The sequence below is a fragment of the ANME-2 cluster archaeon genome, assembly GCA_014237145.1.
Classification (GTDB): domain Archaea; phylum Halobacteriota; class Methanosarcinia; order Methanosarcinales; family Methanocomedenaceae; genus Methanocomedens_A.
Map to the genome: position 1 here is coordinate 1 of JAAXOC010000095.1, position 48,887 is coordinate 48,887.

The 48,887-nt window shown below is 42.6% G+C and carries 56 protein-coding genes, 3 tRNA genes and 1 pseudogene; 20 read left to right on the top strand and 40 right to left on the bottom strand.

Annotation, left to right across the window (positions count from 1 at the left end):
- Together HF974_12395 and HF974_12400 are read right to left on the bottom strand one after the other, a co-directional pair.
- On the bottom strand, positions 1-1,037 hold a 1,037-nt coding region (locus HF974_12395), incomplete at its 3' end, for a DNA topoisomerase (protein MBC2699109.1).
- Between the two features lie 97 nt (positions 1,038-1,134).
- Positions 1,135-1,842: a hypothetical protein gene (locus HF974_12400; protein MBC2699110.1), complete on the bottom strand. Its 708-nt coding sequence runs from the start codon at positions 1,840-1,842 to the stop codon at positions 1,135-1,137.
- A 700-nt stretch (positions 1,843-2,542) separates the two neighbouring features.
- On the opposite strand from HF974_12400, the gene HF974_12405 reads away from it, so the two are divergent.
- Complete coding sequence (locus HF974_12405) at positions 2,543-3,040, top strand: transcriptional regulator (GenBank protein MBC2699111.1); 498 nt, start codon at positions 2,543-2,545, stop codon at positions 3,038-3,040.
- A gap of 1,460 nt (positions 3,041-4,500) precedes the next feature.
- Here HF974_12405 and HF974_12410 read toward each other — a convergent pair.
- The 6 genes from HF974_12410 to HF974_12435 form a co-directional block, all read right to left on the bottom strand.
- Complete coding sequence (locus HF974_12410) at positions 4,501-4,716, bottom strand: hypothetical protein (GenBank protein MBC2699112.1); 216 nt, start codon at positions 4,714-4,716, stop codon at positions 4,501-4,503.
- A 78-nt stretch (positions 4,717-4,794) separates the two neighbouring features.
- Entirely contained in the window at positions 4,795-5,616 is an 822-nt protein-coding gene (locus HF974_12415; GenBank protein MBC2699113.1) for a hypothetical protein, read from the bottom strand.
- Positions 5,617-5,631: 15 nt separating this feature from the next.
- Complete coding sequence (locus HF974_12420) at positions 5,632-8,529, bottom strand: CHAT domain-containing protein (GenBank protein ID MBC2699114.1); 2,898 nt, start codon at positions 8,527-8,529, stop codon at positions 5,632-5,634.
- 1,065 nt (positions 8,530-9,594) lie between these two features.
- Positions 9,595-9,798 carry a hypothetical protein gene (locus HF974_12425; protein MBC2699115.1) on the bottom strand — a complete coding sequence of 68 codons (204 nt, stop codon included), beginning with the start codon at positions 9,796-9,798 and terminating at the stop codon, positions 9,595-9,597.
- Complete coding sequence (locus HF974_12430) at positions 9,795-10,040, bottom strand: hypothetical protein (protein MBC2699116.1); 246 nt, start codon at positions 10,038-10,040, stop codon at positions 9,795-9,797. The genes HF974_12425 and HF974_12430 overlap by 4 nt, the downstream gene beginning before the upstream one ends.
- A gap of 215 nt (positions 10,041-10,255) precedes the next feature.
- Positions 10,256-10,666 (bottom strand): DUF1249 domain-containing protein, encoded by a 411-nt coding sequence (locus HF974_12435; protein MBC2699117.1) that lies wholly within the window; start codon positions 10,664-10,666, stop codon positions 10,256-10,258.
- A 141-nt stretch (positions 10,667-10,807) separates the two neighbouring features.
- On the opposite strand from HF974_12435, the gene HF974_12440 reads away from it, so the two are divergent.
- A complete protein-coding gene (locus HF974_12440; GenBank protein ID MBC2699118.1) occupies positions 10,808-11,176 on the top strand; it encodes a hypothetical protein in 369 nt (122 codons plus the stop codon).
- 130 nt (positions 11,177-11,306) lie between these two features.
- Here the strand turns inward: HF974_12440 and HF974_12445 are convergent, their stop codons facing one another.
- From HF974_12445 to HF974_12475, 7 genes are all read right to left on the bottom strand, one after another.
- Complete coding sequence (locus HF974_12445; protein ID MBC2699119.1) at positions 11,307-11,894, bottom strand: hypothetical protein; 588 nt, start codon at positions 11,892-11,894, stop codon at positions 11,307-11,309.
- A gap of 66 nt (positions 11,895-11,960) precedes the next feature.
- Entirely contained in the window at positions 11,961-12,287 is a 327-nt protein-coding gene (locus tag HF974_12450; protein MBC2699120.1) for a hypothetical protein, read from the bottom strand.
- 202 nt (positions 12,288-12,489) lie between these two features.
- Positions 12,490-13,203 (bottom strand): hypothetical protein, encoded by a 714-nt coding sequence (locus HF974_12455; protein MBC2699121.1) that lies wholly within the window; start codon positions 13,201-13,203, stop codon positions 12,490-12,492.
- Complete coding sequence (locus HF974_12460) at positions 13,193-13,339, bottom strand: hypothetical protein (GenBank protein MBC2699122.1); 147 nt, start codon at positions 13,337-13,339, stop codon at positions 13,193-13,195. The genes HF974_12455 and HF974_12460 overlap by 11 nt, the downstream gene beginning before the upstream one ends.
- Positions 13,340-13,937: 598 nt before the next feature.
- Positions 13,938-14,864 (bottom strand): tyrosine-type recombinase/integrase, encoded by a 927-nt coding sequence (locus HF974_12465; protein ID MBC2699123.1) that lies wholly within the window; start codon positions 14,862-14,864, stop codon positions 13,938-13,940.
- A 695-nt stretch (positions 14,865-15,559) separates the two neighbouring features.
- Positions 15,560-15,644 (bottom strand) — tRNA-Leu (locus tag HF974_12470).
- A gap of 95 nt (positions 15,645-15,739) precedes the next feature.
- The gene (locus tag HF974_12475) at positions 15,740-16,030 is read right to left on the bottom strand and encodes a DUF211 domain-containing protein (protein ID MBC2699124.1); all 291 of its coding nucleotides are present in this window, start codon (positions 16,028-16,030) and stop codon (positions 15,740-15,742) included.
- A 403-nt stretch (positions 16,031-16,433) separates the two neighbouring features.
- Between HF974_12475 and HF974_12480 the strand changes: the two genes are divergently transcribed.
- The 3 genes from HF974_12480 to HF974_12490 are packed head-to-tail and all read left to right on the top strand — an operon-like array spanning position 16,434 to position 17,179.
- Positions 16,434-16,655, top strand: a complete 222-nt coding sequence (locus HF974_12480; GenBank protein ID MBC2699125.1) for a type II toxin-antitoxin system HicB family antitoxin — start codon at positions 16,434-16,436, stop codon at positions 16,653-16,655.
- Positions 16,656-16,880, top strand: coding sequence for a type II toxin-antitoxin system HicA family toxin (locus tag HF974_12485; protein MBC2699126.1), 225 nt, complete (start codon positions 16,656-16,658; stop codon positions 16,878-16,880).
- 17 nt (positions 16,881-16,897) lie between these two features.
- Positions 16,898-17,179 (top strand): type II toxin-antitoxin system VapC family toxin, encoded by a 282-nt coding sequence (locus tag HF974_12490; protein ID MBC2699127.1) that lies wholly within the window; start codon positions 16,898-16,900, stop codon positions 17,177-17,179.
- Positions 17,180-17,240: 61 nt separating this feature from the next.
- Here HF974_12490 and HF974_12495 read toward each other — a convergent pair whose 3' ends face one another.
- On the bottom strand, positions 17,241-17,861 hold the full coding sequence (locus tag HF974_12495; GenBank protein ID MBC2699128.1) for a flavodoxin family protein: 621 nt from the start codon (positions 17,859-17,861) through the stop codon (positions 17,241-17,243).
- A 525-nt stretch (positions 17,862-18,386) separates the two neighbouring features.
- On the opposite strand from HF974_12495, the gene HF974_12500 reads away from it, so the two are divergent.
- Entirely contained in the window at positions 18,387-19,274 is an 888-nt protein-coding gene (locus tag HF974_12500) for an NAD-dependent epimerase/dehydratase family protein (protein MBC2699129.1), read from the top strand.
- Between the two features lie 15 nt (positions 19,275-19,289).
- On the opposite strand, the gene vanZ is transcribed toward HF974_12500, so the two are convergent.
- The 3 genes from vanZ to HF974_12515 all read right to left on the bottom strand — a co-directional run bounded on the left by vanZ (position 19,290) and on the right by HF974_12515 (position 20,647).
- Positions 19,290-19,802, bottom strand: coding sequence for a VanZ family protein (gene vanZ / locus HF974_12505; protein MBC2699130.1), 513 nt, complete (start codon positions 19,800-19,802; stop codon positions 19,290-19,292).
- 74 nt (positions 19,803-19,876) lie between these two features.
- Positions 19,877-20,224: an undecaprenyl-diphosphate phosphatase gene (locus HF974_12510; GenBank protein ID MBC2699131.1), complete on the bottom strand. Its 348-nt coding sequence runs from the start codon at positions 20,222-20,224 to the stop codon at positions 19,877-19,879.
- A gap of 15 nt (positions 20,225-20,239) precedes the next feature.
- On the bottom strand, positions 20,240-20,647 hold the full coding sequence (locus HF974_12515; GenBank protein MBC2699132.1) for an undecaprenyl-diphosphate phosphatase: 408 nt from the start codon (positions 20,645-20,647) through the stop codon (positions 20,240-20,242).
- A gap of 616 nt (positions 20,648-21,263) precedes the next feature.
- Here HF974_12515 and HF974_12520 point away from each other — a divergent pair.
- The 3 genes from HF974_12520 (at position 21,264) to HF974_12530 (ending at position 23,688) form a co-directional block, all read left to right on the top strand.
- Positions 21,264-21,698, top strand: a complete 435-nt coding sequence (locus HF974_12520; protein MBC2699133.1) for a PEF-CTERM sorting domain-containing protein — start codon at positions 21,264-21,266, stop codon at positions 21,696-21,698.
- A 425-nt stretch (positions 21,699-22,123) separates the two neighbouring features.
- Entirely contained in the window at positions 22,124-22,975 is an 852-nt protein-coding gene (locus tag HF974_12525; protein ID MBC2699134.1) for a UDP-N-acetylglucosamine-1-phosphate transferase, read from the top strand.
- Positions 22,976-23,181: 206 nt separating this feature from the next.
- A complete protein-coding gene (locus HF974_12530; GenBank protein ID MBC2699135.1) occupies positions 23,182-23,688 on the top strand; it encodes a PEF-CTERM sorting domain-containing protein in 507 nt (168 codons plus the stop codon).
- Between the two features lie 97 nt (positions 23,689-23,785).
- Here the strand turns inward: HF974_12530 and HF974_12535 are convergent, their stop codons facing one another.
- Positions 23,786-24,313 carry a hypothetical protein gene (locus HF974_12535; protein ID MBC2699136.1) on the bottom strand — a complete coding sequence of 176 codons (528 nt, stop codon included), beginning with the start codon at positions 24,311-24,313 and terminating at the stop codon, positions 23,786-23,788.
- Positions 24,314-24,504: 191 nt separating this feature from the next.
- Here HF974_12535 and HF974_12540 point away from each other — a divergent pair, with 191 nt between their 5' ends.
- On the top strand, positions 24,505-25,017 hold the full coding sequence (locus tag HF974_12540; GenBank protein MBC2699137.1) for a deoxyuridine 5'-triphosphate nucleotidohydrolase: 513 nt from the start codon (positions 24,505-24,507) through the stop codon (positions 25,015-25,017).
- Between the two features lie 14 nt (positions 25,018-25,031).
- Here the strand turns inward: HF974_12540 and HF974_12545 are convergent, their stop codons facing one another.
- From HF974_12545 to uppS, 3 genes and pseudogenes are all read right to left on the bottom strand, one after another.
- Entirely contained in the window at positions 25,032-25,220 is a 189-nt protein-coding gene (locus tag HF974_12545) for a hypothetical protein (protein ID MBC2699138.1), read from the bottom strand.
- 100 nt (positions 25,221-25,320) lie between these two features.
- A pseudogene (locus HF974_12550) lies at positions 25,321-26,650 on the bottom strand (hypothetical protein).
- A 57-nt stretch (positions 26,651-26,707) separates the two neighbouring features.
- Positions 26,708-27,682, bottom strand: a complete 975-nt coding sequence (gene uppS / locus HF974_12555; protein ID MBC2699139.1) for a di-trans,poly-cis-decaprenylcistransferase — start codon at positions 27,680-27,682, stop codon at positions 26,708-26,710.
- Between the two features lie 192 nt (positions 27,683-27,874).
- On the opposite strand from uppS, the gene HF974_12560 reads away from it, so the two are divergent.
- The gene (locus HF974_12560; protein MBC2699140.1) at positions 27,875-28,435 is read left to right on the top strand and encodes a UbiX family flavin prenyltransferase; all 561 of its coding nucleotides are present in this window, start codon (positions 27,875-27,877) and stop codon (positions 28,433-28,435) included.
- Between the two features lie 33 nt (positions 28,436-28,468).
- Here HF974_12560 and HF974_12565 read toward each other — a convergent pair whose 3' ends face one another.
- Genes HF974_12565 through HF974_12590 form a run of 6 tightly spaced genes read right to left on the bottom strand, consistent with a single transcriptional unit; the run spans position 28,469 to position 32,802 of the window.
- Positions 28,469-29,176, bottom strand: a complete 708-nt coding sequence (locus tag HF974_12565) for a DEAD/DEAH box helicase family protein (GenBank protein MBC2699141.1) — start codon at positions 29,174-29,176, stop codon at positions 28,469-28,471.
- Positions 29,176-30,045 (bottom strand): response regulator, encoded by an 870-nt coding sequence (locus tag HF974_12570; GenBank protein ID MBC2699142.1) that lies wholly within the window; start codon positions 30,043-30,045, stop codon positions 29,176-29,178. The genes HF974_12565 and HF974_12570 overlap by 1 nt, the downstream gene beginning before the upstream one ends.
- A 2-nt stretch (positions 30,046-30,047) precedes the next feature.
- The gene (locus HF974_12575; protein MBC2699143.1) at positions 30,048-30,833 is read right to left on the bottom strand and encodes a HAMP domain-containing histidine kinase; all 786 of its coding nucleotides are present in this window, start codon (positions 30,831-30,833) and stop codon (positions 30,048-30,050) included.
- The gene (locus tag HF974_12580) at positions 30,796-32,145 is read right to left on the bottom strand and encodes a response regulator (protein ID MBC2699144.1); all 1,350 of its coding nucleotides are present in this window, start codon (positions 32,143-32,145) and stop codon (positions 30,796-30,798) included. The genes HF974_12575 and HF974_12580 overlap by 38 nt, the downstream gene beginning before the upstream one ends.
- 52 nt (positions 32,146-32,197) lie before the next feature.
- Positions 32,198-32,506: a response regulator gene (locus HF974_12585; protein MBC2699145.1), complete on the bottom strand. Its 309-nt coding sequence runs from the start codon at positions 32,504-32,506 to the stop codon at positions 32,198-32,200.
- On the bottom strand, positions 32,503-32,802 hold the full coding sequence (locus tag HF974_12590) for a hypothetical protein (GenBank protein MBC2699146.1): 300 nt from the start codon (positions 32,800-32,802) through the stop codon (positions 32,503-32,505). The genes HF974_12585 and HF974_12590 overlap by 4 nt, the downstream gene beginning before the upstream one ends.
- Positions 32,803-32,882: 80 nt before the next feature.
- Here HF974_12590 and HF974_12595 point away from each other — a divergent pair, with 80 nt between their 5' ends.
- Both HF974_12595 and HF974_12600 read left to right on the top strand, forming a co-directional pair.
- Positions 32,883-33,320 carry a helix-turn-helix domain-containing protein gene (locus tag HF974_12595; protein MBC2699147.1) on the top strand — a complete coding sequence of 146 codons (438 nt, stop codon included), beginning with the start codon at positions 32,883-32,885 and terminating at the stop codon, positions 33,318-33,320.
- Between the two features lie 182 nt (positions 33,321-33,502).
- On the top strand, positions 33,503-34,615 hold the full coding sequence (locus tag HF974_12600) for a hypothetical protein (GenBank protein MBC2699148.1): 1,113 nt from the start codon (positions 33,503-33,505) through the stop codon (positions 34,613-34,615).
- Positions 34,616-34,939: 324 nt separating this feature from the next.
- Here HF974_12600 and HF974_12605 read toward each other — a convergent pair whose 3' ends face one another.
- Entirely contained in the window at positions 34,940-35,605 is a 666-nt protein-coding gene (locus HF974_12605; GenBank protein ID MBC2699149.1) for an undecaprenyl diphosphate synthase family protein, read from the bottom strand.
- A gap of 91 nt (positions 35,606-35,696) precedes the next feature.
- On the opposite strand from HF974_12605, the gene HF974_12610 reads away from it, so the two are divergent.
- The gene (locus tag HF974_12610; protein ID MBC2699150.1) at positions 35,697-37,040 is read left to right on the top strand and encodes a TIGR00297 family protein; all 1,344 of its coding nucleotides are present in this window, start codon (positions 35,697-35,699) and stop codon (positions 37,038-37,040) included.
- Positions 37,026-37,097: transfer RNA gene (locus tag HF974_12615), tRNA-Arg, on the top strand. The genes HF974_12610 and HF974_12615 overlap by 15 nt, the downstream gene beginning before the upstream one ends.
- 146 nt (positions 37,098-37,243) lie before the next feature.
- Here the strand turns inward: HF974_12615 and HF974_12620 are convergent.
- On the bottom strand, positions 37,244-37,534 hold the full coding sequence (locus HF974_12620; GenBank protein ID MBC2699151.1) for a chromosomal protein MC1: 291 nt from the start codon (positions 37,532-37,534) through the stop codon (positions 37,244-37,246).
- Between the two features lie 431 nt (positions 37,535-37,965).
- On the opposite strand from HF974_12620, the gene HF974_12625 reads away from it, so the two are divergent.
- Positions 37,966-38,040 (top strand) — tRNA-Glu (locus HF974_12625).
- 511 nt (positions 38,041-38,551) lie between these two features.
- On the opposite strand, the gene HF974_12630 is transcribed toward HF974_12625, so the two are convergent.
- Positions 38,552-38,788, bottom strand: a complete 237-nt coding sequence (locus HF974_12630) for a hypothetical protein (protein MBC2699152.1) — start codon at positions 38,786-38,788, stop codon at positions 38,552-38,554.
- Between the two features lie 205 nt (positions 38,789-38,993).
- On the opposite strand from HF974_12630, the gene HF974_12635 reads away from it, so the two are divergent.
- Both HF974_12635 and HF974_12640 read left to right on the top strand, forming a co-directional pair.
- Complete coding sequence (locus HF974_12635; protein ID MBC2699153.1) at positions 38,994-39,665, top strand: ABC transporter ATP-binding protein; 672 nt, start codon at positions 38,994-38,996, stop codon at positions 39,663-39,665.
- On the top strand, positions 39,662-40,831 hold the full coding sequence (locus tag HF974_12640) for a hypothetical protein (protein ID MBC2699154.1): 1,170 nt from the start codon (positions 39,662-39,664) through the stop codon (positions 40,829-40,831). The genes HF974_12635 and HF974_12640 overlap by 4 nt, the downstream gene beginning before the upstream one ends.
- A gap of 134 nt (positions 40,832-40,965) precedes the next feature.
- Here the strand turns inward: HF974_12640 and HF974_12645 are convergent, their stop codons facing one another.
- From HF974_12645 to pgk, 7 genes are all read right to left on the bottom strand, one after another.
- Complete coding sequence (locus HF974_12645; protein ID MBC2699155.1) at positions 40,966-41,139, bottom strand: hypothetical protein; 174 nt, start codon at positions 41,137-41,139, stop codon at positions 40,966-40,968.
- 360 nt (positions 41,140-41,499) lie between these two features.
- Positions 41,500-41,955 carry a hypothetical protein gene (locus HF974_12650; protein ID MBC2699156.1) on the bottom strand — a complete coding sequence of 152 codons (456 nt, stop codon included), beginning with the start codon at positions 41,953-41,955 and terminating at the stop codon, positions 41,500-41,502.
- Positions 41,956-41,984: 29 nt separating this feature from the next.
- Positions 41,985-42,284, bottom strand: coding sequence for a hypothetical protein (locus tag HF974_12655; protein MBC2699157.1), 300 nt, complete (start codon positions 42,282-42,284; stop codon positions 41,985-41,987).
- Between the two features lie 191 nt (positions 42,285-42,475).
- Positions 42,476-42,718: a hypothetical protein gene (locus tag HF974_12660; protein ID MBC2699158.1), complete on the bottom strand. Its 243-nt coding sequence runs from the start codon at positions 42,716-42,718 to the stop codon at positions 42,476-42,478.
- 207 nt (positions 42,719-42,925) lie between these two features.
- The gene (locus HF974_12665) at positions 42,926-43,309 is read right to left on the bottom strand and encodes a type II toxin-antitoxin system VapC family toxin (GenBank protein MBC2699159.1); all 384 of its coding nucleotides are present in this window, start codon (positions 43,307-43,309) and stop codon (positions 42,926-42,928) included.
- Complete coding sequence (locus HF974_12670; GenBank protein ID MBC2699160.1) at positions 43,306-43,524, bottom strand: antitoxin; 219 nt, start codon at positions 43,522-43,524, stop codon at positions 43,306-43,308. The genes HF974_12665 and HF974_12670 overlap by 4 nt, the downstream gene beginning before the upstream one ends.
- Before the next feature lie 359 nt (positions 43,525-43,883).
- Entirely contained in the window at positions 43,884-44,339 is a 456-nt protein-coding gene (gene pgk, locus HF974_12675; protein ID MBC2699161.1) for a phosphoglycerate kinase, read from the bottom strand.
- Between the two features lie 82 nt (positions 44,340-44,421).
- Here pgk and HF974_12680 point away from each other — a divergent pair, with 82 nt between their 5' ends.
- Both HF974_12680 and HF974_12685 read left to right on the top strand, forming a co-directional pair.
- Positions 44,422-44,697, top strand: a complete 276-nt coding sequence (locus tag HF974_12680; GenBank protein ID MBC2699162.1) for a hypothetical protein — start codon at positions 44,422-44,424, stop codon at positions 44,695-44,697.
- Positions 44,691-45,071 (top strand): hypothetical protein, encoded by a 381-nt coding sequence (locus HF974_12685; protein ID MBC2699163.1) that lies wholly within the window; start codon positions 44,691-44,693, stop codon positions 45,069-45,071. Before HF974_12680 ends, HF974_12685 begins: the two co-directional genes overlap by 7 nt.
- Before the next feature lie 224 nt (positions 45,072-45,295).
- Here HF974_12685 and HF974_12690 read toward each other — a convergent pair.
- The coding region (locus HF974_12690) for a PGF-pre-PGF domain-containing protein (protein ID MBC2699164.1) at positions 45,296-48,887 on the bottom strand (3,592 nt) is incomplete at its 5' end.

Here is a 48,887-nt window from a genome sequence, read left to right on the forward strand (position 1 = left end):
TATTCTGCATATACTCCTTTTGTAAAACTTACGAGTATTGGCTTAAACTCAAAATCGTCGGCGTACCTGTTGGTCTCTGTTCTTGGATAACTGATAAATCCTGATAGGTACAGTTGCTCTGCGATCTCAAGGGACTGTTCGGGACTCATTCCCAAAAACTTTGATGCGCGCTTTAGGAATTCGGTCGTGTTCAATGGATATGGCGGATTGGTGGCTGCTTCTTTTACAGTCTTTTTTGTGATCGTTGCCACCTTGCAGTCCTTGATCCTGGAAAACACACAATCAGCTTTCGCTTTATCCTGTATATGCCCCCCGCGGTGCAGTCCTGTAAAATCAGAACCATGCGTGCTAAAAAGTGCTTCTATTTTCCAGAAATCCTTTGATTTGAAATTGCGTATCGCACGCTCGCGTTCGTACACGAACCCACAGGTTGGGGTCTGGCACGGTCCGATCGAGAGGACGCCTTTTGTGCGGACGCGCTCGCGTACCGATAGGGTTACGTATCTGGTAAACGCCGCTCCCATCTTTAAATCTAGTATCTGGCGCGCTTCTGCTGCCATTGCCATATTCTCATCAGGAGCGACTGGTTCCTCGAATGCCCTGTTTATTTCACCTGTAGAGAGGGATGAGAACCGCGCACGTTTCACCGGTGCTTTTGATACCTTCTCTGCAATGGATCTGGCTTCAAAACCGATGTTCTCTCCTTCCCTGTCAAAATCGCATGCAAGGATGATCTCATCCGCGCTGCTGGCAAGGCGTGTGATGGCATTTGCATAGGATTGTTTTGTCACAGACTTGACAGGCGCGGTATCAAGGAGCACTTTCGGGTCAACTGCATGCCAGTTGTGGTATTCTTCCGGATAGTCGTATCCCATGATGTGACCGGCAAGCCCCATCACCCGCCACTGCCTGCCATTTTTCTTAAAATCGTAGACCTGGACACCTTCAACAGATATGCGGCTGACACTGTCGCTGCTCAGGATTTTTGCGATCTGGGCTGCGGCTTTGTTCTTCTCTGTGAATACGACTGTGGTCATTCCGGGAAGGTATTGCTTTTATGTTAGATAAAACAAGGAGCTCCAGTAGAGTAAAGAAGAGGCCTTACGGCCTTCCCTCGCCGAATAAGAAAGATTGTTATTTCTCATGTGGATTTTTGAAAATGTTATGAATTATTTCTCGACTCAGATTTCTGTTCCAATGTATCCAGTAACTATCATCTCTATTAAACAGATCTATTATTCGTTTTTTCGGATCGTACCGACCGGAGATTGATGAAAACATTTGATTGAATAATTTGATCCACCAAACGTGATCCTCTATTGCATTAGAAATTTCAGTCTTCATATATTCGTGATATTCATTATTCGAAATAATCATTTCATTCAGGTCTTTATTTTGCCTCTCAAGAGTATCTATTCTCGTCTTTAGAAGTTTGAAATCCTCAACAATTTCTTCATCATACTTTCCAATCACTTTAATCCTAATCACTGATTCTGATCCAGGGTCCACTTCAATACCTGGAGTAGAATCCTGGGATGTGGTGTAAGGTGGGGATGTAGATTTAGACTCCTGCATCACTGCAGTTTTTAATTCTGGTTTTGGTGTCTGGATGTGAGTGGGTTCGCCAACACTGGGCGATTGAATATTGTTCTTTATGAGATTTTCAAGGGCAGTGACCCTATTATTCAACAATTCTACATCAGAAATGACAAAATCTTCAATTGCATTAACCTGAATAAATTTGGATTTACCACACTTCGAGCATCTTGTCCTTACAGTGTCCACCGAACTCTTGACTGAATGGCCGCAGTTTTGGCATTTCATCATAATATATTGTTTCAATATTCTCCTCCATTTGCAGGTAATTTCTTATTGAATTAATTGCATTATTAGTATTTAGCTTTTTGGAATTAATTGTAGTATTTATATAAGCTATTTGGAATAAATGGAATTACATATTTATAAAGAAAAATCCATATTATATACAGCAAGAATAACCTATTCAACCTGAACACCCTCACATCATCGGAGAAAATCCACCACAGGTACCAATAGAATTCGCCATTGATACATCAGGCTGCTTGTGAGAAATTATCGATGAAAGACGTTGAGCCAATCTTTTATTGACCCTTAAAGCGATCCTGGTAGCTGCTGAAACCGGGCCGGAAGAACTGATAAAATGCGGACAGAGGAAAAAGTAAGATCTGGTCCGAGTGTAAGGAGCATACCATTGAGTTTATCAAAAGTGCTGGCCGGGATCTGGAAGCTGCACTCCTGTGCCAGCACATTGGCCTATCTACGGGATATCATCAGGAATTATGATAGGATGGTTATTGGCACAGTTTTTGAGTAGATAGACGAAGCCGTGGACTTCATACGCAAAAATATCAATGTCGAATTTGTGATGACAGGCAAACCACAAAGAGATCAAATATGGGATTATCCATTAGAAGCCCTGCGAGAAACCCTTATCAATGCCGTTTGCCATCGGGATTATCCAATCTTCTCAAACATAGAAGTATGAGTCTATAACGACAAACTCATGATCAGAAGCCCCAGGTTATTACCCTACGGAATCACACTGGATGAACTATACATACCAAATTCATCAACACTTCGAAACAAAGGACTGGCAGAAGTATTGTATGATACTGAATTGATTGAAAGATGGGGTAGTGGCATAGAAAAAATACAACAACACTGCCTCGATGGTAGACTTCCTGAATACACGTTTGAGGAATATCAGGGATTCCAGATTGTGTTTAGAAAAGATGTCTATGACGAAGAATATTTCCACAGCCTGAACCTGAATGAAAGGCAGATCAAAGCTGTGATATATGTCAAGGAAAAAGGACAGATAACGAATAAAAAATATCAGGAAATCTGCGATACATCTGCAAGGACTTCTTCGAGAGGTCCGGCTGATCTGGTATCAAGAAGACTATTTGAGCAAAAAGGCACTATCGGCAAAGGAACTGAATACACTCTAATACGCCAAAGACGCCATAAAGGCGCCATATATGCGCCAAATAAATCATAAACACTTTGCAGTGGCCCAACAAAAGTGCCTGGTGAAGGTATGAGTGAATGAATTAATTGGATGTAATCTTGAATTGTTAGACACGTGGACTATATACAAAAATCGGTAGAATAGATGACTAACTATATTACTCAAATGATCGCCATGCCTGAAGTCAAAACGCTGGAGTTCAAGCGATATCTCTCCTCCCCATAAAATATCCTTAAAACCCTGGTGGCGCCAACACTGCTGGAGCGGGCTTAGTCATTAGATAGGAGGTTGGTTTCCCCATCACACCATTACATAATCACAAGACGTCTTCTGAGAATGTATTTGTGTGATGGAAAATTCGGAAAAAATCACAAACAATCTATTGACACTGGAATTTTGTGACGATTTCGAGATTATTTACCAGGGAATGAGAGAAAATAGTATTTTATACTTGAGGATTTTGAACATCTTGAGAGAATCAGCCACCACTGCAGATCGTGATGCATTTCTCCTGCTTCCTTCAGTCCCATTAATATGATCAGATAGTACTCCTGCCGCATGGTTTGATGAAAATGGACCCCTCTTTCCTGTTCCCCACATAATGCCTGAGTATTTTGCTGGTATTTTAGGTCAGCTCCATGGTTTTAGACACAAATGTGGCTCCTGGTCCAGAAGTTGTACTTGCCCTTTGTCTTCTGGAAGGTGATCGCACCAGTGCTGCGTTTCCATAGCTCGATACTGGCCTCCAACCCCTACATGTGTCGGGGGAGGTCTCGTAGATCATCCTGAATAAGAGTTTTTCCCGCAAGGAGATATGGGGGGATACATGGTTTTGAACTCTTCCCTGTTCATACTCCTGTCCAGGATAATGACACTGGTTATATCGTCTGGTTTTTTGTTCATTTGGATAAGAGAAATGGAATAAAAAATTATTTTTTACAGCTTTCACTTCATTAACCATATCCATTTCCCCTGTATTTTACATGTAGCTTTTGAAGAACCATTAAGATTCACTAATATCACAGAATATTTCCACTCCCACAAGCCCCATACCTCTCGCTTTTATGCAAAAACAATACCAAGCTCGTCGGGTGTACCAGATACTCCGAGTCCATCCAACAGGGTGCTTCCACCCACTGCGCCATTCCCGGGGCGACCATCTTCTCGATGGTTGCCATTCGGCAATACGATAGAAACACAGGTCAAATCACTTTGAATAAACAGATAAGAACCCATACATGATAGGTTAAAGTAAATAATCATAACTAAATTGATATTGTTCTATACAGATTTATTTCACCCCACCTCCACAAACGCTGGATGATATCTTCCAAACGACTCCTGCGTCTCTTCAAAGCTCACTTTCAATACCTCGCCTTCATCTCCTTACTATGCCCAGCTGCCTTAGCAGACACATCAGCCGCCACTGCAGATCATGGTGCTTTTCTCCTGCCTCCCTCAGTCTCATTAATGTGATCAGATGATACTCCCTACCGCTCGGTTTGATGGACTGGCGTCTTCTGGATATTCAGCAGCTTGGCCCACTTATCGATCATCTTCTCAAAATGCCGCAGGGTCAGCCTCTTCCAGGTTCTCACGTTAATGAAAATGTGCCATTTCTTCCTATTTCCCACATAATGCTTGAGTATCTCACTGGCATTGCCAGTCAGCTTCTGTGGTGAGGGGGCTGACAGGCGCTGTTGCATGCGGGTCAGTAGATGGGGCTCAGGCTGGAGGCTGCGGCAGAAATAATTTCATTACATAATCTGCAGTGGACCTTACAATCACTTTATCTCGTATTTTTCCACGATCCGCCAGGTATCTTGTTTTCCTTCTACCAGTTCAACGCTCTTGAGCTTTTTCAACTTGCACAAAGCATCTCTCACTCCCTCGTTGGTGAGAGGCAGACGCCCATTTTTATTCCGTTCATGGTTTGTATGTTCTGCAATAAGGCTTTCTTCGGCCGAGTTATCTGCATCCCGTGCAAGAACAAAACCCCAGAATACGCTCGTCTCCTGTTCAGAGAGGTCAATCGTTATCGCTTTAGGTATTCTGGTTAAACTGCCAATTATAAGAAGCACTCCAGCAACTACAGGGTCTGCAACAGTTATTAGGGTGGTAGCTATCAATTCAGTCATCGAAAGCAGATCGAGATGAAAATTACGGATCTTGACACTTTTACCCGGTTCTGTACCGCCTTCTTTAATCTTGATGCGGCGTACTTCCGACTCTTCCGAATCTACTACTATGGATTTAAGGACCACGGCTGCCGAGGGCTCGACAACATTGTTATCTAAATCCATCTTTGCGGCGAATACCGGCAGGTCCGTCTCCATCGTATCTCGAAGGACGGTTTGAATATTCGCCAAGTGGGTTTCTTCTTTCAATCTATCTCGTACATGTTTATACGGAACCAGAAAATCGACCAGTTCTGATGCGAGTCTGTCGCGTTCTTCAGGATCGTTACTGTCTTGCAACCTAAGTTTCAGTGCGTAGAAGTCATCTTTAATGGTTGCCCAGGCTTCTTGGCCTGTCAGTGAGGGGAGTTCGCTCTCCAGATTCTCAAGTGCTGCAAGTATGTTGTCAGGAGTCATTATGCTTGACATGTTATTTTCCTCTCTTTATTTGCCAGTGAAGGTAAAGGCTGCCCAATAATATGGATTGGTATAGGGCTTATCACTGGGATCTCCACCCATAACAAGCTCACGGTATGCTTCATTCTGGCTCATTCTGGCAATGGATTTATATGTCTCACCCAATTCTTGTCGTGATGCGTCGCGCAACCACAATTGAGCTGAGCGCAATGCCTGATCAGGCGGCAGGCCTTCATTCAGATGTTTGCGATAAAAGTGCTTTATCAGCAAGCTGGTGGCTGCATCGTCAACAGCCCACAGGGTACTTGCCACACCAGTAGCACCTGCCTGGAGAAATCCGGTTGGAAGCCCTATGAATTCGTCGGGTGATTGCTGGATATCAGTCATGCCGGTCTCGCAGGCTGAAAGGATCACAAGCCGCGCTGTGTCAAGGTTAAGGCCCGAAATGATTTCAGACAGGGTCAGGATGTTATTGTTTGCCATCACCAATCCAGAATTCATCACATCCTGCCAGTTGTAAAGACCGTGACATGAAAAATGTAAATATGTCCATCCAGGAATCCTTTCTGTAACCTCTTTTTTTGTAGCTTCATTCCCTGACAGCGTCTTCCGGTGGTCAGGGTCGAACAGGGACTCTACGGCCATGCCCTCTACCGGGGTATAACGTAGATCCTCTGTCGGGTTGATCACTGCCAAAAGCGAGGCCTTTTGTCGGGTTGTGTCCTGCATGCGCTCGCTGCTTATGCTAAGGGAGTAGGCACTGGGAGCATAACTCATCGAGTAGTCGTCGATGAAGGCGCGTCTATCTCCATCCACATCTCGCCATGCTGCATGCAGAGGCAACAGCCCCAGATATCCCTGTGGCATCAGGATAACCGGCGCCCCTTCAGCCAGATTTAGACTCAGCAGTTTATGGTGAATCGGTTCCATCAGCATAGTCCAGAGCTGGCTTGTGGATTTCTCGATGACATCCAGCCATTGCTCCATGGCAGCTTCTGTCCCCTCATCGCAGAAGGCAAAATACGCGCCCATCCAGCCGCCCCATTCTTTATCGTCAGCAGGTCCTTGCAGCAGTTTGAGCAGTTCATCTTCGTAGAGAGAATCCAGCATGACCACGTGATTGGTTTCGACCGAATCTACCCCGTGAGGTATTACAATGACTGCGCTCCCCTTTGAGGTTACGAGCGGCACGACCAGCGCTCCACCCTCAGGTATAAGTCCCAGAATGCCGGGCAGATCAAGACCTGTGGGCATGAAATCAGGATGCTGTGAGCGCAGATTCTCAACAAGTTTATTCAGCTCGATACGCTTCTGGCGAAGCAGCTCACCAAGTTCAATGTCGGTACAACGGGCCGGCACATCAGAAGGAAGACGCATCTCGGCTTCCAGCATACGTACTGCTTCACGCGCTTCTGACATGGCCTGCCTCTGCGTTTTAGAGAGCATATCCAGGTCGGCATCAGCTAGGGCCAGTGCTTCTGTGAGAAGACGTGTCTTCCCCTCTTCCAGCCGAAGAACCGCTTTCTTGATCAGCTTCAGTTTCAACAAACAGTACGCTGAACACGCATACAGTCTGGATGTCACACCAACCTCTGCCTTGCGGCCGATTTCGGTATGCGCCTCTGCCAGAATCGCATTGCCGGCTTCAATCGCACCATCATAATCTGCTAGTGAATTCTTCCAACTCATCTCAGTAAAGTGCAAATTGCCCAGATTGTGGAGTGTTTGTCGACAATAAGCAGGAAATCGCTCGATAGTCATGACTTTAAGTGCCTGATTGTAGTGGTCGATCGCAATATCAATATTTTCGGCCGGTTCCCCCAGTATACGGTCACTGTAGGCAAGAGCCAGGTTGTTCTGGGTTATGGCCCACTTCTCAGGGAATGTCTCGCGTGTATAGATTTTCAATGACTGATTGCAGTGGTCAATGGCAAGGTCAATATTTTCGGTACACTCGCCTCGTATGCGGTTACGGTAGGCGAGAGCCAGGTTATTCTGGGTCATGGCCCAGTCCACCGGGAATGCCTCGCATGTATAGACTTCTAGTGCCTGATTGAAGTGGTCGATGGCAAGTTCAATATTTTCGGCACGCTCGCCGCGAATATGGTTCCAATAGGTGAGAGCTATGTTGTTCTGGACCGCGGCCCACTTCTCAGGAAATGCTTGGTGTGTATAGACTTCCAGTGCCCGATTGTAGTGGTCGATGGCAATGTCAAGGTTCTCGACACGCTCCCCACGAATGCGGTTATTGTAGGCGTTCGCCAAGTTGTTCTGGGTCATGGCCCAGTCCTCAGGGAATGCCCTGCGCGTCCTGACTTCCAGTGCTTTGTTGTAGTGGTCGATGGCAAGGTCAATGTTCTCAGCTCGATCCCCATGGAGGCGATTCCAATAGGAAGCAGCCAGATTGTTCTGGATCATGCCCCACTGCTCAGGGAATGCCTCGCGTGTATGGACTTCCAGTGCCTGGTTGTAGTGGTCGATGGCACAGTCAAGGTTCTCGGCCCGATTACCATGGATACAACTCCAGTAGGCGATGGCCAGGTTGTTCTGGGTCATGGCCCAGTCCTCAGAAAATGCCTCGCGTGTATAGACTTCCAGTGCCCGATTGCAGTAGTCAATGGCACGCTCAATGTTTTTGGCACGCTCCCCAATGATGCGGTTATTATAGGCATTCGCCAGGTTGTTCTGGATCTCGGCCCACTGCTCTGGAAAAGCCTCATGTGTAAAGACTTCCAGTGCCTGATTGTAGTGGTAGATTGAAAGTTCAAGGTTCTCGGCGCGGGGACCAAGCGGGTTTAGAGCAAAGCTATTGCTAAGCTCTATCTGCAGATCGGCCCACAGTTCTGGTTGCGCGTTACGGTTCACCAGCCTGAGCGCACTTTGACACAACTCTACGCGACGCGGCATATCGGACGGACGATTCAAGCTCTGCAATTCTCGATGCAATGCAGAAAACTCGCCTGGACTGGAAACATTAGTAGAGCTCCCTGTCTGGAGATGGTCGGCAAAAGCAGCATCAATCCCCTCGCTCTGGCATCGGAGAAGCAGCGAACGGTGATTCTCAAGGAGGCGTATTGCATTTTCGTCATCCTTGTATTGCATTAACAGGACTTCAAAGACCTGGACGGCGGCAGGTGTCAGCAGATCGTCCTGATGTGCCTGCACGATCGCTTTGCTCTTGGCCCATGTCTCTGCATTTATGAAGGATAGAACGGTATTGACAATGCTTTCCTCATTGAAATGATTCTGATCACTCATGTATATCTCTCCCTATATTCGTGTAAAAAATGATCTCAGGTTGACACACCCATGTGATTTATTCGATGTTTAAACTGATCGTCGCACACCTAATCCCAAATTATTTGAGGCATTTACACGATGTAATTTAGGTTACATTCATATTTAAATCTGACCTCAAGTTTTCTCCTTCCTAGCCAAGGTATTAATACATTTCTACAAGTTTCATTGAACTTCTGCATAATTTTTATGACGGCATTTTTATTTCTATCCTCCATAAGGTAGGATTCTAACAATAACCAATGGTTCTATCAATCTATAGAATTTTGAGTCTGAAATCTTCTCCATACAGTGTGAAAGTTTTCCTCTCCTCTCGCTACATACCACCGCCCCACCCGGCGCAAGCCTTTACCCCTCTCACATGCACATACCCGGCTCGCTTTCACTACATATTTATCCATCCCGTCAAACCCTCTATTGCCCACACCTGCATTCCTGCCCCCCCTCTCGTTCTGCTCCGCCCGCCATTGTGGTGTATGGGCTGGCAGAGGCTTTTCGATTATTCCAGCGGTCTTTGGTTGAGAAGTAAGTATGGATGCTTGGGTAAGTGTTTTGAAGGGGAGGGCTCCGCATGAAATATAATTTTAGAGTTATCTACAGAAAGTTGGAATTGCGGCGCGATACTCGCCCTGCCAGGGTTCCCTGCTGGTTGATATCTGCATAGATCATGTCGGTCACCAAGTGCTGCAGTTCTCAGATCGCCTTGTCGACTGTGGATTCTATGGTCTGCCCGATTGCTTGCAGTGCCTTTAGCAGCTGCACAGAGCTGTTGAGGTTCATGGCAGACAGACCAGACACATCCAGATGTCTTTGTCCCGATTCTTTCAGGATAGTCAGGACCCTGTATTGTGTCTCTTCCAGTTTCTGCTTGGTCACCAGCTCTGGATTCGTTCTCACAGCACACCCTTTTTCAAGCTATAAACCCACAATGGTTTCGATTCACTTCGCACATTTACACGGTCGATACTATCAGATTCAAGTAGTTTTTTAATCAAAGATTCAACTGTTTTTTTATGGCATCCCATTTTATCTGAAATCTGACGAGCAGACATAATGTTGTTTTTCTTCAATTGATCAAGCACTTGTTCTTCTGTATATTTTCTCTGAAATGATGTTTTATTGGGCTGTGTATTCGTCATGCACTTTAATCCTTTAAAGGTTAAAGTGTAAAAAGATATTGTTTAAATATCATCTTAGATTCCAATTATTACACTCAATTGGTTTGCAATCATTACCGATTGAGCTGTTGATCTGGCATCTATACAATATTCCACTACCATCAGGATTATATACAAAATGTGTGCAATTCCCACAATTCTTAACCACACGTTCCTTCTTTGCCGCTCCAAAAAAATTAATTGTTGCTGAATCCCTGCTCGATCAGGTTTTTCAGCCAAGAATTAAGGAAATTGTTTAATTCCTTTTTCAGTGAAGGATAGAATCTGCCATCTTCAAGGTATACTTGCTGATATGTACCAGTTGAATCTTGCTGGAATGTCAGGGCTTCAACCATCTTCAGAGATGGGATTATTCTAATTTCCATGTCCGGATCCGCCATAACATCACCATCTTGAATATAATTATGAGCTAATGAGATCACAATACTGCGGTCATCGTCTTTGTGACTCAAGTGGTCAATGTTCAAGTCCATGAAAATCCCAGATTTAAGTTTGATGTATTCATCAAATTTCAGGCTACCATCCTGGTTTATGATACCAAGTTTAACCAGCTTGTCATACATTGTTTCGTAGATTCTCTTTTTCATCATTTTTCCTCAAGAGCATTTTACTGAATTAATATTTAGCTCAGATAGTATTTAAAACTTGCCTTTAACTGTTAAAGGTAAATATATAAATGGGAAAAGATATAGTAAAATATTGACAAGGATACACCGGAGGATAAGAAAATGGAATATATGGACACCAAAGAAGTGGCCAAATTGGTCAGAAAGGAATTAAAAACACATTTCCCAATGCAAAAATTTTCCGTAAGGATTGAAAGGTATTCCATGGGGAGCAGTATTAATGTAACCTGGATAGATGGCCCAATGGTAAAGGATGTTGAGGCAATTGCAGGACATTTTCACGGATATAAGCCATATTCAAATGATTTCATTTTCTTTAACCGGAATTATTCAGATCACCTTTTTGTTAGCATGGTCGAACAAATGAAAAATGAAGGTATACCTTCATGTGATCGAGCAGTCGAATCAAGAAAAGCGCTTAATGATTTGGACTTTTACAATAATTATGATAAATGGGGTACCACTTTATGATAAAAACGCTCAATCGATTTGAGTATTCCTCACACCTTTATGGCGGTGTTTCTGAAAAATAATATATTTATCAAGTTCGGTATTAACAGACATTATTTATTACTATATTATCAGGATAAGTAGATTTTTTTTAATCCAAGCTCTTGACTAAATCTTTAATAAAAAGAAAATCAAATCTTTCATATTGTCCTTCGTTAATTTTGTTCTTAATAGCGAGGCTCTTGAATTGATTTTCATTCCGTCGAATTATTCTCATTAATCCTTTGGATATTTTTTGCTTCAGGTGAACAATCTTCCCTCGATCCCACCGGTCCAGGTATTGTTCAAGATATGGAACCCCATTTCTCTTCCCGATTTTATATGTATTTAATTTCCTGCCGGCACCATTTTCACTGTTGTTTTTTCTCTTTCCTTTCAATATCAGCTTGTTCTTTGGACGAGTCATGAAATCCAAGGCACCCTTGATTCTGTTCCGTGTAAACGTACTTCTTCCCTTCACAGCCGGGTGGTTGGTCATGATCTCAGCCAGTTCATAAATTGTAACTGGCCGGTCTATTTCATTGAGAACATACAGTATGAACATCTTTTGATTTGAAGTGCCACCTCGCATATAGCAGTAAAAACAGACTGCGGCATGTGACATATCTTTCTTGGTTGAATCCTCTTTTGGATAACCGCAGGACGGACATTTTGGATTATTATAGTCTATTAATGTCATGATAATACCCCTATTAAAAAAATGGCTGCATGATGACTACATCTTGGACTGGTTTGTAAAATGCTGTCATTCATGTATGGTTTTTACCTCCTTATCCAGGGTGATTTGACCACCGTTACTGTCGTATTGCCGAAGAGCAACCACCAGGGTGGTGGTCGCAAAGGTGATATCGGAGGGGTGATGACCCCTGTGTGTGAGACCCTGAGTATTTGGGTCACCCCTGAGCTTGCATGTGTTTTTGATTTTTTTTAGGGTCGATATAGCCTGTTTTTGGGGTGTTTTCAGGTCAAAAAAGGCAATATATGCAGGAAATGTTGCATTTTTCAGTGGAACTTCCGATTCAGCTGAAATATCAGGTATTTTGGTCTCGATCTTGCAGATATGTTCTTCCATGATGCTCAAAATCCTCCCGTACATGTACGATTTTCCTCGATTCCCCTCAAATAAGATCTAAATCATCGCAAAATTCCGTCATCTCTAGAAGGTTTGTGATAATTCCTGAATTTTCCATCACATAAATCCATTCTCAGAAGACTTCTTGTGATAATGTGATGGTGCGATGGTTCTTTTATTGATTCTGAATTAAGATCCACCACTACACCTCAAGTTCCTGTTCTTGCAACTGGTTTTGTGGTGGTTCGTCTGGCAGATTAGAGATGGAAATTAAGGAGTCAGATACTAAATTGTGAGTGAAAATCCAGCATCGTATAGTTTCATTCGACTCTTTACCATACCGAAAAGTACCCGCACCGATCTTATATTTTGTAATTAGTTGGTTCAGGCGCTGTATTTTGATGTTGAGATGTGCACTGTGAATAACTTTCTTTACCATTTCACGAGGGAAATACAGGTTGCTGTTATGGCAGAATAGCACATCTTTTTTATTTTTATATTTATCTCGTTCTTCTTTTTTCAGGATATGAAATGTTCTGATGACATTCAGAAAGGTTTCAGCAGCATATACTTCATCATTTTCCTCATTGTCCTCCACATGTACGATTAATCCTTCCTCATTCAGTGCATTTACTATCAATCCCCAGTATCCAGAAATATCCCGATGCGGCATTTCATTGAATTCTTCAAGATACCTTCTGGCAAACATTGATGGATGGAGCATTTTGGATGATGGGATAATTAAGATCCTGTCTATTATATGAAAACGGTAGATGTAATCGTCGCCTGCGATATTTGGTTTGACCTTTTCGACCTTTTGGATGTCATTTAGTAATTTGAGAACAGCTTTTGATTTTCGTTCTTTCAATATTTCAATTGAAGAAATTTTATCTGACTTATCATCCTCATTTTCCACATTGTTCCCCTCCCGATTCTTCCACAACTTTACGACAGACATCAATAATTGCCCTCTCAACTGGGTAGAAAAACTGAAGAAGTGCGGGGTCAAGCGTTCCAAGGTCACGGATTGTCTGATTTTCGGCTAGTTTCAAAGCTCCTCCTAAGATGTTTATTTTTCATAAGTAGAGGAGGAGCGAAATTATTAAGTCCAATTAAATCCATGGATTTAATGTGAGCTGCTGGGTATTAGGCTCCTCACTGGGCGATGTTGCCACATCGCCCGTACTTCTCATGAACATATCCAACTTTATTGATGATTACTTATATAGGTTGCGGAATCTCGACGGCTACTGGTATTGCTTTCTTCAAAGGATATAAAACTGAAAATCTTCGAGACCGTTACGATTATTAATTTTTTTTAAAAGTAAACTAACAAACACGGGACATTTGGCGAAAATGTATTATTTTTGGTTTTAATTTTGGAGTGTTTGTGCAATAGAAAAATTTTAGATGACAAATAAATATTTGCAAGGAAAAGTTTAAGGCATGTTTCTTTAGAGTTGCTTATAGATTGAAAGAAATATCTCTATGGACGCCCAGGACAAATTCAAAAAGACATAATGGAATACATTAAACGCAATAATCCCCTTATCCATTAATCATTTCCTTCATTTTCTCTGCAATCAATGCCTGGGTCGCAGGGTCAGCCATTAGCAACGTCAAGGCATCAGGCACCTTTTTACCTGCCATTTAAATCTCTTCTGCCATACTCTGATCCAGTACAAGGCTGCACTGGGAGCAAAAGCGGTCAGATGGTTTAAGCACATTATTACAACGCGGGCACTTCTCAAGGGTGACCTTGCGCTTATTATCGGTCTTGAGGCCGTATCGCTCAAAGATTTTATTGTTGATCTCATCATCCGTGAAATTAGCATATATCTTGAGCATTTGCATACTGCCCTTGGACCAGCCAGCCCTATGCTTCACTTCCTGTTCGTTCAGGCCGTCCAGTATCCAGCTTGTAATTGCCTTATGCCTGAAAAAATGGGGATTGACCCGTTTCTTGACCCCGGCATCCCTGGCAATGTTCTGGATGGTAACTCGAATGGTCTTATAACTCAATGGCTGGTATGGTTCATTGATTGTGGTCCACAGGGGAGCTTCTGGATTATCACGAAATGAATGGACATTCAACCATTGATTCAAATAACCAGTGCTCCATGTTATGGGTATGCCCTTAGGTGCTGTGGTCTTCTTGCTCCTGCTTGTCTTGCTAATGTAGATAATTCCCCCGTACTGGTTGAACTCTACATTTTTAATCCGTGTAGATGCCAGGGCGCCTACCCTCATACCGGAATCCAACGTGAAAGCAATGAACGCCTTGTTCCTGGGGTGCCGGCTGGCTGCAAGGATTTTATCAACTTCATCCTGGGTCAATAAGTCAGAAGGCTGGACCGTGCTGTCTACATTTTCCAGCTTTAAGGAAGTAACCCATTTAGGTATATCATCCTGATATCGCCATGGATAAAGTTTCTTAATTGCCTTTTTGTAGTTCTGGATTTCACCTCTGGATATCCCCCTCACGTCTTCAAGATAAAATAACAGGTTGTCAAAGTCTTCCTGGGCCATTTCATAAAGGTTATTGAAATAATCACATTCCTGTAATCTTGCGGTCATCTGTGTTAATAAAATAATATAGTTAGTAATTGTAGATTTCGCTAGCCCGTCCCTGCGTCAGTTCATAATAATATCTTTTGTTAATTTGTTAATAACTTCGGAAGTGTTCGCACCTTCAAGCCTCTCCATTGCTCGGATAAAACCCGTATCATAAGCATGAATATCATCTACATTTTGAGTCATCACTGTCTAAATACAACGCTTAGGAGTGTGAATTTTTCTTGTATGCTCTTAAAAAGAGCACTTATTTTTTTTATTCCGATTTTCTGATGCTGATTTTTCTGCTAATGAATTTAAAGAGTTGTATAATCGCAGAATACAAGGTGCATTGATACTTGAAGGGGGAGAAACTCCAGATGTGTTTGTTAGAAAATTAAAGCCTGAATCATTGTTAGGATTGTTTTTTAATACGTTTGGATGGTGATTTAATATCTGAAAAAAGGTAGTAATCGAACAATGGAAAATGAACGAAATAATATTAGGATACTACATTAGTAGAACAAAACATAACAAACACCTAATGTATTAAAGCAAACATAGTTTTTAACAATCAATTATTAAATACTATTCGATATAATTTTAATCTTTATTAATGTTTATAATATGATCTGTTTGTAAACTCTCACCATGCAACACCTCACTTTATACAGTTAAAAGGCCCAACAACGCAACCCGAAATACGTTTAGTAAAATTATGCGGAGGAAGGGATTCGAACCCTTGAACTCCTGCGAGAATGGATCTTGAGTCCATCTCCTTTGGCCTAGCTTGGATACCTCCGCACAAATTGTATCTGAAATCTATTACCATATATCAGTATTAAGTCTTGAGTCTATCACCTTTGGCCTGGCTTGGTTACCCCCGCATAAGGGAATGGTTATCTGTCCTGGAGCGTTTCAACCTCTTCGACTAACCTGCGGCCTGCGGCTATTTCATCAATACTATGGATTACGGCGCCTAGTTCCTCGATAACCTCTTTGATCTGTTCATAATCCAGGTCATCACCTTCAATAGTGATCTTAACGTTCTCGGTTTGCTGGTCCACTTCATAAAGGCTGAGGTTTACGCCGCTGATGTCTTCAAGTTCACTTAATGCCCTGGCATACTCCAGCGTTAAAGGATAGTGCGGTTTCAATACATCTAAAACCAATCGTCTAATTCCAGCCACTTGTTTTCATCCATCCTGCTAGTACAATATCCAATGAGGACAATAACTTATAACTCTTACGACATATTTTCTTATCAGCAACTTAGAATGCCAGGGAAATACCTTGTTTCTACACCGTATTTTTCCCCAAGGTATTTGAGGACTTCATTTACGATGTAATCTGTTGACCCCTTCCTGAGGCTTCCTGAGACTCCGAAAATCTTTAGCATGGTATGGCTTCCTGAAAATTGTTAATAAAATATTTCTATACTGTAAAAACACAGTATTCAGATAAATAAATAAATCTGAATAAAATTTTGGACACCACCTAAAAATTCAGGAGTTATAATAATTTCAATCGATAGATTCATAACATTGCTCCCATATTAATATTTATAATATTATAGGATTGTGAAGAATTAGTATGAACAAAGAATTCACGATGGTCATCGAGCAAGATGAAGATGGTATTTATGTAGCATCTGTACCAGAACTTGAAGGATGTCATACACAGGCAGAAAATCTAGATGAATTGAATGAAAGAATTAAAGAAGCGATAGAACTCTATTTAGAAGTTGAATCGGACTTCATTAATGAAACACCATTAGAATTTATTGGCATCCAGAAAGTTAAGGTTGCTGTTTAAATGGATAATATCACTCCACTTCCTGTTAAAAAGGTAATCAAGGCACTTGAAAAAATAGGTTTTCAGCAGATTAGACAAAAAGGAAGTCATCTATTTATGCGGCATATTGATGGCCGGACTACAATTATCACTGTTCATCCAGGCGAGGATATTGGAAAAGGAATGGTAAGGAAAATAATAAAAGATGCAAAAATAACCAGAGAGGAATGGCTTAAGCTGGTTTGAAGAATTAAAAAAAAAATTTGGCGACAATCTCTTTACTAAATCTACTATTACACACCCCGCACCCATCACACCCATCTGACACCCTGGTCGTACAGTGGATTGTATTCCAGGCCACGCCTCTGCTTTTCATTGACCAAGAGATACTTGAAAGAGGGTGGATTACTTTCGCAAAATACGCAGATAAGAAGCTGAGTTTTACTGATTGCTCAATAATCGAACTGATGAAAAAAAAGGGTATAGACCACCTAGCCAGTTTTGATGGTGGATTTGATGAAATCGTATCAAGGATAAGGTACTGATACTGCCACTGCAATTGAGCATTGTACCTCCTATGCCATACAATCCGGCAGTTGCTGATCCTCAATTTTTTTTCGGTATATCCTCACCCCTGACCACTCCCAGCATCTTCATCATCCGGTTCATGGTTTTGCGCATGGAACGCAGCCCCTCTTCATCCTCTGCCGCGCCTTCGGCCATCCTGTCCTGTGACCAGAAAGTGCCGCCCAGATTGGCACCGAACGAACCACCGCCGACCGGTATCATCTCGCTGATTATATAGAAATGGTGGATGGACTGCAGTGCTATCTCCTGGCCGCCCACCCGGTCGCCGCCTACTGCCAGGGCCGCACCCACTTTGTTGCGCAGGATGTTGGGGTTCTTTGCAACCACAGCCCGGCAGCGGTCAAGCATGGTCCTGGTCCGGGCGCTCAGGTTGCCCTGGTACACGGGGGTGCCGATGATGATACCGTCGGCCCATTCCAGGCCGTCGTAGAACTCGGGCATGTCGTCTTTGTGGATGCAGCCGCTGCGCTCCCGGATGCAGTAGTCGCAGTGGATGCAGAAGTTGAGGTGTTTGCCTCGTGCTGAGAAGTAGCGGGTTTCCACATTGTATTTCTCCTCAAGGTATTTGAGGGCTTCATTTACAATGTAATCGGTTGAGCCCTTCCTGGGGCTTCCTGAGACTCCGAAGATTTTTATCATAGTATGACTCCCTGAAAACTGTGTGTTTTTATTTATGGGTATAGGGTTTATAAGTATTGATTGTGGGATGCTTTCTGAAGTTGTTTAGGAAACTTTATATTTAGAACCGATTTTCGTCAGCCGTTTATATTCCACAAAAAAACTACCATTTTCACATCAAAACAGATAGGACAGTAACGTTTTTTCATGTAATCTCGCTCTAGAATATGTTCCGTACATGGAACATAAAAATACGGTAGCATTAAATAAATCGTGACTTTGTGGAAGAACCGTTATGTGGCAGGAAGATTTAAACAATTTTACTACATTACCCAATATCACCATCATTAGTGGACATAAATGATGAAATACCTTATTTGGTCACGTAATTTAGTACACGACCCAAAATACATAATCAAGGGTAACGATTAAAATAACGATACAATGAAGAAAAATCAAGAATATTTAAATCAAGTCTGGTAACGATATATCAGTTAACAAAAAAGAGAGATGAATAAATATTAAATTAAAAAGGTGGTATAAATAATGAATATTCTTGTTACAGGCGGCGCAGGTTTCATCGGCTCGCACATTGCCGGGTATTTCGCATCTGCCGGGCACAATGTGACCATTCTTGACAACCTCTCGACAGGCTACTCACGCAACATCCCAAAGAGCAACAACACCACCTTCATCGAGGGTGATATCTGCGCCCAGGCTACAGTTACCAAAGCGGCGAAGGGTGCAGATTATGTGTTTCACCATGCTGCGCTTGTCTCTGTACCGCTTAGCTGCCAGAAGCCTGCGGATGCATTTAACATCAACACCCTGGGCACGCTGAATGTACTGCAAGCTTCCCTTGATGCGGGTGCTATGAAGGTGATCATTGCCTCATCCGCTGCAGTCTACGGGAACAATCCAATCCTTCCTAAACGCGAGGATATGCTTCCAGAGCCTGCTTCACCGTATGCCATATCAAAGCTTGATTGTGAGTACCTGGCGCACATGTTCTACATTAACCACGGCCTTCGCACCACATGCTTGCGCTATTTCAATGTTTATGGTCCGCGCCAGGATCCAAACTCGGCGTATGCGGCAGCCATCCCGATATTCCTTTCCCGCGCCCGGGCATGTGAAGACCTTTTGATATACGGTGATGGCGGGCAAACGCGGGACTTTGTGCATGTGCTGGATGTTGTGCGCGCAAATGTGGCTGCCATGGAACATGGGGATGGCGGGGTGTTCAATGTAGCTACTGGTACTAGTGTTACAATCCGGGAGCTTGCTGAGATGATCGTGGATATCACCGGGACCAGGGTTGATATTGTGCATGAGGATAAGAGGGTAGGAGATGTGCGGGATTCGAGGGCTGATGTGGGGAAGATCGCTGGATGGTGGAGAAGTGAGATCGAACTTTTAGAGGGGTTGAAATAAATATTGGTGATGAGGTTACAGTGTTTTACCTCTGTGAATCCACACACCAATATTTTTTTGGATATATATCAAAACTGGCATCATGATCACTGAAAAAACAAGACCTGCAGTGTCTGCCACAAGGTCAGCCTTAGATGCTGACCTACCCGGCACATAGGACTGATGCATCTCATCAGTTATTGCATATAATACACCTATTAATAAAACTAATATTACAGTATATTTTCGTAAAAAAGGATTTCCTGAAAAATGCATTGTCAGGTAAATCACAATACCAAATCCTGTGTATAAAATAAAATGCATTGATTTGTCATAGTTTGAATAAGCAAAAACCGAAATTTTCGTGATGACACCTAATCCGAATCTTTCAAAAAATGAGAAAATTTTCAATATATACTGTTTCTCAATAAAACCCATATGTGTGGATATATCATTGAGTGATGAGAGATAGAATATAAATACAGCATATATAATACTTAATACCAGGAAAAACTTAAAAATATTTATAAGCCGCAAATCTCTTGCCATTGATATAAATACACTATTGGTAGGTTAAAACATTTTGCAATGTTTTAAGGATATTTTTTGTCAAACATTTCAGATCATATTACATAATACCCGGCAGTCAGGATTAAGGTCAGAAGTCCCAGGGATATGCAAAAAATGGAAAAATCCACTCTGTCTGCAAATTTTAATAAAAAATCCATCATGATATATCCGACTAACAGTGATGATACCAACATCGCCAGCCCATGAACAGGATCAAATTTGAGGATCGTACCAACATCCAGGGCAACTGCACCCAGCACAACTGGAACACTTATCAGGAATGAGATTACCAGTGCTGTCTTTTGTTCAACATTTCGAAGAAGTAATGTGGTCATGGTCACACCTGAGCGGGAAATGCCTGGTAGAATGGCAAACCCCTGTACCAGTCCAAGTACTATCATATCAGGAAGGGTAACTTAATCAATTGTTTTATGTCCTGATTGTTTATTCAGGCCCAGGATGATTCCGGTGAGGATTAGCATTACACCTATCAGGACTGTGGCGGCAGTACCACCTGAAAAGGTGCTTTTTAGTATAAAATATAGCGGCAGACCGGTAAGTCCTGTACATGCGGTACTGACCACTATGATCCTGGTTAGTTCACGGTCGGCGCCGGATAATATTGATCTGAACTCCTCCTTGAATTTTATTATTACTGCAAGGGATGTCCCCACATGCAGGAATATGGCTACTGATATTGCTTCATCTACATTCATTTTAAAAGCGTTGAGCAGGATTAGCATGGACTGCCCTTCGCTGCTTATGGGCAGCCATTCAAAGATGCCCTGGATGATTCCTAATATTATTGCCTGAATGATATCCATATGTCACCTGCTGTTTTCATTTTATTCTGATTACTTAATTATTTTCCATATTATATGAGATGTATTGATAGGAGCTGCTGGTATTTTGTTTTGATTTGTGGAATTTACAGGTAAAGTTATGATTAAAACTATAATAGCAAATATTTATTGTATGAATGCGGGAAGCTGTTTATAATTTTATAAAAGCACGGTTTTTAAATAATATAGAAAAGTGATAATGATGAGTATAACAATTATAATAAATTTTAAAGTTAATGGAAAAATTTAAGTACTTGACATTTAATGTATTATATAATTAGAGGTGATATAAAAATGCAATTTAAAATTGTTGAATGTGATTATTGCCACAAAGAAATGATTATTCGTGAGGAATATGTTAGGCAACCGATGTTCTGTACGATAGGTTGCATGGATAAAAGTGAAAAGAATCAAAGTATCATTATACTATAGGAGGTTATGAGGTATGTTAAATTTACGAAATAATATAATAATGAAAGGGGCAATATTAACAATATTTTTATTGATTACTGGTGTTTTTGTTGCAGCTGCTACAGTAGATGATCAATTAGAAGCAAGTTGGACAGGCAATGGAATTGAAGCCAAAGCATGGAATTTAATGGATGAAAAATATTATCAAATCAGATATTATCAACCAGGTACTTTACCTGTTGTTTCAGAATCTGATTTGTGGAGTGATGAAACTGATGCAAACAATGATGGCCTAATGGGACCTTATAATGAAAGTAGTAATCTAGATGGATTTCATACAAATCCTAAATTTTTAAGTGGAGTTGGTGAACCTACCAAATCTGATCCACATATAGAAAATTTAACAAATCCTGGTGTAAATGGATGGCATTTTGGTGAAGAATGGACAATTGTATTAATGAAAGGTGGTAGCTCTAATAGTGATCCATTTACATTCGCGAATTCATTGCGAGTTAATTGTCATGCAGTTCCCATCCCAGAATTCTCCACAATTGCCCTGCCAATAGCTGCAATTATAGGGATAATGTTCATGTTGCAAAGTAGAAGAAGAAAAGAGGATTGAATAATTCTCTTACTTCATTTTTTTTGGCTGTCACTTTGTCACTTTCAATTCGTTGCAGTTTAGTTTGTTGATTTTTTACAATCGACACAAAACACTCATATCATCTAACGCTCCAATTTTGAAAAAATGGACAGTTATATCAGCATAAGTTGATTTCTGTAAACACACAACACCCCAGCCTCATTTAACTCAATTCTCTTAAACCCGATTTACCACAAAAGTTAAACCCCTGAAAATCCAATATATAACATAAAAAATTTTAAAAAAACAAGGGGATACCTAACACTTTGCAGATTTTCGACACACTGAGTCAACCCATCTACCAGCAGTTCATCACAATCGAAATACTGTGCGTACTCTTGCTTCCACTATTCGGCGTTGCCATTTCAGTGCCCTACTTCATAAGAAAACTCACAGAAAAAGGCATGGTAGTCAAGGACTACTACAAACCCGGCAAAAATATGGTGCCCACTGGCGGCGGGATAGCCATCCTCCTCGTAGCCATGCTTGCCCTGTCACTCAACTCCCTGTTTTTCGAGTTCACACCTACGAATTATGTGGCGCTTATTGTGATCTCCATGTTTGGCCTGTTCGGTGTGCTGGACGATATGATCGACATTGGCCGTACATCAAAGCTCCTATTAATGTATTATTGCTCCTACCCCCTGATTCAATATGCAACCCACACAGCCATTATATTCCCGGCTATCGGGTCAGTGGAACTGGGAATATTCTATCTTCAATTTATTGTGCCCACGTATGTCCTGGTTGCTTCAAACCTGGTGAACATGCATTCAGGATATAATGGTATGGCCTCCGGTCTGTCGACTATTGTCCTGATCTCATTGATCATCAAGAGCTTTATGGTTGAGAATGTGGAGAATATTTTTTCAGTGGTTAGCATTACCGGCGCAACCCTGGGCTTTTATCTATATGAACGATATCCTTCCAGGATATTCTGGGGCAATATAGGTTCGTTGACCGTGGGCTCGGCCATTGGGGTTATTATTGTGATCCAAGGTTTTATTGTGAGCGGCTTTATCATGCTGATCCCCCATACTGTCAATTTCCTGATGTATGTGTACTGGAGGGTGAGGAAATATCCAGTTGCGAAGTTTGGTAGGCCCAGGGCAGATGGAAGCCTTGAGGTGCCCAATGCTTTAACGCTTAAGTGGGTATTGCCGTATTATATGAGGGTTACTGAGAAGCAGGGCACATGGGCTATGTTTGTTGTGACAGGGGTGTTTTGTACGATAGGGATATTTGTACCGTGGTGAATCTATTTAGATTGATGGGGACATTTGGTGTTTTTCCGACTGGATTGATTTGTGTTTGGATTCCTTGGCACTTCAGAAATACGACTGGTCATGATGATTATGAGCATCAGTTATAAGATTTTTCAGAAGAGTTAAATACTTCATTATTTATAATATTATTAATCTTCTTTTAAATTTCGAATTAAAGTGGATAGGAAGAAAAATAAATGAATAAATTAATGATAGGTGCCCTGCTAATTTTTGGTTTAGTAGGGATGATTGGGGCGGAGGCGGCTGGATCGGTAAATCCAAGTTTGTCTGTAATTGGTGATCCCATCATAATTAATATAGGAGAAACAAATACTCAACCTGTTACTTTGACATTGACCGGGGATGCTACAAATCAAAACATTACGAAAATTAAAATTTTAAACGTACCAACTGAAATTAGTACATCAATTGACGGAAACCTTGGTACAGAACTAACAGACAAATGGGGTAATTCCAAAACTTGGACTATTTCTTATACAAATGTTAATGCTGTAAATGGAAAATATGTTGTTACCTATGAAGCACACTATGAATTTGATGGAGTCGACAGTTCAATAGAAACGCAAGAGGCGACAATTCAAACAGGTATTAACGCAATTCCAGAATTCCCCACAATTGCCCTGCCAGTAGCTGTAGTACTTGGATTGATGTTCATTCTTAGTTCAAGGAAAAAGAAAGAATAAACTAAATAAATTTACGGTGATAATTGAACCAAACATACTTTCAAAGATAACTGAAAATCGCCCTGTTTTTTGATAAAACCCGCATCCTACGCCTTGGTCACACATTCAGGCTCTTAGTCCCGTCTTCGATTGCATACTCATCCACTTTGTAATGCCGGCTTTTGCATGTCTGCACCAAAAATGAGGTGAGCCGGGCAGCATCCACGCCCTGGAAGTCCAGTCCGGCCTCTGCCGTATGCCCCGACTCTGACAGTTCTAAGAACTCACCCCTGTTCATGGGCTTTCCTTTCAGGAAAGGACAGACACAGTGCACTTCCTTTGGGCGCATTTCAAGTGTGTGCCTCTTGCCTGTATGGTCTTTATACCGTACAGTCGCCGCAATCTCTTCTCTGTGAATACAGCCCAGGGGTTTCAGGATAAACTCGGCAGTGCGGGGAACGGTGGGGTTTATATAACCCAGGTTCTGGATTGTATTGCCATCAAGCTTGAAAAGAGACTCACTGTAATCCAGTATTACATCCACGTCAACGATCAGGAATTCACTATTATTGATAACCCTGATACCGAACCTGACATTGTTGTCTGGAAGAACCTCATAGCCACGTTTAATTTCAATCTCAGGCATTTTCTTTTTTCACCGAAGATACTTATCAGAGATTTGGAGATATGACCTACTGTTAATTTCTTAATACTCTTTAAGTTTTTCATTGTATTTTTGCCTTTTCAATTGAACCACAGCCTTGATCTAAATTATAACCCGCAACACCAATATTCTATAAGCACAGTAAGACCATCACTACCTTCCGAGGTTTACCTATGACAATGCTCTCAAAACAAGAACTTACAGCAGCACTTAACACTAAACCGCCCCTGGTGGAACAAATGATAGACCCCGCCGTCCAGACCCAGCCCAACGGTGTTGAAATGACCCTGCAAAGTGTCCTCAGCCTGCAAGGCCCGGGCTCGGTAGCCTTTGACAACAGCGAGCGGCAGTTGCCGGATACAGAACCTCTGGAATTCGACGGCGACGGTTGGCTGCACCTTGAACTTGGCATATACAAGATCATCTACAACGAAGTAGTGAACATACCCGATGGCCTGGCCGCCATTGCCAGGGCCCGCTCAAGCCTGCTACGCTGCGGTGTAGCGCTTGAGACAGCTGTGTGGGATGCGGGTTACAGCGGGCGCAGTGAGAGTCTGCTTGTGGTGCACAACCCTGCGGGTTTCAGGCTAAAGCGAAATGCCAGGGTCGTACAGCTGATCTTTTTCAGGCTTAGTAGTGATGTCAGCGAAGGCTACAGCGGCATATACCAGAATGAAAACAAATAAGATGGCAGGTCCGGTCACGACCGCCTTCGAATAACCAGCCCTGCCGTGACCAACATCAAGAAACAAAACACAACACCAGATGAGGGCGAGCCGTATTCAGGGATATCCCCAGGTCCGCTGCTACCAGATGTCTTGCTACCCAGCGGGTATTCTGTCTGGATAATATCATAAATAATTTCCTTGCGGTTCCCACAAGAATTCACTTTCCAGTCAACTTCGGGAGCCAGGTTCGCAGAGGGTTGTTATTTGACTATGCATCCCTCTACATTTTTTTAAATTGCCCATGAAAATAATAAAAAATCTCTACAATTGCTTCAATCTTTCAACGATCCGGCGCTTCTTATCAATAGCTGCCAGGGCAGCATTATCAATCCTGTTACACATTTGTTTAAAGTCCATTGGCTCTTCCTCCTACCAGTTTTTTTATCGGTGTGTATGCAGACTCCCTGAACCTGGGAGAAAAGTCCACAATTTCACCATTGATCTCAATTCTGGCACCTGAACCCTCCACGACCTCTCCGATCACATCTGCCGCAATGTCCTTTGACCTGAGTACTCCGATTATGTCATCTGCAGCACCGGGCGGAGCAATGATGAGAAGTGCATCCAGGGATACACCCAGGTAATCTATCTTAAGTTCTTCCAGCATAGACAGCACTGACGGGTTTACCAGCGGCCGGATACGGTCTTCCTTAAACACGAGTTCTACTCCCGCGGTTCGGGAAATTTCCTTTGCATCACCCCGCACACCACCGTTTGTCACATCGGTCATAGCATGGATTCGTTCCAGAAGCCCTGCTTCCATGATGGCCTCACATGCATCGATGAACTTGATATTGATGGTCTCATCCACAATATCATGTCTATCATAATACAGGGCAGTGGTGGAGATGGTGCCTCCTCCCGCCCCTTCTGTCATCAGTACAAGATCACCGGGCTCTGCTAATATCCTGGCAGAGATGGTCTGGGTTATACCCATTGCACCAACACCGCCTGTCATACGTTCCCCTATAACCATGTCCCCGCCGATGCGCAGGGTACTGCCTGTTATCAATGGCACGCCTGTAAGTTCAGCCACTGCTGTAATACCTGCAATATGGTCGAATATCCTGCCCACGTCCCCGTCATCAGCCAGATGGATATCAGACAGCATGGCCAGCGGCCGGGCCCCCATTGCATAGATATCCCGAAGCGCCGCCCTGGCCACATGGAATCCTGCCAGGAAGGGGTAATCACTGAGCCTGCTATGGATGCCGTCCACTGTCAGCACATGGTACTCACCGCTGCCTGTCTTGACCACGCCTGAATCGTCCAGGTGTGAGGAATCCACTTCGGCTGTTGTCTTGCCTATCACCCTGGCTATTTGCTCATGGGTATAGAAATCCCCTGCACCCCGGCTGCCCACGCCGAACTGTCCCATGGTAATGCCTGATATGACTGGTTCAAGTATCTCACCCTCGGGCTTAAGGGTAGCACTGGCTTCTACCATGACAGCATGGGCCAGTTCCCTTGCATGGTGCTTTGTTACCCTATCACCCTTTATCTCAAGTATCCGCCGGGTCAGTCTCTTCTCTATCTGGCCTTCGTTCTCACCCGATAACAATGCTCGCTTTGCATAACCTTCAATGTCCATTGTCCAGAAGGATGTGTATACTGATTATTAAAGTTTCGTTAAAATTTCAGGATAAAATTACCACACAAAGGCAACATCTTTCATTTCACTGTTGCCTGACAGGTCTTTCAGGATGGCCAGTACTTCCTCTGTTGTGATATCCCCAACCTTCATGCTCATGCGGATAACCTGCTCAACCTCTACCTGGCCTGTATGTCCAAGGAGCCTGACAATACGCCGCACAGTATTCTTCTGCCACTCATATTCCCTTGTCTGGAAGGTTCTTATGGAACGTAGGAAATCTATCTTCCTGAACTCGGGCCAGTAGGGTGCACAGAAATAGGCGGCACATTCATTGCCGTTGGCCTGCCAGGGCAGGAAATTTGACATCCTCTCATCGCCACCGGTCCTGATGATCAGGTCAACATCAGGGACTGCCAGGCTGGTGGAGGGATACAGATGGGATGAGATGATCTCCTCATCAATATCAGACACCTCAAGCTGGCCGCTTTTTACCTTTTGGGCTAGCACTCTTGCAGTATCCACGATCTCCTGGCGGCCTCCATAGGCCATGGCAATGTTCAGGTACATACTATCGTAATTCCTTGTGATGGTCTCGGCCTGCCTTGCTGTTTCCCTTAATCCGGCAGGTAACAGGTCAATATTTCCCAGTATCCTGACCCGCATCCTTCGCTCATGGGTACGCTCATCCTGCATTAGTTTCTCAAGCTTGAGACCTATAAGTTCGAAGAGTTTCTGCTTTTCCTTATCTGAGCGGTTCTGGTTCTCTGTGGAAAAGGCATAGACTGTTATTTGTTTCACACCCAGTTCATAGCACCAGTCAAGGACGTTTTCTGTTGTGTTTGCACCCAGGTTGTGCCCCTGCCAGACGGTCATACCCAGCTTTCTGGCATACCTGCGGTTCCCGTCCATGATTATAGCTATATGTCCGGGAACCCTGAACTCTTTTATTTCCTTGGTGAGCAGGTATTCATACCCGGAATAAAGAACTGTATCAAGTGTTTTTTTTAATGTAACAAGACCATTATCCATATTATCAGTTATATATAATTAGTTATACAAATACTTATTTGTTGACGACAATTTATTAAAATGATTATACTGTAGTTTAAATCGGCAGTGTTAAAAATTATGGTGCTGCCACTCAGGGACTCCAGGCGATGATGGCACAGCCTCTATATACTATACAAAAACTATTCAAGTAATCAATTCGTTTATTGAATAATGAAACACGAGCTGGTAGTGGGCATATCAGGTGCATCCGGTGTCATATACGGCATACGGCTGCTTGAGGTGCTAAGAGAAAATACAGATATTACAGTCCACCTGGTAGTGTCTGAATCTGCAAAGCAGATAATCGGTATTGAGACTGATTATTCAATTACCGATGTGGAGGCCATGGCAGACCACTTATGGAATGAGCAGGACTTCACCGCACCAATTGCCAGCGGTTCACATAAGACCGCCGGAATGGTAGTGGTTCCATGCAGTATGAAGACCCTTGCAGGAATTGCAAATGGTTTCTCTGATACACTAATTGGACGCTCAGCCGATATCTGCCTGAAAGAGGACCGCAGGCTTGTGCTTGTTCCCAGGGAGACGCCGCTGAGCCTGATAGACCTTGAGAATATGGTGAAGGTCAGGCGGGCTGGTGCTGCGGTGCTTCCTGCATGTCCGGGGCTGTATCCAAAACCACAGTCCGTGGATGAGATGATTGATTTTATTGTGGGCAGGGTACTTGACCTATTGGATATAGAGCATGGGTTATACCGCAGGTGGGAATGAAACGGGTAGGTGAGAAACTTATTTTAGAAAATATCAACCTGAAAGGAAATCAATTCCCTTATTGGGTTGAATCTTAAATTTCATCGGTTCTTCCGGGATCTGGGTATTTCTCATTTTCACGACTTCGAGACATCGCTCGTGTTTATTTGTATATGGGTTTTCCTTATTTGACATTCTGATTATACCATAAACAGAATAAGATGCAATATTTTCAGTTCTTTTATTCGAAGTTTCATCTATAGTAAAAATAGTAGTGTAATTCCTTTTCGATAGCATATGATTCAAGGCATCAAATTGACTCCTGAATTCACTTAATAAAATATTAGGTGTAAATACTCCAATATTGTCTATAACCACAACATCATTTGTCCCAACAATAATATCTTTCAATTGTATAATGTTAGTCGACATTTTACTACTTTCGGTACCCCATTCTACATTACTTATGGCCTCATATACCCGTTCTTCATACACTCGCTGAATTACCAAATTCCCATCATTATAAAATGGTCTTAAATCCAGTCCAAGTGATTCGGCCTGTAACAATATATCTTCTGGCGTTTCTTCAGTAGCAATGAACAAACAGTTTTTACCATTTTTGCAGGCCTGATACAATAAATGCAGTCCCAATATGGTCTTTCCTGAACCAGTGTTGCCTGTTATTAAAATCCCTTTACCTTCAGGATATCCTCCCTCCAGTTTGCTGTCTAATTTTGGCAAGCCAGTTGAAATTCGTTCCATTATAAATTATCTCCTATACATAATACCTTAAAAAAACAATAATTATCTCCAGCAGCTATGGTTTTTTCAATATCAACACTAATATCGCTGTAGAGCCGAAGACCTACTCTTGTTAAAATGGCCTTTCCTAATATGCAAAACATAGGATTTATGTTGGTATCACCCCATGGACATTTAGTATTTAATAACATAAAACCTTTATCGCCCATTTTATCAATTGAGAAAGTTGCTCCCAGTTTGTTTATTAAGATGCAAAATGACTGGGCCATTTCTAACATATTTTCAGGCTGTTTTTGAATATGTTTTGCCCATAGGAATAATTCCACCTGTTCACTCATCTGACGAATAACTTCAGTCTTCCTACTTGAATCAATACTTCTAAAAAGGAAGGGAAGAAGATTAGTTAGTATGGCCCTGAAATCATTTTGTGCCTCTATTATTGCTTTGCTTTTAACCAATTGGTCATGAAAATGTTTTGCCTTCAGCAAGGATCTTGTGCGGGTAATTAACTCTTGGGTGTTTATCGGTTTTGTGAGGAAATCGTCAGCATCTACCTCTATAGCTTTAATCCTGTCCCCCACATCGGAAAGGGCTGTAATCATTACCACAGGTGTAAAACGGGTGGAATCTCCCTGTTTTATTATTTTACATACTTCATATCCGTCAATTCCCGGCATCATGATATCCAGCAGCACAATGTCCGGGTTCTCCGAATCTACTTTTTCAAGAGCTTCTTCCCCACTATAAGCCGGTATTATTTCATAGTCTCTTTTAAGAATGGCTGTGATGAGTTTTACATTTGTAGGCAGGTCATCCACCACCAAGACCTTACTACGTTTCATATTTTCCTTACTCTTTAACATTGTCATTGTCATTCACTTTGCACGTCTCCATATTCTATCGGTACATTGAAAGTAAATACACTTCCTTTTCCAAATTCACTTTCAGCCCGGATCCTGCCTTGCATGAGGTTAACAACTTTCTCACAAAGGCATAGTCCAAGACCAGTACCTCTTGGTTTACTTTCCAACTGTGAATATATCTGTGCAAATGGTTCAAATAACCTGGGAATATCTTCTTCCTTAATGCCTATGCCTGAGTCCTTAACAATGACCGGGATCTCATTCCCTGTATTATTACCTGTTATTTCAATAATTCCTGAGTTCGTAAACTTTATTGAATTACTGGCAAGGTTAGTTAAAATCTGGGTGAACCTTTGTTTATCCTGAAACACCTGGATGTCTGGCGGGATGTCAACCTTGTATTGCAGCCCCTTCCCTATTACTGCGCCTTCTAACTTGGATATTACCTCGTTTATTACATCATCCAGCAAAAACATCTCTAAAACAAGTTCGATCTCACCTGCTTCGATCGTGCTGATATCCATCACATCATTTATGAGTTCTAACAGGTCCTGGGCACTTTCATAGACCATAGTGAGTTGTTCTTGTTGTTCATCTGATATTTCAGTGGTCTTGTCCTCCAAGATCAAACTGGTAAAACCCAAAATCGAAGTAAGTGGTGAACGCAGTTCATGACCCACAGATGATAAAAACGTGCTGCTTAGCATGTCTTGTTCAATAGAGGAGGCGCTTTTATCCAGTGATTCTTCCCCCTGGTTACTTGTGCTCCATGACTTCCTGCTGAAGTATTTCATACTTTAGGAAATTGTTTAAGGTAACTGCGAACTGCATCCCGAATTTTTCAAGCAGCAACATCTCATTATCGCCTAAAATCCTGTAAGGTGACGCCATCAGGTCAACCATACCGATTAAACTGCCTTTCAGCCTCAATTGTAAGCTGATTATGGATGCCTCCACATTAACCTGCTCAGATTCGGCCAGTCCCGGGATATGTGCAGAAAGTGGTGAAATGGTCACTGGATTATCAGGGTCAAGGACCTTTTGCATAGCAGGGCTGTCCAGGGACTGCCGTTGTAACAGTTCCACAAACTTTGGCGGCGATCCCACAGACCATTTAATTTCAATCTTATTTTCTTTTATTAAATATATTACTCCGCCTTCCAATTCCATTATGTCAACGATTTGCTCAAGAGCGCATTTGATAAGTTCATTAGAATTTACACAGTTGCTGAACAGGTTGCCCATTTCATAGAGTCTGGCAATCTCGCGGTTTTTCTTTTCAACCATTTCCTGTATCCTGTTTCGTTCCGTAGCATCACGGAACACCCCAATGTGGAATGTAATATCACTGCTTTCATTTTTTACAGGAGATACAATCCCTTCAAGATGAACTATACTGTCCTTTTGAGTGGTCTGCTCGATTTCAAATGGTTTATGAGATGCATATACTATATCTGGTATGCACGGTGAATGATGTTCATCAGGGGACATTGTTCCGGGAGGAATTTCACATTCTAAAATATCGTGCATCCTCTTATTGCAGTAGATGACATTCAAATCAGAGTCAGTCACCATCACACCGTCCCCCATGTCACTAAGTACAGTATCAAGGAAGTTCTTTGTATTTTCAAGTTCACTGATCTTTTCCTCAAGTTTCCTGAAGATACGGTCACTGTACAGTTTCAGGTATTCTTCCTCGCTCTTTATAAGGGGATTTACAGGTGCTGTCACCCCGATCTCATATTCTTTGAGGGTGGTTCTAATTTCATGGAGCAGGTCCCTGGGCTCTGTCGGCTTGATCATGAACCGTGATGCACCCAGGGAAGCTGCAAGTTCCTTGTCCTTTTCGCTTACATAATGTGCAGTGTAGAAAATAAATGGAATATTACTCAAGTTCCCACTTTTATTTATTTCACGCAGCAGTGTGAAACCATCCATCTCAGGCATCATAATATCTGATATTATCATGTCTGGTTTTGATTTTCTTAAATACTTTAATGCATCAATACCACTCACAGCTTCAGCCACCTCATATCCATTGGATATAAGAATTGTTGAAACCAATTTCCTGTCTGTCTTCCTGTCATCAACTACCAGTATTGTCATTGTTCCTCAGTTTTTCAATTTTTTCTACAATAGTCAGTGGATCAATAGGTTTTTAAAAGTACCCGTCACACCCCACATCAAGTATCTTTTCCCTGTCACCTGCCATGGCATATGAAGTTATGGCAATGATCGGGATTTCCTGCATGTCATCCACCATACGAATGCGTTTTACAGCCTCTATTCCATTGATATCCGGAAGCTGGATATCCATCAATATTAAATCCAGCCTCTCCGCTATTGCTTTTTCTACGCCTTCCTCCCTGGAAAAAGCTTTAATGGGTTCGTACCCATGTTTATTTAATACTAAACAGATTTGTTTCATATTATTTTCATTATCTTCAACTGCAAGCACCCGCTTCATTTTGATTCAGCCTCCGTGTCATATTTTTCAAGTTTAACTGGAATGTTTATGGCAAATGTACTGCCAGTACCATACTCAGATGTTACTTCTACTGTGCCTCCAAGTACATCCTCTGTGAGTTTTTTTGTCAAATATAGACCAAGCCCTGTTCCCTGTGTTTTTGCGGAAAGGGATGATCCAAGCCTTACAAATGGTGCAAATAATTTTGGAATATCATCAGGCATTATCCCAATACCAGTGTCTATAACAGATATGTTTACCATACTGTTTATAGTTTTTGCATGTAAGGTAATCATACCTTTGTCTGTAAACTTATTATACTAAACCGCATCTATTTTTTATAACTTTCATATACTATGACTGCATTATATGGTATATGAAAAAAGGTGAACCATTTCAACGAGTTAGCATTTTAGATGCAGAATATGAACAACTTATAGTTGTTGAGCCGAAAACCAAGTCTGTTAAAGCGCTGAAGCGCATTCAAGCGTTTAAGCTCATGTATCTTGGTTGGAAATATTCAGCTATTGCTGAATTCTTATCAGTTACGAATAATACCATCACTAATTGGATCAATTACTATAAAGAAGGTGGAATCGACTCTTTACTCTTGCTCAATTATAAAGGCGGACAAGCAAAATTAAGTGAAGAGCAATTATCTGAACTTAAAATCGAAGCCGGTAAAGGTGCATTTGCTATTGCAAAAGACTTACGGCAATATATAAAGAAGAACTTTGGTATTGAGTACAATTTGAGTCATGTGCAGCTCTTGTATAAAAAAAACTTCAATTATCCTTTAAGAAAACAGGATTGATTCCAGGTAAGGCTCCAATCGAAACAGTACAGAAAGATTTTATCCGGCAGATATAGTACTATTCCCAAGAAAAAAGAACGGTCTTTGAAAATCGGAAGTATTAATGGTAGTTTACTGATTAATAACTAAGGTATTGTATTACAACGAAATATATTATATTCTAATAATCCAGTTAAGATACCATGCTCCCTTCAAAGGTAAAGGACTGGATGGTAGCTGGTTTATGGGAAGATATGGACCAGGCCATCTACTCAGTTAACAAGTTAAAACTGTTAAACGGAGCCTACTGGTTCTGGCTCATGTCAGATTATGAACAAAACAACCCCAGAATGCTTCAGGTACTTATCAGCCACGGGGCTTTTGATTATAAACTGAACGATAAACATTTCATCAATAATCAATCCAGTTATGAAAAATTTACATGCTATTGCGGCATCTGGGAATATAGGGACGGTAAGGTATCAGACCTGGTCCATGACAGTTGTGACTGCACTGTAACCCCGGGCCAATTCCTGTGTGTTACCGAATCAGGGTATGAAATCTCAATCACCAACTCATTCCCGACTTATGACATGATAGTCACGAACAGGGATTCTGTAGTTACAAAGTTCAGTTCGGTCTCCTCGAAATTCAATGGAGGATATATACAAAATCCACTGGTCAGTTATCCGTCCGGAATAGCCTACAGTGAGGATTTCGATGCCTATGCCCGCAACAGCAGGGGGTTTCAGTATTTCGTTGCAAGTAAGATGAGCGACCTGTTCGCAACATGTGAGGGGGAATTATTCGGACGGGACTTCCAGGGCAGTTTCTGGCTGGAAAGGTCCCTGGGTTTTGGTTCCACGCTGCCGTGGAAGATCGTCATGGTCAATTTCAGCGATAAATCCAGGTTATGGTACCGTTATTTCCCCTCTAAAATCCTTAATTACGGGTCGCCCCTCGAGTTCATTTTCGATGATATGGTCACTAAAAGGCGCTACCATTTCAGTGAAATGAAGTTTGAGTATACAGGCAGCAACCATGGACCCACAATGAAATTCGGTCCGGGTGTGGATACCATACATTTATCAGCCTCAGGGGATCAGGGTGAAAAAATACACCTTACTGCAAAGATACTGGACAGGCACCTATACAGGTACGATGTGGCCAGGATAAAGTTCAACTACAACCAGCTCGTGCTGGAAGTAGAGGATATTGAAGCAGTAGTGGACGGCACAGACCTGATGCAAGATAAGGAGCAAACATTGAGTTATGGTGAGGATGCCTATTTCAGCTTACAGGATGGCGTGGACTAGTGTCAAGTCAACCATACAATATCGCTAGATATATTATCTGACACTGTTTCATTTCCCAGTTATTTTTAAGACGCAGATTTACACTGATTTACGCAGATTTAAGGTTGCATCTGCGTAACCTGCACGCCCTTAAGGCGTAGCAGGCATTCACTTCCCGCGGAAGTGAATGTATCAGTGTAAATCTGCGTCTAATATTATTATTGAAATAATTTGATTTTAGAATTGTGCCCTATTCCCTTCATAATCTGACACTTTGATGTTGACTTGACACTAGGCTTTAATGGACCGGGATGGGATGATCGAAATGGGATAGACCGGAATGGTTTATTTCCCGAATCTGCGCTGGCGTTTCTGGTAATCCCTTAGAGCACGCAGGAAATCCAGTTTTCTTAAATTGACCCAGCTAACATCAGTGAAATATATTTCTGAATACACTGACTGCCAGATCAGGAAATCAGCCAGGCGTTTCCCTCCTGAACGTATCACCAGGTCAGGTTCATACTTGATAAGCAAGTGTTGTTCAATGGCAGACCCGTCAATATCCCCTGGTTTCAGCCTACCCTCCCTAACCTCGGACATTATCTCCCTGAATGCTTCTGTTAGTTCTTTTTTGCCGCCATATCCCAGGGATATGTTGATCTGTATCCTTGAGGTTTCACCTTTCCTGAGATTTTTAATCTTCCCGTCAAAAGACAGCAGGTCAATCCCAGCATCAACCTCCAGCAATGTATCAGTTAAACATGTTACCAGCTCATTGTAAACCTGGCCCTTGATCGCGGTATCCAGGTCTATCAGGCTGACATAGATTGTGAGGATATTGATACCATATTCCCGGCACCATGTGATAAAGTCAAGTATCCTATCGGGAGAACCAGTCTCAAGTAGGTCACTTTCTGTAATGATAAGCACGATATGGGTGGGAAGTGAAGAAACATCCTTTCGTATAACCTTGTCAAGCTTTTGCTCATAGAGCCGGGAAAAGAATTTCATTGTATATTAGTAATACCTGTAGGATAAATTATTTGCCTTGTGAGGTTGTCTGGAACCCTTGATATCAATGTCTGTTGAAGTATGCAATGATGTGTCTTTCAAATACCTATTGCAATTCATACTGTTAGCTATACTGCTGCCCTTTTTCCCATTGATATACATTGTGGTTGCACTTATTCCCATTTTAGCTGTCCATTTATTGAAGTCCAGGCAACACAGTGCTCTTCCGTCATCACTGTCCGGCATGTTACTGGGTGTAATTATTATGGGGTCCCTGGCCATTTTAATGGAGTATTTAGGGTACGAATTTCCGCTGTATATCATAGGTGCTTCTATTTCTATCACCTGTGCCGGTAGTGCGGCAGCATGCGTAATCCGTACGAGGGGAGGTCGAAAACCTGAACTGGACGATAAGTTTATTTCAGCCACATCAAGTATCGGCCTTATTGTGATCGGTGCATTAACAGCATGTGTAATGGCATACTGGATCATTAGCTGGCTCAATGTTTACGTAACACTGAGCCAGTTGTTCTTCCTTGCGCTCATTGGTGCCGTGACAGGTGCACTGCTGGAATCCATCCCGTCCAGGACAGATAAGAACCTGACAATGATACTGGGTTCGTTCATGATCATGTGGCTTTTTGCCGGTTTTGGGTATTATGTGAACTTTGACCACTTGTCGGCCATCTTCATATTCTCATTATTTTTAGCATATCTGGCATACCGTTTTGATATTGCAGATGTGTCAGCTATGCTTTCGGCCACCTTGCTGGGTGTACTGATCATAGTTTTTACCAACTTCAACTGGTACCTGATACTGATCACATTTTTCCTGTTGGGGGGGGCTTTTACCAGGTACGGATATGATTATAAGCAAATTATGGGGGTAGCACAGGACAAAGGGGGGGTCAGGAGCTATGAGAATGTACTTTGCAATTCTATTATTGCACTTATACTGGCCGTGGCCTATGGCATGTATCACGAGATTTATCCCCAGTTCGGTGCAGTGCTGATGTTCGCTTATCTTGGTGCAGTGGCAACGGCTACCGGGGACACTCTTGCAAGTGAGATAGGGGAGACATATCGGGGCAAACCTGTGATGATCACTAACTTCAAACCTGCCAGACCAGGGACCGACGGGGCGGTTTCCAGGCTGGGCGAACTGGTATGCATTGCCGGGTCTTTCATCATCGGTGTGCTGGCCCTGGTGTTGGGTGTGATAGACCTGCCTGCTTCAGGTCCTACTACCTATGTTTTCTGGATGTTGATCGTTATACTGGGCGGATTTTTGGGTACTAATTTTGATAGCCTTCTGGGTGCTACTTTACAGCAAAGGGGCTGGCTCTCCAATAGTGGGGTGAATCTTGTAGCCACAATGGGTGGCGCCTTTATATCAGGAGCTGCTTATTATGTTCTGTCTGGGCATGTAGTGTAGAGGATATCACTCAGGCCTCCGGAGCCTGGAACCTGGGTTCGACTCCCAGCATGCCCGCTTACTCACCTGATAGTGCTTCCCCGATGTCAATGGGGGGGCTGGTTTTGATTCCGGGCATATACGCCCATTTACATCTAAAAAGTTCCACTTCAGGTTAAATTTGAAAAAGAAAAAAAAGAACCCTTTGCAGGGACAGAGTTGTTTTAAATTTTATCAACTATTTCGATATGGATCTTCTTTACGTTAGGTTTCTTGATATTGTCTGGCATCCAGCTTGGTTTGTTCTTTGGAGCAGAAACCTCTTCTCTCCATCCATTATAATGGTGGAGTTTCTTTGTACCTCTTTCCCTGAGAATGATTAGTTCTGGCCTCTTCTTGGTTCCATTTCCCCTGTTAGCTGCTTTGAGGGCAGCTTGTCTGGGCTGTTTACCAGTAAACACTCCATGTTCTTTGCCTTTCTTATCTCTCAATACAAAATTTCTTGTTTCTGTCATAATCAATACCCCTTTAATGGTTTACTGTTACCGCTCATGTTTTTAAGTAATAGTATTTAAACCTATTTCATAAGTTATGTCGAAGCATGTTGATTTTTCGTTATAGATTTTTTATTCGTATTAGATATTTGCATCAATACATTTTCATATATAATGTCAACTGATAGTGGTTCATAAATTCTTAACAAGAAAAATCCATATTTTTTCATTATCAATTCATTATTTCATATTTAGAAATTTATCTATTATGTTTTGCATTTTGTCCTTGTGGGCACTTTATATATATTTTTATTGTATCCTGGGTTAGACAATCGATTTTAAAAAGTTAAATCATCCTTTCATTTGAATCTACTTTAGTATGTAGTGTTTTTTCTATGTACTTACAAAAAGGTTAAATGGAAAAACAATTATTAAGAATCATTCTACCATCTGCTCCGATAGTGTAGCACGGCCAATCATGCAGGACTCTCACTCCTGCGACTGGGGTTCAAATCCCCATCGGAGCACTTAAAATTTATTTATACTCATATTATATGATGCTGGTTTTTCTGCGAAAATATCTTTAATTGTATATACTTTTTGGTACGATAATGTCTTTTTGATTTTACCCTTGGCTTGCGGACCGGTTTTGTGAAGATGATTTGCAAGGGTTTCTATTTTCTGCGACGCTTGCGTCGTCTGTACTTTCCAGATTTATAAGCATAAATGATATTAGATATTGAATATTTTATTTATATTCAATGAAAAAAATATGCACCGATTCCCATTATTCCCAGCATCCTGGCAGTGGTTGATTGCCTCCTTTTTGCCGAAGTAAGAATACCGCGGCTAAGGGCATAAATCAGAAATTAGAATACGGGTCATCTGGATCAATGGCATTTCTGTCCATCTCCTACAGAGCGGCCCTGAGGCGTCCTTGTAGTTTTATGCTTTTATTTAGGACCTATGAACAACACCAAGAAACACCATTTAAACCTTTCCGTGTAAATATTTATTTTATATGAAATTGTCTTAAAATTACAGATATACTTTACCATTTTTTGTGGCTGTCGGATATTTTAGTGCTGTAACATTATCAAGTATTGTGTTCACTTGCCTGAAAACTAAATCTGCGTTCGTATAAACTTGCCGCCCCAGCCCGAAGGTTTCAGCATACTTATCCTGCGGCCTCCCAGGCGAGCCAGGGATATGCAGGGGTGTGGTGGAGCTATTGAGTACCTCCATAATGCAAAGATCACTTATGACAAATTTCATATCATTAGGATTACGAATAACATTATTGATTAAATCAGAAGAATTAAATATAAGACCAATAAATTATTTACTAAGACCAAGTTTATCTGTTTGAAGAATCCTGATAAGTTATTTGGTGTTGAAAAGAGCAGATTGTATTTTATCAAGGACCTTGATACGAACCAACTGTATATATTACAGTAATAACTAACTATAAAAACTTAACATGAACATAATACAAGCCATTAACCTCACAAAAAGGTATAGGATAAACAATATCGCCATAGATGCCCTACAAGATGTGAACCTAAAGATAGAGGAGGGAGAATTTGTAGCCATTAACGGACCCAGCGGTTCAGGCAAGTCCACCTTATTGCATATGCTAGGCTGCATCGACCATCCCACCTCTGGTAAAATCTATATCAATAATACAGACACTTCAACGCTATCATCAAAATCACTGGCTAAGCTCAGGCTCAGGCAACTGGGGTTCGTATTCCAGCAGTTCCATCTCCTGCCCACCCTCACCGCATTTGAGAACGTGGAACTTCCTATGCGTGAAGCCGGTGTGCCCGGGAAAGAACGAAGGGAAAGGACCGGGTCATTGCTGGAATCTGTGGGGTTAGGCAGCCGGACCCGGCATATACCCTCCCAGTTAAGCGGAGGGGAACAACAGAGGGTGGCCATTGCCAGGGCACTGGCCAACAGGCCGGCCATCGTATTTGCTGACGAACCGACCGGTGAACTGGATTCCGGTACAGGGAGACGCATCCTGGACATATTTAAATCAATTAACCGCGAATTCCTTCAAACAATAATTATAGTAAGCCATGACAAATCAGTGACCTCCAGAGCACACAGGGTCATTCATCTCAAAGACGGGAGAATTGTGCAGTGACATACCTGAAGATGTCGTTGAAGAACCTGCGCCGCCGTCGATACCGGACACTCTTTACCATAACAGCCATCGGTATTGCCATCGCCCTGATGGTACTACTGACATCGGTAAGCCTGGGACTAAAAGAGAACAGCGCCGCCTCCGGTTCCATAGATTTCTGGGTGGTGCCCGCTGACTCGGACATCCTGGACCCGGTATTGGGTTCGGGGCAGACCATGCTGGGTGATGTCCACAGTGAGATAGAGACCCTGTTCCTTGACCCAAGGGTCAAAGGGGCAAGTCCTGTGCTAAACAGGGTGGTATATGCATATACCAATGATCCAAATAAGACCAGTGTAGTGCTTGCAACGGGTGTGATCCCTGGCGCAATTGATGTTATGCCGGCTGCAGCAAGCGGTTTTAAAGGCGGTGACCCATACTTCTTTGGGGGAGGATGGACCGATGAAGCTGTTATTAACAGGCAGATGGCAGACCTCCTTGGACTGGATGTGGGTGACCGGTTGAACCTTGACATTTCCACCGGAATCTTTGCATCTCCAAAGGGCTTCAAGGTGGTCAATATCATAGACACTGTGGATTATTCCGGAATTCCTGTTGTAGTGATCCATCTATCTGAATTACAGTATATTACCGGAAACCTGGAAGGTGACAGGGCAGACCAGATCCTGGTAGAGGGGCCTGATGCAGGACCCCTGCTGGAAAAACTCTACCCTGACCATCTTGTATTATCAGGCTCTGAATATACTACTTTCAAAATAATAAGTGACAAGCGCATCCTTGCAACAGCAGCAGCTACAGCCCTGGTCTCTTTTATCCTCGGGATGTTGTTTATCGGCACGACTATGGTAATGTCGGTCAGTGAACTGGAGGGGGATATGGCAGTAATGAGCGCCATCGGTATCTCAAGAATTTCCATTCTAAAAACAGTATTCTATGAATCATTGTTCCTTTCGGCAGGGGGAGGTCTCACAGGAGTACTGCTGGCCGTGGTCGGAAATATGTTTTTGAATAATATACTTACCAGGGTTATCGGTCTCAATGTCAGTCCCGCTATCGAACCCATGTTGCTGATCGGGGGTTTCACCGTATCGGTGGGTGCAGGAATATTCACAGGTATAATGGTTGCCCTGTTAATGAAACGGCCTGATATGACCCGGGCATTTTAAACTAGGTTTTCAACACTCCCCTCATATCCAATACCCCAAAGCCTTCCCTACAGTCCTGGGAGTAGCCTCCCTCTCAACCAGTTCCACCACTGTCCTGAGATTAAGGGGTATGCACCCCTCAAAATCCCCATTTTTTATTTCTTCCTTGAATACACTGCGACCAGTATCCCCATAATCCCAAGCATTAACCCAAATCCGGGTATCCCTTTGTCCGAAGTAGTTTCTGTCGTAGGCGTAGGCTCAGCCACTATACCAGATGTTGCAGCAGGTTCTCCGCTGCTTGACCCCTCGACCTGCCCCAGTATCATGAAGGTAGAGAATCCAGGGGTCGGCGATGAATACTACTAGTTTCCGCCAGCCTGCCTGTCAGGAGTTCGATTTTCGCTGCACTAAGCCCGCCGGCGATACATACTCGATCACAGACGTGCGCGCTGCCTGCACAACCACTCCTGCCGCGTCTGCATCCTCTACCATTCCCGCGATCGAACCGGCGGCGCATCTCTATATACACGCACATGCCGCCTGTGTGTGGTCTGAACACAGGAAACGGGGCAGGTGCGGGGTGCGAATCGGAAGCGTTCACGAAAGCCGTGCCTAAGCTGCCTGAGAAAGTGCCGGTTTAATCCAAAATAGCGAATCCAAATGGACTGGACACCAAAGAACAATACTTAACGTGCTTTAAATATTTCCTCAAGTCCCTTAATTGTGGTATTATCCGTTTCTTCGATCCGGGCAGCCAGTTTTTGTATTTCTTCTTCGTTTAAGATGCCCCTTAAAATGAGTGCCCTTAGAATGCCTTTAATGTCAAAATATAAAATCCCGTTTTTGGTGCAGAAATTTTTTGCCTTTTTGTCGTTTGTGAGAAGTATTCCGCCCCTATGTTTGCAGATAATAATTCCTTGAAGTTCGCCTTTGTGTAGATATTTTTCATTATTAATAAGTGAAACATATTCTTTATGTTCATCTTCACTCAGATTAATTACTTCTATATCAGTAAAAACATCGTCAACGAATGAAAAACCTACTTCTTTGGCTCTTAAAAGTTCCTCATATACTGCTGAAGGCATTTTAAGTTCCTTGAAGAGCCGTTTCAATGTGGCAATGGATCTGACTTTACCAAACATACTTAGAATATCGGTGTCGACCACCGATATCATCCAAAAACCTCAGTGATCTTTTGATCGATCTTTTCTATGGAGTCACCTTCAACAACTCTTTTGTATCCCTTTTCTGCCAGGATCTCTTTAAACTCTGGTGTGGTAACCCCCGCCATTTCGGCTGCTTTTGCAAGTGATGCTTTCTCCCGTACATAGAGATTGATAGCCAGTTCTACCCTGATCGACTGATTTGAGCGTAATATCAATTTTACAGCTTCATCCAATAGCTCGGATTTATTTTTGAAATATCTGGGAATTAAAAATTTCAATCCCTCGTCTGTTAGATATTCAGTCATTTGAGCTCACCATCATTAGTTTATGATAGACAAGTATAATAAATATACTCTTATAACAGTACTTTCGGTTACAAATAGTCCCGAGTGTGCATAATTTCACACCGTCGCAAAATACTCAACAATTTCAATTTTACGACCAAAATAATAATAAATGAGATTGAGGGGTATGCACCCCTCAAAATACTCCAACCTTATTTCCTTCTTGAATACACTGCGATCATTATCCCCATAATCCCCGCCAGTATCCCGAATCCGGGTATCCCCTTGTCCGAAGTAGTTTCTGGCGTAGGCGTAGGCTCAGCCACTGTACCAAAAGCCGTCGCAGCAGCAGGTTCACCGTCACTTGACTCCTCAACCTGCCCCAGTATCATGAAGGTAGAGAATCCAGGGGTCGGCGATGAATACTGGTAGTATCCGCCAGCTTGCCCGGTCATTGTGGTCTTAAGGAGCTTCCATTTACCATCATGGTGCCTCTATAGGGTAACAGTGGCAGGGTCGATGTTGTTCTCTTCGAACCAGGTTGCAGGTACCTGGAAATTTATAACTGAACTGGAGAACTTATCTTTAGACCATCCACTGGTTCAAAAAAATATGTTGACATTCGGGATATGGGGAGTTTCAAACGAACTCCCGGTCTTTTATCAGTAGAATAGAGTTTCCAGCAGGGACACTTCAGATATTTCCATGAAATCCTTATCCCTCGTAGCTATCTTTTCCGCCCCGTTTGTGATGGCAATGCCTGCTATAAGGACATCAAGCGTATTAACCGGTCTCCCTGTGGTCAACAAGTCTGCCATTATCTCGCTTGATTTCTCTGCTGCATTTAAATCAAATTCAAGAATCTTGATCTTTGAGAAAAATCTTCTGAAAAACATTTCCTCTTTCTTAGCCTTTTTATGTTTTATTCCAGATAAAATCTCGTGGTATGTTATAACTGTTGTTGCTACATCAGAATCGATTATACTTAATGTCCCGCGCTCGCCCTTGAAAAGATCAATTAGAAAGCTTGTATCGAGAACGATCATATTCTAACTCTCGAATTTTCCCTCATCTTCTTAGATTCCGCATCTAATTCATCTAATACTCTACTATCGCTTAGAACTCCAAAAAACTCTGATAAATTTACCTTTTTCTCCTTTACCAACCGCTCTATCACGTTGCTGAAACTTTCAGTCTCCCCCTTCGTACTATTGAGTATTTCGTACAGGTCGGGCCTAATTGATATTGTTTTAGCACTCATAATCTCGGTTTTGTATAGATAATATTTAACAGTGCCCATCTCTATTTTGAGTATATTATGATTCAAAATATAATAACTGTTTCGACTGTTGGCATGGGTACGGGCAGGCAGGCGGCGCATCTCTATCAATACGCACCTTCCGCATGTGCGGAGTCGTCTGAACACAGGCAGCAGTGGTGTATGAGGGGATCGAGTATATTTTCTAACGAGAACAATCGAAATATCAGTCACCAACAAGACAAACATCAACATCCCGGCAGGGGAACACATCCAGGATAATAGACCCGCACCATCTCAGAAAACCTACATAGAAACAAAGTTAGCCAGACGCATACAAACCCAAATATCCACACCCGATCCTATTTCGCCCTGTACTGCACAGCCGACTCCTTCAACGCATCGATACCAGGCAGCTTCTCGCCAGCCAGAAAGTCGATACAGGCACCCCCACCCGTACTGATATGATCAATCCTTGATCCCACACCAAGTTGTTCCACTACTGCCGCACTATGCCCGCCGCCAATAACACTAAAACCCGATTTAGTAGCCGCATCGATGAGTTCAACTGTCCCAAGAGTGAAAAGCTCCCTTTCGAACACTCCAGCCGGGCCGTTCATAACAACTGTCCTTGCATTCCTGATATCTTTTGAGAATTTCACAATAGTCTCCAGCCCGATATCCAGTATAGGCAGATCAGGATGACGGTTCTTATTCAGGATATCGATCGACTCTTCCACCCTCACCACATTCTGAGCGAAAATTCTCCAAGGACTATTCTTGTCTGCTCTCCTCCAGTATGCGTATCTACCATAAATGAGACACTCTCGGTCCTCATAACATTATCATAACATAATTCATTACAAAACTTTAATAATAGACAATAGTGTATAATAAAATATGAATATAGCAATTTCTGAAGATGCAATTCCTATTGTTAGAGATTCGATCAATAGGGAAATAATCCTATTGGAGTCGAAGATTAGCTTGCTTAATAGTGAAATTAAACTATTTGAAGAAAAATACAACATGAAATCTTCAGAATTCCAAAAAAAATTTGATCAAGGAGACATTGGAGATTCACAGGATTTCTTTGAATGGTGGGGCCTAAAAAAAGGTCTATCAATAATAGAAGATAGATTGAACAAAGCAAAAGGGGTGATTGTCCATTGGTAATTGCGGATTATTTTAAATCCGTTGAACAAATATTGAATAACTCAAGACTGATTATTGATAAATCCATTGAATTTATAGAATTCAGCAGTGATGAAGGAATGATTAAAGGAAGATTATTATTCATGGGTGGTTATTTACTTGACTTTATGGAATATATCTCAATTGGAAAAGAACGATTAAAATATCGATTTAATCTATCAGATAACAATAGCAATTTAATATTTCGATATGACAATGCACCTCATCATAAGGACATCCTTTCATTTCCACATCATAAGCATACAGGTACGAAAGTAGAACCATCTACAGAGATTGGAATCGCGCAAGTAATATCAGAAATTGAGATAATAGTATTAAACGAATCTAAAAGTTAATCCAAATATCTGGGTGGATCATTTATTTGGAAAGTCTCAATACATCGTGGACACTTTTGATGTCTATTCTATTTAATGCATCCTTTTTAATGCATCGTGGACATTGACGAAAAAGAAAGAATTGTGCCCTATACCCTTCATAATCCGGTACTTGAAGGTTGACTCGAAATTAGAGCATTGCCATTAAGATTGAGGGGCATTGCACCCCTCTAAATCCCAATTTTTTATTTCTTCCTTGAATACACTGCGATCAGTACCCCAATAATTCCCAACATTATACCGAATCCGGGTATCCCCTTGTCCGAAGTAGTTTCTGGTGTAGGCGTAGGCTCAGCCACTGTACCAAAAGCCGTTGCAGCAGCAGGTTCACCGTCACTTGACCCCTCAACCTGCCCCAGTACCATAAATGTGGAGAATCCAGGGGTCGGCGATGAATACTGGTAGTGTCCGCCAGCCTGCCCGGTCATTGTGGTCTTAAGGAGCTTCCATTTACCATCATGGTGCCTGTATAGGGTAACAGTGGCAGGGTCGATGTTGTTCTCTTCGAACCAGGTTGCTGGTACCTGGAAATTTATAACTGAACTGGAGAACTTATCTTTAGACCATCCACTGGTTCCGACAAATACGTCGACATACTTGTATATTTCACCGGCAGGCGGGTCAGTGGTTATACTGCTAGGCCGGCCTTTCAGGACTTCGATCTTTGCTGCTACCAGGCCATAGGTTTTGTCTGGTGTAACATCAACTGATGTTACTACATTATTGAAGTTGTAGTTCGAAGACTCACCAGCTTGAAGATATATTCTTAAGACAACTGTTTCGTCTACATTCTCAGGTTCATCGCTGGTGCCAATACCACCACTACTGCCGCCTCCACTGCTTGATGGTGGGTTTTCGACGCTAACCGTGGAGTTGTCAGTAGATGCGTTGAAATAATAAGTCAAGTTATAGAACCGAATAGAGAATTTATATGTTCCTGTTGAAGATTCTGTCCGGTTGAAGGAGGCATTTCCGTCTGTTACCGCCTTTGGTGTACCTACTATAATTCCATCCCTTACCAGAGTCGCATTTCCTATAAAGTTTTCAGCATATTCTCCCTGTGTAGTGGCGTTTAGCCAGAAGGTTTTGCCTGGATTAACAGTATTAGTAGCAGGCGGAGAAGATGTGATATTTATATCTCGTTTTGTTATATTCACCTTGAAGGTGTCGGTGTCATTAACTGTGGATGTATTTGTCGAGTTTGCATTCACCCTGACAGTGATTCTCTGAACCGTCGAGTTTGAGACAGTCTGGTTTCCCCATCCGGTCGCGTCCTTGTTCACTGTTCCCAGTGTACATTCTGTAAGCCATGAGACATTGTAGCTCACTTTCATTTTGGTTGCTGTTGCATTTGCTACCGTGACCGAATGGTTCAGGTTGAAATTTCTACCCCAGTCTCTGGTTATCCCGGTGATATTGCTAATTGCCAGAGTTGGTCCATTAATGGTTACAGACGAATTGGAGGTTGAAGCATTGTTGTAATGCGTGAGGTTATAGAACCGTATTGAGAAGTTAAATGTCCCTGCCAGAGGTTCTGTCCTGCTGAAGTTCACATTCCCGCTTGATATATCCTGACTCTCGATAATGGTTCCATCTTTTATCAGACCGGCAGTACCGATGAGTATATCTCCATATTCGTCTCTTGCAGAAGCGTTTATCCAGAAGGTCGTGTCAGGGTCAAAGGTCTGTGCTGGTTTCGGCTGAGATGTGATTTCCATGTTCCGCCTCGTTATGTTTAACTGGAACTTACCTGTGTCGTTTATTGCGGATCCGGTAGTTGATGTTGCATCCACCCTTAGCGTGATGTTTTGCACTGTCGAGTTAGAAAGTGTCTGGTTGTGCCATCTCATTCCGCCTTGTGCTATCGTTCCCATTGTATCGTAATTCAGGATCCATGATACGTTGTAAGTCAGGTTCACGTTGCTAGCGGCTGCATTGGTTACCGTGACCGAGTGGTTCAGGTTAAAGCTTTTTCCCCAGTCGCGGGTTATGTCATTGACGTTGTCGAGAGTCAGTATTGGACCGCGGACAGTTACCGTTGAGTTGCTTGTAGACTTGTTGTCATAATGAGTCGTGTTGTAGAACCGGATTGAGAAATTGAATATTCCGGCAGCAGATTCGTCTGTTGAGAAGTTCGCATTTCCATTCATGACATCAGTAGTATTTACGATACTTCCGTCTTTTATCAGGTCTGCTTTTGCTATGAACGCCTCGTTGTGTTCGTCTTTCGCACTACCGTTTATCCAGAACGTATCACCAACACCCACGGTTTGTTCTGACCCTGGATTTGCTGTTATGGTTATGTCCCGTCTGGTGATGTTGATGCTAAACGTCTCGCTGTCGTTTATTGCAGATCCGGTCGTTGAGGTTGCATCCACCTTGACCGTGATCTTCTGGACTGTCGAGTTTAAGCGTGACTGGTTGTGCCATTTCATCCCGTCTTTTGCTATCGTTCCCATGTTGTTATTATCCGTGATCCAAGAGACATTGTAGGTCACGTTCACGTTGTTTGCGATTGTGTTGGTTACTGTGACCGAGTGGTTCAGGTCAAAGTTCCTGCCCCAGTCGCTTGCTACGTTATCAACGTTTCCGAGAGCAAGTGTTGGACCGTGGACTGTCACAGTTGAGTTGCTTGTGGACGCGTTGTTGTAGTGACTCGTGTTGTAGAACCGGACTGAAAAGTTAAACGTGCCTGCGGTGGACTCTATCCTGCTGAAGTTCACATTTCCGTTTGAGATGGTTTGATTCCCGATGATAACTCCTTCCCGGATCAGATCGGCTTTGCAGATGAGGTCTTCTCCGTGTTCGTCATTTGCTGAAGCGTTTATCCAGAAAGTCGTGTCTGTGCCAACGGATTGCGTGGATTCCGGCTGAGATGTGATATCTATGTTCCGTCTTGTTATGTTTAACAGGAATATCTCGCTGTCGTTTATTGCAGATCCGGTCGTTGAGGTTGCATCCACCTTGACCGCGATCTCCTGTACTGTCAAGTTTGAGCGTGTCTGGTTGTGCCATTTCATCCCGTCTTCTAACATCGTTCCCATGGTGTTGTTATCCGTGATCCATGAGACATTGTAGGTCACGTTCACGTTGTTTGCGATTGCGTTGGTTACTGTGACCGAGTGGTTCAGGTTGAAGTCTCTTCCCCAGTCGCTTGCTACGTTATCAACGTTTCCGAGAGCCAGGGTTGGACCGCGGACTGTCACAGTTGAGTTACTTGTAGACTTGTTGTCGTAATGACTCGTGTTGTAGAACCGGACTGAGAAGTTGAACGTCCCTGCAATGGACTCTATCCTGCTGAAGTTCACGTTTCCGTTTGATATGGTTTGATTCCCGATGATAACTCCTTCCCGGATCAGATCGGCTTTGCAGATGAGGTCTTCTCCGTGTTCGTCATTTGCTGAAGCGTTTATCCAGAAAGTCGTGTCTGTGCCAACGGATTGCGTGGATTCCGGCTGAGATGTGATATCTATGTTCCGTCTTGTTATGTTAAACAGGAATATCTCGCTGTCGTTTGTTGCAGATCCGGTCGATGAAGTTGCATCCACCTTGACCGTGGTCTTCTGGACTGTCAAGTTTGAGCGTGTCTGGTTGTACCATTTCATCCCGCCTTCTGCTATCGTTCCCATGGTGTTATTATCTGTGATCCATGAGACGTTGTAGGTCACGTTCACGTTGTTTGCGGCTGCATTGGTTACTGTGACCGAGTGGTTCAGGTCAAAGTTCCTGCCCCAGTCGCTTGCTACGTTATCAACGTTTCCGAGAGCCAGGGTTGGA

Excerpts from the sequence above, each read along its gene's own strand:
- HF974_12405 (MBC2699111.1), top strand. The coding sequence starts at position 2,543 with ATGATCAGAAGCCCCAGGTTATTACCCTACGGAATCACACTGGATGAA.
- HF974_12410 (MBC2699112.1), bottom strand. The coding sequence starts at position 4,716 with ATGCAACAGCGCCTGTCAGCCCCCTCACCACAGAAGCTGACTGGCAAT.
- HF974_12415 (MBC2699113.1), bottom strand. The coding sequence starts at position 5,616 with ATGTCAAGCATAATGACTCCTGACAACATACTTGCAGCACTTGAGAAT.
- HF974_12430 (MBC2699116.1), bottom strand. The coding sequence starts at position 10,040 with ATGACGAATACACAGCCCAATAAAACATCATTTCAGAGAAAATATACA.
- HF974_12435 (MBC2699117.1), bottom strand. The coding sequence starts at position 10,666 with ATGAAAAAGAGAATCTACGAAACAATGTATGACAAGCTGGTTAAACTT.
- HF974_12440 (MBC2699118.1), top strand. The coding sequence starts at position 10,808 with ATGGAATATATGGACACCAAAGAAGTGGCCAAATTGGTCAGAAAGGAA.
- HF974_12445 (MBC2699119.1), bottom strand. The coding sequence starts at position 11,894 with ATGACATTAATAGACTATAATAATCCAAAATGTCCGTCCTGCGGTTAT.
- HF974_12450 (MBC2699120.1), bottom strand. The coding sequence starts at position 12,287 with ATGGAAGAACATATCTGCAAGATCGAGACCAAAATACCTGATATTTCA.
- HF974_12465 (MBC2699123.1), bottom strand. The coding sequence starts at position 14,864 with ATGACCGCAAGATTACAGGAATGTGATTATTTCAATAACCTTTATGAA.
- HF974_12480 (MBC2699125.1), top strand. The coding sequence starts at position 16,434 with ATGAACAAAGAATTCACGATGGTCATCGAGCAAGATGAAGATGGTATT.
- HF974_12485 (MBC2699126.1), top strand. The coding sequence starts at position 16,656 with ATGGATAATATCACTCCACTTCCTGTTAAAAAGGTAATCAAGGCACTT.
- HF974_12495 (MBC2699128.1), bottom strand. The coding sequence starts at position 17,861 with ATGATAAAAATCTTCGGAGTCTCAGGAAGCCCCAGGAAGGGCTCAACC.
- HF974_12500 (MBC2699129.1), top strand. The coding sequence starts at position 18,387 with ATGAATATTCTTGTTACAGGCGGCGCAGGTTTCATCGGCTCGCACATT.
- vanZ (MBC2699130.1), bottom strand. The coding sequence starts at position 19,802 with ATGGCAAGAGATTTGCGGCTTATAAATATTTTTAAGTTTTTCCTGGTA.
- HF974_12510 (MBC2699131.1), bottom strand. The coding sequence starts at position 20,224 with ATGATAGTACTTGGACTGGTACAGGGGTTTGCCATTCTACCAGGCATT.
- HF974_12515 (MBC2699132.1), bottom strand. The coding sequence starts at position 20,647 with ATGGATATCATTCAGGCAATAATATTAGGAATCATCCAGGGCATCTTT.
- HF974_12520 (MBC2699133.1), top strand. The coding sequence starts at position 21,264 with ATGGATGAAAAATATTATCAAATCAGATATTATCAACCAGGTACTTTA.
- HF974_12525 (MBC2699134.1), top strand. The coding sequence starts at position 22,124 with ATGGTAGTCAAGGACTACTACAAACCCGGCAAAAATATGGTGCCCACT.
- HF974_12530 (MBC2699135.1), top strand. The coding sequence starts at position 23,182 with ATGAATAAATTAATGATAGGTGCCCTGCTAATTTTTGGTTTAGTAGGG.
- HF974_12535 (MBC2699136.1), bottom strand. The coding sequence starts at position 24,313 with ATGCCTGAGATTGAAATTAAACGTGGCTATGAGGTTCTTCCAGACAAC.
- HF974_12540 (MBC2699137.1), top strand. The coding sequence starts at position 24,505 with ATGACAATGCTCTCAAAACAAGAACTTACAGCAGCACTTAACACTAAA.
- uppS (MBC2699139.1), bottom strand. The coding sequence starts at position 27,682 with ATGGATAATGGTCTTGTTACATTAAAAAAAACACTTGATACAGTTCTT.
- HF974_12560 (MBC2699140.1), top strand. The coding sequence starts at position 27,875 with ATGAAACACGAGCTGGTAGTGGGCATATCAGGTGCATCCGGTGTCATA.
- HF974_12565 (MBC2699141.1), bottom strand. The coding sequence starts at position 29,176 with ATGGAACGAATTTCAACTGGCTTGCCAAAATTAGACAGCAAACTGGAG.
- HF974_12570 (MBC2699142.1), bottom strand. The coding sequence starts at position 30,045 with ATGACAATGTTAAAGAGTAAGGAAAATATGAAACGTAGTAAGGTCTTG.
- HF974_12575 (MBC2699143.1), bottom strand. The coding sequence starts at position 30,833 with ATGAAATACTTCAGCAGGAAGTCATGGAGCACAAGTAACCAGGGGGAA.
- HF974_12580 (MBC2699144.1), bottom strand. The coding sequence starts at position 32,145 with ATGACAATACTGGTAGTTGATGACAGGAAGACAGACAGGAAATTGGTT.
- HF974_12585 (MBC2699145.1), bottom strand. The coding sequence starts at position 32,506 with ATGAAGCGGGTGCTTGCAGTTGAAGATAATGAAAATAATATGAAACAA.
- HF974_12590 (MBC2699146.1), bottom strand. The coding sequence starts at position 32,802 with ATGATTACCTTACATGCAAAAACTATAAACAGTATGGTAAACATATCT.
- HF974_12595 (MBC2699147.1), top strand. The coding sequence starts at position 32,883 with ATGAAAAAAGGTGAACCATTTCAACGAGTTAGCATTTTAGATGCAGAA.
- HF974_12600 (MBC2699148.1), top strand. The coding sequence starts at position 33,503 with ATGCTCCCTTCAAAGGTAAAGGACTGGATGGTAGCTGGTTTATGGGAA.
- HF974_12605 (MBC2699149.1), bottom strand. The coding sequence starts at position 35,605 with ATGAAATTCTTTTCCCGGCTCTATGAGCAAAAGCTTGACAAGGTTATA.
- HF974_12620 (MBC2699151.1), bottom strand. The coding sequence starts at position 37,534 with ATGACAGAAACAAGAAATTTTGTATTGAGAGATAAGAAAGGCAAAGAA.
- HF974_12630 (MBC2699152.1), bottom strand. The coding sequence starts at position 38,788 with ATGAAATTTGTCATAAGTGATCTTTGCATTATGGAGGTACTCAATAGC.
- HF974_12635 (MBC2699153.1), top strand. The coding sequence starts at position 38,994 with ATGAACATAATACAAGCCATTAACCTCACAAAAAGGTATAGGATAAAC.
- HF974_12645 (MBC2699155.1), bottom strand. The coding sequence starts at position 41,139 with ATGATACTGGGGCAGGTCGAGGGGTCAAGCAGCGGAGAACCTGCTGCA.
- HF974_12650 (MBC2699156.1), bottom strand. The coding sequence starts at position 41,955 with ATGTTTGGTAAAGTCAGATCCATTGCCACATTGAAACGGCTCTTCAAG.
- HF974_12655 (MBC2699157.1), bottom strand. The coding sequence starts at position 42,284 with ATGACTGAATATCTAACAGACGAGGGATTGAAATTTTTAATTCCCAGA.
- HF974_12660 (MBC2699158.1), bottom strand. The coding sequence starts at position 42,718 with ATGACCGGGCAAGCTGGCGGATACTACCAGTATTCATCGCCGACCCCT.
- HF974_12665 (MBC2699159.1), bottom strand. The coding sequence starts at position 43,309 with ATGATCGTTCTCGATACAAGCTTTCTAATTGATCTTTTCAAGGGCGAG.
- HF974_12670 (MBC2699160.1), bottom strand. The coding sequence starts at position 43,524 with ATGAGTGCTAAAACAATATCAATTAGGCCCGACCTGTACGAAATACTC.
- HF974_12680 (MBC2699162.1), top strand. The coding sequence starts at position 44,422 with ATGAATATAGCAATTTCTGAAGATGCAATTCCTATTGTTAGAGATTCG.